The 57671-nt window shown below is 58.5% G+C and carries 48 protein-coding genes and 2 tRNA genes (2 of these 50 cut by a window edge); 24 read left to right on the top strand and 26 right to left on the bottom strand.

Translation table 11 applies throughout. The features are described 5' to 3' along the window. Positions 1-2030: the 5' portion of a catalase/peroxidase HPI gene (gene katG, locus RA27_RS14385; protein WP_039540350.1), read on the bottom strand. 175 nt of this gene lie to the left of the window's left edge; 2030 of the gene's 2205 nt are visible here — the first part of the coding sequence; the start codon lies at positions 2028-2030; its stop codon lies beyond the left edge, outside the window. Between the two features lie 367 nt (positions 2031-2397). Between katG and RA27_RS14380 the strand changes: the two genes are divergently transcribed. Then, a complete protein-coding gene (locus RA27_RS14380) occupies positions 2398-4011 on the top strand; it encodes a GMC family oxidoreductase N-terminal domain-containing protein (RefSeq protein ID WP_039540393.1) in 1614 nt (537 codons plus the stop codon). Positions 4012-4026: 15 nt separating this feature from the next. Here the strand turns inward: RA27_RS14380 and RA27_RS14375 are convergent, their stop codons facing one another. Together RA27_RS14375 and RA27_RS14370 are read right to left on the bottom strand one after the other, a co-directional pair. Further along, positions 4027-5010, bottom strand: a complete 984-nt coding sequence (locus RA27_RS14375; RefSeq protein WP_039540347.1) for a glycosyltransferase — start codon at positions 5008-5010, stop codon at positions 4027-4029. Positions 5011-5056: 46 nt separating this feature from the next. Next, the gene (locus RA27_RS14370) at positions 5057-5902 is read right to left on the bottom strand and encodes an SDR family oxidoreductase (RefSeq protein ID WP_039540344.1); all 846 of its coding nucleotides are present in this window, start codon (positions 5900-5902) and stop codon (positions 5057-5059) included. Positions 5903-5990: 88 nt separating this feature from the next. Here RA27_RS14370 and RA27_RS14365 point away from each other — a divergent pair, with 88 nt between their 5' ends. Continuing rightward, positions 5991-6623 carry a class I SAM-dependent methyltransferase gene (locus tag RA27_RS14365; protein ID WP_039540390.1) on the top strand — a complete coding sequence of 211 codons (633 nt, stop codon included), beginning with the start codon at positions 5991-5993 and terminating at the stop codon, positions 6621-6623. A 53-nt stretch (positions 6624-6676) separates the two neighbouring features. Here the strand turns inward: RA27_RS14365 and RA27_RS14360 are convergent, their stop codons facing one another. Continuing rightward, positions 6677-7663 (bottom strand): sterol desaturase family protein, encoded by a 987-nt coding sequence (locus tag RA27_RS14360; protein ID WP_039540341.1) that lies wholly within the window; start codon positions 7661-7663, stop codon positions 6677-6679. A gap of 24 nt (positions 7664-7687) precedes the next feature. Then, entirely contained in the window at positions 7688-8443 is a 756-nt protein-coding gene (locus RA27_RS14355; RefSeq protein WP_039540338.1) for a class II aldolase and adducin N-terminal domain-containing protein, read from the bottom strand. Positions 8444-8563: 120 nt separating this feature from the next. On the opposite strand from RA27_RS14355, the gene RA27_RS14350 reads away from it, so the two are divergent. From RA27_RS14350 to msrA, 7 genes are all read left to right on the top strand, one after another. After that, positions 8564-9439 (top strand): LysR family transcriptional regulator, encoded by an 876-nt coding sequence (locus RA27_RS14350; protein ID WP_039540335.1) that lies wholly within the window; start codon positions 8564-8566, stop codon positions 9437-9439. A 155-nt stretch (positions 9440-9594) separates the two neighbouring features. Beyond that, positions 9595-11397: an adenine deaminase gene (ade, locus tag RA27_RS14345; RefSeq protein WP_039540332.1), complete on the top strand. Its 1803-nt coding sequence runs from the start codon at positions 9595-9597 to the stop codon at positions 11395-11397. Then, complete coding sequence (locus RA27_RS14340) at positions 11394-12857, top strand: AMP nucleosidase (RefSeq protein WP_039540329.1); 1464 nt, start codon at positions 11394-11396, stop codon at positions 12855-12857. The genes ade and RA27_RS14340 overlap by 4 nt, the downstream gene beginning before the upstream one ends. 130 nt (positions 12858-12987) lie before the next feature. Further along, positions 12988-13275 carry an HU family DNA-binding protein gene (locus RA27_RS14335; protein ID WP_039540327.1) on the top strand — a complete coding sequence of 96 codons (288 nt, stop codon included), beginning with the start codon at positions 12988-12990 and terminating at the stop codon, positions 13273-13275. 112 nt (positions 13276-13387) lie between these two features. After that, positions 13388-14266, top strand: coding sequence for a DMT family transporter (locus RA27_RS14330; protein ID WP_039540324.1), 879 nt, complete (start codon positions 13388-13390; stop codon positions 14264-14266). Between the two features lie 95 nt (positions 14267-14361). Further along, complete coding sequence (msrB, locus tag RA27_RS14325) at positions 14362-14811, top strand: peptide-methionine (R)-S-oxide reductase MsrB (RefSeq protein ID WP_039540323.1); 450 nt, start codon at positions 14362-14364, stop codon at positions 14809-14811. Continuing rightward, a complete protein-coding gene (msrA, locus tag RA27_RS14320) occupies positions 14808-15320 on the top strand; it encodes a peptide-methionine (S)-S-oxide reductase MsrA (RefSeq protein WP_039540320.1) in 513 nt (170 codons plus the stop codon). Before msrB ends, msrA begins: the two co-directional genes overlap by 4 nt. Before the next feature lie 25 nt (positions 15321-15345). Here the strand turns inward: msrA and RA27_RS14315 are convergent, their stop codons facing one another. The 8 genes from RA27_RS14315 to RA27_RS14280 all read right to left on the bottom strand — a co-directional run bounded on the left by RA27_RS14315 (position 15346) and on the right by RA27_RS14280 (position 27613). Continuing rightward, positions 15346-17349: a hydantoinase/oxoprolinase family protein gene (locus RA27_RS14315; protein WP_039540387.1), complete on the bottom strand. Its 2004-nt coding sequence runs from the start codon at positions 17347-17349 to the stop codon at positions 15346-15348. 61 nt (positions 17350-17410) lie between these two features. Next, positions 17411-18448, bottom strand: coding sequence for a tRNA epoxyqueuosine(34) reductase QueG (queG, locus tag RA27_RS14310; RefSeq protein ID WP_039540384.1), 1038 nt, complete (start codon positions 18446-18448; stop codon positions 17411-17413). 78 nt (positions 18449-18526) lie between these two features. Continuing rightward, the gene (locus RA27_RS14305) at positions 18527-19192 is read right to left on the bottom strand and encodes a glutathione S-transferase family protein (protein ID WP_039540317.1); all 666 of its coding nucleotides are present in this window, start codon (positions 19190-19192) and stop codon (positions 18527-18529) included. A 59-nt stretch (positions 19193-19251) separates the two neighbouring features. After that, positions 19252-19992, bottom strand: a complete 741-nt coding sequence (mtgA, locus tag RA27_RS14300; protein ID WP_039540314.1) for a monofunctional biosynthetic peptidoglycan transglycosylase — start codon at positions 19990-19992, stop codon at positions 19252-19254. Positions 19993-20031: 39 nt separating this feature from the next. Continuing rightward, positions 20032-21000: a Hint domain-containing protein gene (locus RA27_RS14295; RefSeq protein WP_039540311.1), complete on the bottom strand. Its 969-nt coding sequence runs from the start codon at positions 20998-21000 to the stop codon at positions 20032-20034. Between the two features lie 186 nt (positions 21001-21186). Further along, complete coding sequence (gene gltB / locus RA27_RS14290) at positions 21187-25719, bottom strand: glutamate synthase large subunit (RefSeq protein WP_039540309.1); 4533 nt, start codon at positions 25717-25719, stop codon at positions 21187-21189. Then, the gene (locus RA27_RS14285; protein ID WP_193746518.1) at positions 25716-26150 is read right to left on the bottom strand and encodes a GFA family protein; all 435 of its coding nucleotides are present in this window, start codon (positions 26148-26150) and stop codon (positions 25716-25718) included. The genes gltB and RA27_RS14285 overlap by 4 nt, the downstream gene beginning before the upstream one ends. Positions 26151-26179: 29 nt before the next feature. Continuing rightward, a complete protein-coding gene (locus RA27_RS14280; RefSeq protein WP_039540303.1) occupies positions 26180-27613 on the bottom strand; it encodes an NAD(P)-dependent oxidoreductase in 1434 nt (477 codons plus the stop codon). Between the two features lie 228 nt (positions 27614-27841). On the opposite strand from RA27_RS14280, the gene RA27_RS14275 reads away from it, so the two are divergent. Then, positions 27842-28645, top strand: coding sequence for an undecaprenyl-diphosphate phosphatase (locus RA27_RS14275; protein ID WP_039540299.1), 804 nt, complete (start codon positions 27842-27844; stop codon positions 28643-28645). On the opposite strand, the gene RA27_RS14270 is transcribed toward RA27_RS14275, so the two are convergent. Beyond that, positions 28646-29629 carry a complex I NDUFA9 subunit family protein gene (locus RA27_RS14270; RefSeq protein WP_039540296.1) on the bottom strand — a complete coding sequence of 328 codons (984 nt, stop codon included), beginning with the start codon at positions 29627-29629 and terminating at the stop codon, positions 28646-28648. It abuts the gene before it with no gap. A 197-nt stretch (positions 29630-29826) separates the two neighbouring features. On the opposite strand from RA27_RS14270, the gene RA27_RS14265 reads away from it, so the two are divergent. The 4 genes from RA27_RS14265 (at position 29827) to hmgA (ending at position 34447) form a co-directional block, all read left to right on the top strand. Then, a tRNA-Leu gene (locus RA27_RS14265) sits at positions 29827-29913 on the top strand. Between the two features lie 415 nt (positions 29914-30328). Then, positions 30329-32254: an N-6 DNA methylase gene (locus RA27_RS14260; RefSeq protein WP_039540293.1), complete on the top strand. Its 1926-nt coding sequence runs from the start codon at positions 30329-30331 to the stop codon at positions 32252-32254. Further along, complete coding sequence (locus RA27_RS23710) at positions 32251-32733, top strand: hypothetical protein (protein WP_082025133.1); 483 nt, start codon at positions 32251-32253, stop codon at positions 32731-32733. Before RA27_RS14260 ends, RA27_RS23710 begins: the two co-directional genes overlap by 4 nt. Before the next feature lie 376 nt (positions 32734-33109). After that, on the top strand, positions 33110-34447 hold the full coding sequence (hmgA, locus tag RA27_RS14250; protein WP_152610706.1) for a homogentisate 1,2-dioxygenase: 1338 nt from the start codon (positions 33110-33112) through the stop codon (positions 34445-34447). Between the two features lie 725 nt (positions 34448-35172). Here the strand turns inward: hmgA and RA27_RS14240 are convergent. After that, a tRNA-Arg gene (locus RA27_RS14240) sits at positions 35173-35249 on the bottom strand. A gap of 114 nt (positions 35250-35363) precedes the next feature. Here RA27_RS14240 and RA27_RS14235 point away from each other — a divergent pair. Together RA27_RS14235 and RA27_RS14230 are read left to right on the top strand one after the other, a co-directional pair. Next, entirely contained in the window at positions 35364-36389 is a 1026-nt protein-coding gene (locus RA27_RS14235) for a LacI family DNA-binding transcriptional regulator (RefSeq protein WP_039540285.1), read from the top strand. 6 nt (positions 36390-36395) lie between these two features. Further along, complete coding sequence (locus RA27_RS14230; RefSeq protein WP_039540282.1) at positions 36396-37610, top strand: crosslink repair DNA glycosylase YcaQ family protein; 1215 nt, start codon at positions 36396-36398, stop codon at positions 37608-37610. 3 nt (positions 37611-37613) lie between these two features. Here the strand turns inward: RA27_RS14230 and RA27_RS14225 are convergent, their stop codons facing one another. Together RA27_RS14225 and hpaR are read right to left on the bottom strand one after the other, a co-directional pair. After that, positions 37614-38516 carry a helix-turn-helix transcriptional regulator gene (locus tag RA27_RS14225; RefSeq protein WP_039540380.1) on the bottom strand — a complete coding sequence of 301 codons (903 nt, stop codon included), beginning with the start codon at positions 38514-38516 and terminating at the stop codon, positions 37614-37616. A gap of 162 nt (positions 38517-38678) precedes the next feature. Then, positions 38679-39113, bottom strand: coding sequence for a homoprotocatechuate degradation operon regulator HpaR (hpaR, locus tag RA27_RS14220; protein WP_039540279.1), 435 nt, complete (start codon positions 39111-39113; stop codon positions 38679-38681). A gap of 205 nt (positions 39114-39318) precedes the next feature. Between hpaR and RA27_RS14215 the strand changes: the two genes are divergently transcribed. Further along, entirely contained in the window at positions 39319-40728 is a 1410-nt protein-coding gene (locus RA27_RS14215; protein WP_039540275.1) for a pyridoxal-dependent decarboxylase, read from the top strand. Here the strand turns inward: RA27_RS14215 and RA27_RS14210 are convergent. Next, entirely contained in the window at positions 40725-41867 is a 1143-nt protein-coding gene (locus tag RA27_RS14210) for a DUF3095 domain-containing protein (protein WP_039540272.1), read from the bottom strand. The genes RA27_RS14215 and RA27_RS14210 overlap by 4 nt on opposite strands. A gap of 147 nt (positions 41868-42014) precedes the next feature. Between RA27_RS14210 and RA27_RS14205 the strand changes: the two genes are divergently transcribed. The 4 genes from RA27_RS14205 (at position 42015) to RA27_RS14190 (ending at position 47139) form a co-directional block, all read left to right on the top strand. Next, positions 42015-43187 (top strand): MFS transporter, encoded by a 1173-nt coding sequence (locus RA27_RS14205; RefSeq protein ID WP_039540377.1) that lies wholly within the window; start codon positions 42015-42017, stop codon positions 43185-43187. A gap of 15 nt (positions 43188-43202) precedes the next feature. Continuing rightward, positions 43203-44237, top strand: a complete 1035-nt coding sequence (locus tag RA27_RS14200; protein ID WP_039540270.1) for a glycosyltransferase family 4 protein — start codon at positions 43203-43205, stop codon at positions 44235-44237. 112 nt (positions 44238-44349) lie between these two features. Continuing rightward, positions 44350-45372, top strand: coding sequence for an aspartate-semialdehyde dehydrogenase (locus tag RA27_RS14195; RefSeq protein WP_039540267.1), 1023 nt, complete (start codon positions 44350-44352; stop codon positions 45370-45372). A gap of 129 nt (positions 45373-45501) precedes the next feature. Then, positions 45502-47139: a mucoidy inhibitor MuiA family protein gene (locus tag RA27_RS14190; protein ID WP_039540264.1), complete on the top strand. Its 1638-nt coding sequence runs from the start codon at positions 45502-45504 to the stop codon at positions 47137-47139. On the opposite strand, the gene RA27_RS14185 is transcribed toward RA27_RS14190, so the two are convergent. After that, complete coding sequence (locus tag RA27_RS14185) at positions 47140-47676, bottom strand: SRPBCC family protein (RefSeq protein WP_039540260.1); 537 nt, start codon at positions 47674-47676, stop codon at positions 47140-47142. It abuts the gene before it with no gap. 105 nt (positions 47677-47781) lie between these two features. Then, positions 47782-48432 carry a carbonic anhydrase gene (locus tag RA27_RS14180; RefSeq protein WP_039540257.1) on the bottom strand — a complete coding sequence of 217 codons (651 nt, stop codon included), beginning with the start codon at positions 48430-48432 and terminating at the stop codon, positions 47782-47784. Positions 48433-48575: 143 nt separating this feature from the next. Between RA27_RS14180 and RA27_RS14175 the strand changes: the two genes are divergently transcribed. The 3 genes from RA27_RS14175 to RA27_RS14165 all read left to right on the top strand — a co-directional run bounded on the left by RA27_RS14175 (position 48576) and on the right by RA27_RS14165 (position 51145). Beyond that, entirely contained in the window at positions 48576-48965 is a 390-nt protein-coding gene (locus RA27_RS14175; RefSeq protein WP_039540373.1) for a hypothetical protein, read from the top strand. A gap of 63 nt (positions 48966-49028) precedes the next feature. Continuing rightward, positions 49029-50411 (top strand): leucyl aminopeptidase family protein, encoded by a 1383-nt coding sequence (locus RA27_RS14170; protein ID WP_039540254.1) that lies wholly within the window; start codon positions 49029-49031, stop codon positions 50409-50411. Further along, on the top strand, positions 50408-51145 hold the full coding sequence (locus tag RA27_RS14165) for a C40 family peptidase (protein ID WP_039540251.1): 738 nt from the start codon (positions 50408-50410) through the stop codon (positions 51143-51145). The genes RA27_RS14170 and RA27_RS14165 overlap by 4 nt, the downstream gene beginning before the upstream one ends. Here the strand turns inward: RA27_RS14165 and RA27_RS14160 are convergent. From RA27_RS14160 to RA27_RS14135, 6 genes are all read right to left on the bottom strand, one after another. Next, positions 51142-51492, bottom strand: a complete 351-nt coding sequence (locus tag RA27_RS14160; RefSeq protein ID WP_039540248.1) for a DUF2794 domain-containing protein — start codon at positions 51490-51492, stop codon at positions 51142-51144. The two genes, RA27_RS14165 and RA27_RS14160, sit on opposite strands and share 4 nt — an antisense overlap. Before the next feature lie 78 nt (positions 51493-51570). Then, on the bottom strand, positions 51571-53235 hold the full coding sequence (locus RA27_RS14155; protein ID WP_039540244.1) for an iron ABC transporter permease: 1665 nt from the start codon (positions 53233-53235) through the stop codon (positions 51571-51573). 116 nt (positions 53236-53351) lie between these two features. Continuing rightward, positions 53352-54569 carry an AMP-binding protein gene (locus tag RA27_RS14150; RefSeq protein WP_039540242.1) on the bottom strand — a complete coding sequence of 406 codons (1218 nt, stop codon included), beginning with the start codon at positions 54567-54569 and terminating at the stop codon, positions 53352-53354. Between the two features lie 19 nt (positions 54570-54588). After that, entirely contained in the window at positions 54589-55422 is an 834-nt protein-coding gene (locus tag RA27_RS14145) for an ABC transporter ATP-binding protein (RefSeq protein ID WP_039540239.1), read from the bottom strand. A gap of 109 nt (positions 55423-55531) precedes the next feature. Next, on the bottom strand, positions 55532-56815 hold the full coding sequence (locus RA27_RS14140; protein ID WP_039540236.1) for an ABC transporter substrate-binding protein: 1284 nt from the start codon (positions 56813-56815) through the stop codon (positions 55532-55534). Between the two features lie 74 nt (positions 56816-56889). Beyond that, a protein-coding gene (locus RA27_RS14135) for a branched-chain amino acid ABC transporter permease (protein ID WP_039540233.1) crosses the window boundary here: on the bottom strand, positions 56890-57671 show its 3' portion. The gene runs 295 nt beyond the window's last position; 782 of the gene's 1077 nt are visible here — the last part of the coding sequence; its start codon lies beyond the right edge, outside the window; the stop codon is at positions 56890-56892.

Raw genomic sequence — 57671 nt, 5'->3', positions numbered from 1 at the left:
GACCGGTCACGGCCCTCATAGGTGCCATCACCCGACGGTTTCCACTCGGTCCCCATATCCAGCAGGTTCACGAAGAAGTCGGTGCTGAGCGTACCAATCCGGTCAGTGAGCACACCGTGATACGTGTCGCCGAAGTTTGCACCCAGCACACGCATCCCGCCGACAAGCGCAGTCATCTCGGGTGCGGAAAGCGTCAGCAGTTGCGCTCGGTCTACAAGCAGAGCCTCTGCCGGAACCGAGTAATCCTTGTGCAGGTAGTTGCGGAAACCATCGGCAATGGGCTCCATCACGGCGAAGGAGTCGACATCCGTCTGTTCTTGCGAGGCATCGGTCCGACCGGGCGTAAAGGGCACGTCAACATCGTGACCAGCAGACTTGGCGGCTTGTTCAATTGCAGCCGCACCACCCAGAACAATGACATCGGCCAATGAAACTTTCTTGCCGCCAGTTTGCGCGTCATTGAACGCCTTCTGAACCCCCTCAAGCGCATCCAGAGCCCTGGACAGCTTCAACGGTTCGTTAACCTCCCAATCTTTCTGCGGGGCCAGTCGAATACGCGCTCCATTGGCGCCACCACGCATATCCGATCCGCGGAAGGTCGAGGCCGAAGCCCATGCGGTCGACACCAGATCGGATACCGAAAGCCCGGTGGCGAGAATCTTGGCCTTCAGATCGGCTGCGTCCGCCTCATCAATCAGCTCATGATCGACGGCCGGAACGTTATCCTGCCACAACAACTCTTCTGCCGGGGCCTCGGACCCAAGATAACGCGAACGTGGACCCATGTCGCGGTGGGTCAGCTTGAACCAGGCGCGGGCGAAGGCATCGGCGAACTCGTCCGGGTTCTCGTGGAAGCGTTTCGAGATCGGGCCATAGATCGGGTCCATGCGCATCGCCATGTCGGCGGTGGTCATCATGGTCTTGACCTTTTTCGACGGGTCACCCGCCGCCGGGGCCATGTCTTCTTCCCTGACGCCAACCGGCTCCCAAATCCATGCGCCCGAGGGGCTCTTGGTAAGGTTCCAGTCATAGCCGAACAGCAGGTCGAAATAGCCATTGTCCCATTTGATCGGGTTCGCGGTCCAGGCACCTTCGATGCCCGAGGTGGTGGTGTCGTCGCCCTTGCCGCTGCCGAACGCATTGATCCAGCCAAGGCCCATCTCTTCTAGCGGAGCCGCTTCGGGTTCGGGGCCGACCAGACCGGGGTCGCCAGCGCCATGCGCCTTGCCAAAGGTATGCCCACCGGCGACCAACGCGACGGTTTCCTCGTCATTCATCGCCATCCGGCCAAAGGTGTCGCGGATGTCTCGACCCGAGGCCAGAATGTTCGGTTCTCCGTCCGGGCCTTCGGGGTTCACATAGATCAGACCCATCTGAACGGCGGCCAATGGATTTTCCAGATCGCGCTCGCCCGAATAGCGGCTATGAGGATTTTCCGTCGGGGCCAGCCAGTCGGTTTCGGCCCCCCAATAGATATCTTCCTCGGGCGCCCAGATGTCTTCCCTGCCGCCGGAGAAGCCGAAGGTCTTGCCGCCCATCGACTCAATGGCGCAGTTGCCCGCGAGAATGATCAGGTCCGCCCAGGAGATCTGGTTGCCGTATTTCTGCTTGATCGGCCAAAGCAGACGGCGCGCCTTGTCCAGGTTGCCGTTGTCCGGCCAGCTGTTGAGCGGTGCAAAACGCTGATTGCCCGTCGAAGCGCCGCCGCGGCCATCCGCTGTCCGATAGGTGCCGGCGCTGTGCCACGCCATACGGATGAACAGGCCGCCATAATGTCCGTAATCTGCGGGCCACCAGTCCTGCGAATCCGTCATCAGCGCATACAGGTCCTCTTTCAGCGCCTGCAGATCGAGCTTTTTGAACTCTTCCGCATAGTCGAACGCCTCACCCATCGGGTTCGAGGCAACCCCGTGCTGGTGCAAAATGGAGATGTTCAGCTGGTTGGGCCACCAGTCGCGGTTGGTCCGGCCACCCGCCGATCCATGCATCACCGGGCATTTGCCCGTGTTTGGGTTGTCACTTCCGTCCATTTCGATCTCCAATCCTGGCTATGGTGTATGTGTCGCGCGGTTAAATCCGATCCGAAAAACAGAACCCAAGAGCCTCATCGCACCCACCACAAACACGAGCGCTGCGCGCTGATGCGCCGCTCCGCCCTGCTTCATCGTGGATAAGTGCATTAACGACTCGTTCTTGCTGTCTGGACATAGATTTAGCAAATCAAAACCATTCATATAAGTTTTGTTTTTTGATGAAATTGATAACCTTAAGCTATCAACAGTATCTGTAACCCGCTGCGCTCCGGTTAACCCCCCGGCGATACAGCCGCAGCGTCATGATTGCGTTTTTGTTGCCGGCCTTCACAGTGACATTCGGATGCGACATGAGGGGATGGCGGTGAAGTTCGACTATGTGATCGTAGGAGGAGGCTCGGCAGGGGCAGTTCTGGCCAATCGACTAAGCGCAAACCCCAAAAACAAAGTATGCCTGCTGGAAGCGGGCGGGCGGGGCAACAGTTTGCTCGTCCGTATGCCTGCCGCCGTTGTCGCCATGCTGCCGGGACGGCCCAGGATCAACAACTGGGCCTTTGAAACCGTCCCTCAACCCGGCCTGAACGGGCGCATGGGCTACCAGCCGCGCGGTAAAACCCTTGGCGGGTCCAGCGCAATCAATGCAATGCTGTATATCCGGGGACAACGTCAGGACTATGACGGCTGGGCTGATCTCGGATGCGAAGGTTGGGATTGGGACAGCGTACTTCCCTATTTCAAACGCTCCGAGAATAATGAGCGCGGCGCGGATGATCTGCGTGGCGATGCCGGACCGCTACAAGTATCGGACCAGAAACAGGAGCGCGCGATCTCGCGCGCATTTGTCGAGGCCGCCACCCAGTTGCAGCACCGCCGGACTGACGACTTCAATCGCGGCGACAATGAGGGGGCGGGGCTCTATCAGGTCACGCAGTTCCACGATCCGGCCCGCAACGGAGAGCGATGCTCGGCCGCGGCGGCGTATCTGTTCCCGGTCATGAACAGGTCAAATCTGACGGTCATCACAGGTGCCCACACCGAACGCCTGACCTTTGATGGGCTGCGCGCAACCGGCGTGACCTATCGCAAGGGGAATGAAACGGGCCTGAGTGTATCGGCCAAGCGCGAAGTCCTGGTATGTGCAGGAGCGCTGAAGTCCCCGCATCTTCTCATGTTGTCGGGCATCGGGGATGGCGCGGTTCTGGCGAAACATGGAATCGCGGCGCGCCACGACCTGCCCGGCGTCGGGCAGAACCTGCAGGACCATCTGGACTTCACGCTCGCCTACAAGACCAAAAACACAGATACGTTCGGGATCGGCGCGATCGGGTCGGCCAAATTGATCCGGCATTTGTGGCGCTGGCGGAAAACCGGCGTGTCGATGGCGGCCACGCCCTTTGCCGAAGGGGCAGCCTTTCTGAAAACCGCACCCGACCTCGAAAGGCCGGACATCCAACTGCACTTTGCCATCGCGTTGGTAGATGACCATGCGCGCAAGCTGCATATGGGATACGGCTATAGCTGCCATATCTGCAAACTGCGCCCGGAAAGCCGGGGGTCGGTTTCTCTGAACAGTGCCGATCCCATGGCACCCCCCGCGATCGACCCCCGATTTCTGTCCGACCCGCGCGATCTGGACACGATGATCAAGGGGGCCCGGATGATGCGGGACATCATGCAGGCCCCGGCGCTGAGCGACTACAGACACAAGGAACTGTTCAGCACCGACACCGCCCGAACCGATGCGGATTGGGAACGGCATATCCGGGCCCGCGCGGATACGATCTATCACCCGGTGGGCACCTGCAAGATGGGAGTCGACGACATGGCGGTCGTCGGCCCGGATTTGCGTGTGCGAGGCATTGCGGGATTGCGCGTGGTAGACGCCTCAATCATGCCGACGCTGATTTCCGGCAATACCAATGCACCAACCATGATGATTGCGGAAAAAGCGTCTGACCTGATTCTCGCGTCCGCCTGATCCGTCGGCGCAGGTTCAGTGGCCGCTGACTTTCTTGTAGAGCGCCGATTTGTAACCGAAGGGAATCCCCAGAACTCCGACCAGCCACCCGGCTGTGCGGGCGATTTGTATCAGCCGCCGATCCGGCTGAAATGGAAACAACAGGATCGCCCCCAGCAGCGCCACAAGGCGCAACGGGGCGCTCAGAAAACCCAGGACGGCTTTTGCCGGCTTCTGATCAAGCTTGCGACGCATATGGGTGTTGGACTGATCCCGCCCTCGGGCGGCCTGATACCAGAACGACAAGCGCTCGGGCGGAATGGTCTCGTACACAAATGCGTCTGGAACCCACCCGACAGGCAGCCCGGCGGCAACGGTCTCGGCATAGAACTTTGCGTCTGTTCCGCCCGTCATCCGCATGGATTCGTCGAACCAGAGGCCGGTTTCGCTGAACAGGCGCGTTTCGCCCAGCCAATTGTTGGTCACGATGGTCACGCCGCCCGTATCATTCAGCGTGGCCTTGTGCGCAGCCGCTTTTTCCTTGTCGAGGTAACGGTTACTGATGTTGCGCAGCATCAGCCGTTGCAGTGGAGATTCCTGACCCGTCGGCCCCGCAGCACGTAGCGGCGCACCCAGCAGCACTGCTGAACTGCCGCGATATCCGTCGACCAGCCGCTCAAGCCAGTCGGATGCCACCACTTCGTCGTCATCCACAAAACAAAGCAGATCCGAGCCGTGCTCCAGCGCTTCGCGCGCTGCACGGTTGCGCCCGAAGGGGATACCCGGCTCGGTTTCGAGGACGTAATCCAAACCCGCGCCATTGGGCAGAACGTCACCCGCCGCCCGCACTGTATCCTCGCTCAGCGCCGAGCTGTCGTTCTCAACCACCAGGCATCGAACTGAACACTCGGGCGGCAGCGTCATCTCTCCCCAGCTCTGGATCAACGCGGCCAGCATACCGGGCCGCTGCCGGGTAAGGGTCGAGACGGTAATCTTCAGCGGGGCAGAGCGATCCTTCATCGCACCCCCATACAACCCGCATCCGTTTCTTGACAAGGCGCAGCGGTCACGAGGGGTTCATCAGCGCTTCCAGCCCCACGCGGTAATTCGGATAGAGCAACGAGACACCCAGTTCGGATTTGATCCGATCATTTCGGACACGTTTGTTTTCGTTATAAAAGCTGCGCGCCATCGGGGTCAGATCGGCCTCATCGAACGAGACCGCAGGTGGCAGCGGCAGGCCCTGCAACTCGGCAGCATACCCGATCACGTCCTGCGGCGGCACCGGTTCGTCATCGCAGACATTGTAGATCGCACCCGGATTGGGCCTGGCCATCGATGTGGTCAGCACCTGCGCAATGTCATCCACATGAATACGAGAAAATACCTGCCCCGGCTTGATGATCCGCCGCAATCCCCCGCGTTTGAGCTTCGAGAACGGCCCGCGCCCCGGACCGTATATGCCTGCCAGACGGAATATATGCAGTGGCAGGCCCGGAATCTCGGCCCATTGCGTTTCGGCGTGTACGCGCCACCGGCCGCGTTCGGCAGTCGGCGCGGGCGGCGTGGTCTCATCCACCCAACCTCCCTGATGATCGCCGTATACTGCCGTGGTCGACAGATACCCGACCCATTTGAACTGTTTGGCACGCGCTGCGATCTCGTGCTGCAGCTCAGCCAATACAGGGTCACCTTCGGCTGTGGGCGCGGTCGAGATCAGAAGGTGCGTCACGCCATCCAGATCAGGCCGATCCCCCGGCCAGACACGAGGGTCAGCACCCGAAGCGCGAATGGTCTCAAGTTGTTTTGCATCGCGCGTGGTTCCGATGACCCGCCACGCGGTTGGATCTAGTCGCCTCGATACAGCGCGGGCGGAATAGCCGTGGCCGAAGGAAAAGAGTGTCTGTGTCATAGGCCCTTTGATGATCCGCCCGGCCCGGGGATGCAAGCGCCGGATGGACGCACTTGATTCGAATCCTCTGATGCGCATTCATTGGGATATGAGTAAAAATACACCCGACCTGCACACCGCCTATTCCCTGAAATCGCCCGAGGAGAACAAGCGCCTCTATGCAGAATGGGCCGGGGATTACGATGACAGTTTTGCTGCGCTCAACGATTACCAGCTCCACATCCACACAGCACGCGCCTTCGTGGGTGCGGGCGGACAGGGCCCGGTATTGGATGTCGGCGCGGGCACGGGATTATGCGGCGCGGTTCTGGCCGGGTTGGGCGTGGGGCCGATTGATGCCACCGATATCAGCGGCGAAATGCTGGACCAGGCGATGCGCAAAGATATTTACCGCGACGCGATTGAGGCCGATCTGAATCAGGGCCTGCCGGTCCCGCGCGGCAGTTATGCCGGTGTCGTATCCTCCGGAACCTTCACTCATGGCCATCTGGGACCCGAGGTCTTTCCAGCGCTTCTGCGTGTCGCACGTCCCGGCGCGCAATTCGCCCTGTCGATTAATGCAAAGCATTTTGAGGCGTTGGGCTTTGCCGATACATTCCATCGTCTCGAGGCCGGGCAGATCGGCAATCTGTCGTTCACGCAGGTTCGTATTTATGGCGATCTGGCCGCCGGTCCCAACAAAGATGATACCGCCCAGATCGCGTTGTTCGAAAAAATGTGAACTAGCTGAACTCGAACGCCGACGATCGCAGCGGACCCGTGCGCCCCACTCGTTCAGGTATACATCTGCTTCTTGTAGGCCCGCGTCCGCGTCGTCGCCTCGGCCGAACCGTCGTGATAGGTGCCGAACCACTTGTCGAACGGAATCTCGGACGTGCCATAGTTGCACTCGAAATACCGGTGATGAAGCTGGTGGAAGAAATCCCCGGCCCGCGCGGCGTCCGTTTCGCCAGCCTTCAGCTTTTCGAACCCCGAGTGGGACAGCACGGGGCTGATCTGTTGGAAGTAGACGTGAAACAGCACATGCAGCGGATGCGAGGGCACGATCAGATGGATGAAGTAGGTCGTGAAATAAAGCAGGTTTTCATACCAGTGGTTCGATATCCCTGACCACGGCCCGATATTGACGTTGCGGTGATGCACGGCATGGACGTGTTTATAAAGCTTCGGATGATGCTCCAACCGGTGCACCCAGTAAAAATGCAGCCCGGACCACATCGGGATCAGCAGCATCCAGATCACAAACCAGACCGGTGCAGCAGCCCAGGTTATGACCGGCGCATAGCCATTCGCCATCGCCCAGTAGATCAGCCACTGATAGACCGTCGCCACGGTCATCGCGCTGCCCAACGTCCACCAGATATTGTCCAAAACCTGGTTCCGAAAGGTAAACGAGCCATTGTTGCGGGTCAGATCACGGCGGTCGAATTTCTTGTACATGCCCTGACCTTTGCGCATGTAAAGCCACCAGTGCAGCCCCCCTGCGACGACGATCTGGGGCACCAGATTCAGCAGCCAGACGCGGAACATCCAACCGGGCGCGAATGTCTGCATGGTCTCTAATGCAGGTAAAAACGCGAAATAGGCGATTGTAGCCATTACCATGCAAAGCGTCAGCGACGTAAGCGGCAGCCAAGCTCCTCTGTACCAGTTCAGGACAGCCGCAGGACGTGGTGGCCAGTTGAACAAAGGGTTCAAACCCACCGGGCCATCGGGGCGGTAATTCCAGCGGGCGGCTTCTGCGTCATGTGCATCGGTCATGGCTGCAACTCCTTAGAGGGCGCTTTAGGTGGCGTAGTCCGAGCCTTCGGCATCCAGAACAGATTTGATTTCGCGCAGATGCGCTTCGGCCTGTCCGGGATACTCATCAAGCTCTTGCGCGGTTTTCTCGGCAATCTCATCGGACAGAACGCGCAAGGGTTGCCCGGTTTGAAGGGCACGAATGTATGTCTCGGCAGCGCGTTCGAAATAATAGAGCCTATTAAAGGCATCTGCAGGGCTGCTGCCGATTACCAGAACCCCGTGATTACCCATGATCATAACCTTCTTCTTCGGGTCCGAGAGCATTGAAGCACAACGCTCGCCTTCACTTTCAAACGCCAGACCGCCGAATTCTTCATCGATCACATAGCGGTTGAAAAAGGTCGCGGTGTTCTGATCGATCGGCGGCAGGGTGCTGTCTGCCAGCGAGGCCAGTACCGTCGCAAAAATCGAATGCACGTGCATCACGCAGCGGGCATGGCGACAATGGCGGTGGATCGACCCGTGCAGCCCCCAAGCCGTCGGGTCCGGCGCGCCGGGCTGATCCATGACATCTTTGTCATTGGCATCCAGCAGCAGCAGGTTGGACGCTTTGATCCGCGAGAAATGCATCTGGTTGGCATTCATCAGAAACTGCGTGCCGTCTGCATTCACGGCCAAGCTGAAATGGTTCGCCACCCCTTCATGCATGTTGAGACGCTCGGTCCAGCGGAAGGCGGCGGCCATGTCCACACGCTCGGGCCAGTGATCGATGTTGGGGCGCAGATTGGCGACGCTCATGCCGGGCTCCTTCGCGGGGTGATCGGGTCTTTGGATGAAATCGTGCCCGCACCGCAAAAGTTTGACCAACGAAAAAAACACGCCTAATTCATTAGAAGAACTAATGGCAGAGTGATGCATATGCAGAAACCGCTTCCTCCACTGGGCTGGCTGCGCACGTTCGAGGCGGCGGCACGGCATCTGTCATTCACCGGTGCGGCGCGCGATCTGAACATGACGCAAAGCGCAGTCAGCCAGCAGGTGAAATCGCTGGAAGGCTATCTGGGCCAACCCCTGTTCCTGCGCCGCCCGCGCGCGTTGGAGCTGACCGAAGCAGGTATCACCTATCTGCCGGTCGTGCGCGAAGCGTTCCGGACTTTGGTACGGGGCACGCAGGCCGTCACGGGTGCGCAACAAAACGCGGTTCAGGTGCAGAGCAACATCACCTTTGCGGTCAACTGGCTGGCGCCGCGCCTACCCCGATTTCGGGCGCTTCATCCGGATGTCCATCTGAACATCTTTACCGAATTGTGGGAACCTCGTGAGATGGCCGAGGGCGCTGCGGTTGAGATCCGATATTCGCTTCGCCCGGCCGACACAGTACGCACCGAATTGTTGCGAACCGACCACTACTACCCCGTCTGTGCCCCAGGCTTCCGGGTAACGCTGGAGTCGCTGCAGCAACACCCTCTGTTCGACTGCTCCAACCTGCTTTCGAACTGGGAAAGCTGGATTACAGAACAGGGTCTAACCTGGGAAAAACCTCAGGTTACGTACTCAACAACCTATCTGGTCAGCCTGTCTGTTGCGATGGCCGGAGGCGGGTTGTGCCTCGCCCATGACGTGATCGCGCGCCGATCGATTGACGAAGGTCTCCTGATCGCGCCATTCAGGCATCGCTCCGCCATGCCCGAGGCCTATTACATGCTGCTATCCCCTCAGGCCGAGGAAACACCCGGCGCGCTGGCCTTTGCAGACTGGCTGCGCGCAGAGATCGAGGCTGACGCACAAACCTGAAGCAGGCGGCTCCCGCCCCTCGTCAATGCCCCCGGGCATCTCCTCGGGTTGGGCCGGGCAGCGCTGGCGCGCTGCGGTTGGCGGGTTTTGTGATGATTCCATGATACCTTACCGGTGGGGGTTGCACCTCGCGCCGCATTCGGGAAAGTTGGGCCATGGAATACACTCCCTTCCCAAGTTGGCCCGATACCGCCCCTCGTCTCATCGCTGTTGCCGCTGGCCGAGAGGCTGCCGATACGGTGATCCGTGGCGGCATCTGGGTCAATGTGCACAGCCGGGAAACCCTGCCCGATCATGATGTGGCGATCATAGCGGGGCGTGTGGCCTTTGTGGGACCGGACGCCTCTCATTGCATCGGGTCTGAAACCCGGATCATCGATGCGCGCGGTCGATACATGATTCCCGGTCTGTGCGACGCGCATATGCACATCGAGTCAGGTATGCTGACCCCTGCCGAATTTGCCCGCGCGGTCATTCCGCATGGCACCACATCCATGTTCACTGACCCGCACGAGATCGCCAATGTGCTTGGCCTCGAAGGCGTACGCCTGATGCATGACGAAGCCCTGATGCAGCCGGTGAACATCTTCACCCAAATGCCGTCCTGCGCGCCCTCTGCGCCGGGGTTGGAGACGACCGGGTACGAGATCACCCCCGAAGACGTGGCCGAGGCAATGTCCTGGCCCGGCGTCATCGGGTTGGGAGAGATGATGAACTTTCCCGGCGTTATCAACGGCGACCCGAAGATGCTGGCGGAAATCGCGGCGACCCAGCGGGCGGGGAAAACCGTTGGCGGGCACTACGCTTCGCCCGACTTAGGCTCTGATTTCTCCGCCTATGTCGCGGGTGGCCCCGCAGACGATCATGAAGGCACCTGCGAGGCTGACGCCATCGCTCGGGTCCGGCAGGGGATGCGGTCGATGATGCGGCTGGGGTCCGCCTGGTACGACGTGAAAAGCCAGATCACCGCTGTGACCGAAAAGGGGCTGGACCCGCGGAATTTCATTCTTTGCACGGATGATTGTCATTCCGGTACGCTGGTCAACGATGGCCACATGAACCGCGTGGTGCGCCATGCGATTGCCTGCGGGTGTGATCCTCTGGTCGCGCTTCAAATGGCGACCATCAACACAGCGACCCATTTTGGACTGGAGCGTGAGATCGGTTCGATTACCCCGGGACGGCGCGCGGATATTGTCCTGAGCTCAGATTTGACAGACTTGCCAATCGAAACCGTCATTGCACGAGGCCGGGTTGTGGCCGAGAACGGAGAGGTTGCGGTCGACTGCCCGCATCTGAACTGGCCCGCGAAAGCACGCGACACCGTTCATCTCGGGCACGAACTGACCTCGACCGATTTCGAGATCGCAGCACCCACAGGAGCCAACAGGGTCAGGGCCAACGTGATCGGAGTGGTGGAAAATCAGGCGCCCACGCAGGCGTTGCAGGCAGATCTACCGATCGTCGAGGGCCTGGTCGAAGGCGAAGGGGATGTCTGTCAGATCGCGCTGGTCGAACGGCATCGCGCAACCGGTGGTGTGGTCAACGCGTTTGTCTCGGGCTTTGGGTATCGGGGACGGATGGCCATGGCCTCGACCGTGGCGCATGACAGCCATCACATGATTGTCGTAGGCACCGACCGCGATCAGATGGCGCTGGCCGCGAACCGGCTGGCCGAGATTGGCGGTGGCATCACCATCTTCCGGGATGGGGAAGAACTGGCGCTGGTAGAACTGCCAATCGCGGGCCTGATGTCCGACAGCCCGGCAACCGAAGTCGCCACCAGGGCCGAACAGATGGTCAAGGCGATGCAAGTCTGCGGCTGTCACCTCAACAACGCGTATATGCAGCATTCTCTTCTTGCCCTCGTCGTGATCCCGGAACTGAGGATTTCCGATCTTGGGCTGGTGGACGTGCGTACATTTAAGAAGATCGACCTTCTGGAACCCCTTTCATGACAATCATAAACACACCCGATGCTGTACCGGCCGAGCAGTTCACCGATCCAAAAGCCGCTGTCGCGCGGCTGGAGCAACTCTACAAACAGGCCACGACCTTTCTGTGCGATAACTTCACAAAGGCAATGAGAGACGGCGCCCCGTCCGAGCGTTTCAGAGCCTACTACCCGGAAATTCGCATCAAAACGTCGTCATACGCGCAGGTCGACAGCCGCCTGAGCTTTGGCCATGTGTCCGAACCCGGAACCCATGCCATCACCGTGACGCGGCCCGATCTGTTTCGATCCTACCTGATTCAGCAAATTGCCCTGTTGATCAAGAACCATGACCAGCCGGTCACGATCAGAGCATCTGACACCCCGATTCCGCTACATTTTGCCGTTGCCAGCAATTCCGAGCTTGGCTCGCTCCAGCAGGGACCCGCGGGGTTTACGCTTCGCGATGTGTTTGACGTTCCGGATCTCAGCACAACCAATGATGACATCGTAAACGGGGTTTACGAGCCCGCTGATGAAGTGGGCCCTCTGGCGCTGTTTACCGCCCAGCGCGTGGATTATTCTCTGGCACGGTTGTCGCACTACACAGCGACAGACCCCAGTCATTTCCAGAACCACGTGCTGTTCACCAACTACCAGTTCTACGTATCGGAATTCGAAAGCTACGCGCGGACCCAATTGGCCGATCCCGAAAGCGGCTATACCAGTTTTGTGTCAACCGGTGATGTTGAGATCACCGACGCGGAAACCATAATCAATCAGCCTCTGAAATTGCCGCAGATGCCGACCTATCACCTGAAACGCGCGGATGGATCGGGGATTACGTTGGTCAATATCGGCGTCGGACCATCGAATGCCAAAACCGCCACCGACCATATTGCGGTTCTGCGTCCGCACGCTTGGTTGATGGTCGGGCACTGCGCCGGGTTGCGCAATACCCAGGCACTGGGGGATTTTGTTCTGGCACATGCCTATCTGCGCGAGGACAAGGTGCTGGATGACGACCTTCCGGTCTGGGTTCCGATTCCACCGCTGGCCGAAATTCAGGTGGCGCTGGAGCGGGCGGTGGCCGAGGTGACCGAGTTGGAAGGGTACGAACTGAAACGGATCATGCGCACGGGTACGGTGGCCTCGGTCGACAATCGCAACTGGGAACTGCGCGACCAGTCCGGGCCGGTGCAGCGTCTCAGCCAGTCGCGCGCGGTTGCGCTTGATATGGAAAGCGCAACGATTGCGGCAAACGGGTACCGGTTTCGGGTGCCTTACGGAACTTTGCTCTGTGTCTCGGACAAACCATTGCATGGTGAATTAAAGCTTCCCGGCATGGCCTCGGCGTTTTATACCACTCAGGTCAGTCGCCATCTGGCGATCGGAATTCGGGCGATGGAACACCTGCGTGGTATGCCGCTGGAGCGTTTACACAGCCGGAAATTGCGTTCGTTTGACGAAACGGCCTTTCTCTGAAGCAAAAAAGCAACGAATTTCCCCTATTTTTGGGGTTTTTCGCGCTACTATTCGTTGTGTTCGTCCACAATATCCCGTTACAGTTACGCGGTGAGGCCCTATTTATCGGGCACGTTAAGGAGACCAAGAAATGGCAAAGCCTATGACAAAGACTCAGCTGGTGGCTGCTCTCGCTGAGGAAATGGGAACTGACAAGAAATCCGCGAACACCGCGCTGGAGGCCATGACCGGCCTGATCACCCGCGAAGTTTCGGCTGGCGGCGCAGTCACCCTGCCCGGCGTTGGCAAAATCTACTGCCGCGAGCGCCCCGAGCGCATGGTACGCAACCCCGCCACTGGCGAGCAGTTCAAGAAAGAGGCCGACAAGGTGGTCAAGATGACCATCGCGAAAGCTCTGAAAGACAGCGTGAACGGCTAAACCGCCGAACACAGATCACAAGATCGAAGGGGGTCGCCATCGGGCGGCCCCTTTTCCTTGCGGCAGGATCGAAAACCAGTGACAGTCGCCCGAAGTTGAAAGGGAAGTCAAAATGGATCTGCGCGCCATCGCCATGGGGCTTGTCTTTGCCCTGATCTGGTCATCGGCCTTCACCTCGGCGCGGATCATTGTCGCCGATGCCTCGCCATTGTTCTCGCTGGCGCTGCGGTTTTTGATCTCGGGTCTGCTGGGCGTGGCGATTGCACGAGCGATGGGTCAAAGCTGGCGCCTGACGCCGGGCCAATGGCGGGCCACTATTCTGTTCGGAATCTGCCAGAATGCCCTTTATTTGGGTCTGAATTTCTACGCTATGCAGACAATCGAAGCCTCGGTCGCAGCGATCATTGCATCAACCATGCCGCTGCTGGTGGCGCTGGCCGGGTGGCTTCTTTTGGGTGAGCGGCTGCGCCCGCTCGGCGTCATCGGCCTGTTGGCAGGGTTCGCCGGCGTTGCCCTGATCATGGGCAGCCGGATCAGCGCGGGTGTCGACCTGTTTGGCATACTGCTCTGCGGAATCGGCGCACTGGCGTTGACCTTCGCCACGCTTGCGGTTCGGGGGGCGACCTCGGGCGGGAATTTCATGATGGTGGTCGGGCTGCAAATGCTGATCGGTTCTGCGGCATTGTTCCTCGCCGCCCCGATGTTCGAGGACATCTATATACACCCCACCCTGTCCTTTGCGCTGGCCTTCACCTATACCACGCTGTTTCCGGGCCTGCTGGCGACGTTCATATGGTTCCTGCTGCTGGATCGCATCGGCCCGATCCGGGCCGCAACCTTCCATTTCCTCAATCCGGTATTCGGTGTAACCATAGCCGCCATCCTGTTGGGTGAACGGCTGGGTCCGCTGGACGCGGTCGGTGTTCTGATCACCACACTGGGTATTCTGGCCGTGCAGCTTTCACGTGCGCCGGCACCAAAGCCGGCCTGATTGTCCGCACGTCTGCGCGAGGCGATGTAACAAGCCTTTGCTTTCGCCCGTCAAACCCCATCTATTGTGGCAAAGAAAAGAGAAACGGAGGAGCCATGACCCGCTATTCCAAATCACCCGAAGCAATTGCCGCCCTGTCGCCAGAGGAGTTCCGCGTCACGCAGCGAAGTGGCACCGAGCGCCCCGGCACCGGTAAGCACCTGAACAACAAGGAACCGGGCATCTATGTGGATATTGTTTCCGGCGAGCCGTTGTTCGCTTCGACCCACAAGTACGAATCTGGTTGTGGCTGGCCCAGCTTCACCAAACCCATCATCCATGAGCATGTGGAAGAATTCGAAGACCGCACTCTGGGCATGATCCGCACCGAGGTCCGCTCGAAACACGGGGACAGCCATCTGGGGCATGTATTCCCCGACGGGCCGCGTGAACATGGCGGGCTGCGATACTGTATTAATTCCGCCTCGCTGCGGTTTATCCATCGTGATGCGATGGAAGCCGAGGGTTATGGCGAGTACCTGATTCATGTGGAGGACGTCCAATGACTGAACAACGTGCTGTTTTGGCCGGTGGCTGCTTTTGGGGTATGCAGGATCTGATCCGCAAGCTGCCCGGTGTCTCCCGGACCCGTGTCGGCTATACCGGCGGCGACGTCCCGAACGCCACCTACCGCAACCATGGCACTCATGCCGAAGGGATCGAGATCTGGTTCGACCCCACGCGGATCACATATCGCGATCTATTGGAGTTCTTTTTCCAGATTCACGACCCCACCACGCCTAACCGGCAGGGCAATGACCGTGGTATGAGCTATCGCTCGGCCATCTATTACGTGGACGACGCCCAGAAGCAGGTGGCCGACGACACGATTGCGGATGTAAATGCCAGTGGCCTTTGGCCGGGTAACGTGGTGACCGAGGTCGAACCCGTCGGTGATTTCTGGGAGGCCGAGGCCGAGCATCAGGATTATCTTGAACGTATCCCGAACGGCTATACCTGTCACTTCCCGCGCCAGAACTGGGTGCTGCCCAAACGATCCAGCGCAGCGGAATAGATTGCCGGGTAGCCCCGACTTGGGGCTATCCGACCGCCACCCTTGGTCTTCCGCTGGCTTCAACGGTGACCAACGCCTCGACAAACACCTCTTGTGCCTCGATCCGGGCCATGCGGATATCCCGATCGACAGTCACACGAATATCCTCGGCGCCCGCTTCGCGCACGGCGCCTTCGACTTCATTTTTCAATGCGGTTTCAAGAACTTCAAGCGCAGCACCAGAATCCGGGAAATCTTGAGGGCCCTCTTCAAGATGCACCCGGTATCTGCCCTCTGCCGGAGAGGTGACCGTGCCGGACCGGCGAAGGGTCATCCGTCCCACAACCGCACCGATCGCATTCGCGACGCCCGCGTGTTCAGGCAGGATCATGTTGCAGTGCAGCCGCTCACCCACCGCAGGATAATAGCTGGGCGCCGACGCCCCCAAGCCAACCACATCCACGTTCAACGCAGCATCCAGTGCCAGCAGACCTCTGTGCCTTGCCAGAGCGCGCCGGGTCAGTACATGCCGCGCGAGCTCTTGCGCCGAAAGCCCAAATCCATTCGTTTCTTCGGCAAAAGCAGTCTCTAACAAGGTCAAAGAGGTCTGCTCGGTCAGTTGATCCACGATCATTTGTGCCAACGCCTCGGGTGATTTCGCCAGTTGTTCGCCCGAACCAACCCGCTTGCGCGCCACCAGTTCCAGCGCTTTGCGTGCCGCAGCCGCATCCCAATCGTCCAACCGCCCCAGAACATGGCTGGCATCCGACGGCGTTACGCCTGAAACCTGCAATATCCCACGATCCACGAGGCGGCCCAGCGCGCCGTGCTCCATCTGCGTTTGCAGCAACCCGCCCAGCGGCAGAACCTGATCGCCTAATCGGTCCAGCAAAACGGCTTCACGCGGACCAACACCATCAGCAGGGATACCCGGCACACGCCGCGCGAAACGGGTGTCATGCTCTCCGACAGTTGTCGCCCGCAACTGTTCGTCCAATGCAGCATGAACCACTTCCGGCGCTTCGGCCGCGATCAGCGAGACCGGAAGCACCCGGCGCGGGCCAAGGAAAACGCCACCCCGAAGCCCTTCGGTCAATACATGCACCTGGCTGTCGCCGCCGAGACCGTGGGTACGCATCGCGACAGCCTCGACCATCGTACGAAAACCGCCAACCTGCGCACCGGCAGGATCGATTGCCGGCTTCCCGTCCCGGATCAAGGCGACATCGGTAGTAGTCCCGCCAATGTCCGATACCAAAGCATTATCGACGTCAGTCAACCATCGCGCGCCCACAATCGATGCCGCCGGGCCGCTGAGGATTGTTTCGATCGGGCGCTCCCGCGCCTGTTCGGCGCTCATCAGTGCCCCGTCCCCGCGCACAACCATCATCGGCGCAGTGATGCCCTGTTCCCGCAACTGATCCTGCGCCCGGCCGATCAACCGGTCGATCATACCGATCAGCCGCGCATTCAGCACCGCCGTTACGGCTCGTTTCGGCCCATTCAGTTTGGCTGACAAATGATGCGAACATGTCACCGGAGTGCGGGTTCTTTCGGCAATCACGCGCGCGACCTCCAGTTCATGAGCCGGATTTCGGGTGGCGAACTGTGCCGCAACGGCATAGCCGGATATGCCCTCATGAGAGGCCAAAAAGGCCTCAAGCCCCGGAACATCCAACGGTTCTTTCTCGCCGCCCGCATGGTTATGCCCCCCTGCCAGAACCAACGCGGGGTCGCCTTTCAGTGCTTCCCGCAACCCGTGCTTTTCCAGATCACTGTCACGAAATCCGACATAAATCAGTGCAATGCGCCCCCCCTGCCCCTCGACCAGCGCGTTGGTGGCAAGAGTGGTCGACAAGGAAGCCAATCCGATCTGATCGGGCGCGACCTGGGCGTCCTCCAGCACTGCCGAGATCGCCCGACCAACCCCGACCGCCAAATCTGCCCGGGTCGTCAGCGACTTAGCCGAGGCAACAACCTCGCGCTCGTCCCGGATCAGCACCGCGTCCGTATAGGTTCCACCCGTATCTACCCCCAAAGCCAGCGCCATCAGGCCCTCCATCTGTTCGCAGAATCGGGTGTAGCGTTTTCACACGGCGCGTCCAGCCCGTTTACGACAACCTCTCCACCGCCCAGCGCGCGGCATCCGCAACAGCCGGATCAGGGTCCTCAACCAGATCTCGCGCAACGGACAGCAACGAAGGCTGTGCGGAATTACCAATCGCATAAAGCACGTTGCGCACAAACCGATCCCGCCCGATCCGCTTGATGGGTGAGCCAGAGAACAGCGCGCGAAACGCCGTATCATCCAACACTGCCAAATCTGCAAGCGCGGGTGCCTTCAACTCTTCCCGTGCAGCATAACGTATGTCGCTGGCAGCGACCGCGAACTTATTCCACGGACAGGCGGCCAAACAGTCGTCACAGCCGTAAATTCGGTTGCCCAGCAGGGCGCGCAGGTCCTCATCGACCGGTCCCTTATGCTCGATAGTCAGATACGATATACAGCGCCGCGCATCTAACTGATACGGCGCGGGAAACGCATTGGTCGGGCAAGCCGTCAAGCAGGCCCGGCACGATCCGCAATGATCCACCTCAGCACCGTCGGTCGGTAAATCAAGGGTAGTAAAAACAGAGCCTAAGAAGGCCCAATTTCCCCAATCCTGGCTAACCAAATTTGTATGCTTACCCTGCCACCCCAACCCCGCAGCCTGACCCAAAGCCTTTTCAGGCACAGGGGCAGTATCGACAAACACCTTTACCTCTCCACCAGCCTCAGCAATCAGCCAGCGCGCCAAACGCTTCAGGCGTTTCTTGACCAGGTCGTGGTAGTCCTTGTTTTGCGCATAAACCGAAATTGCACCTGACTGCGGATACCTTAAAATCTCGGTCGGATCATGCTCGGGCTTGTAACTCTCAGCCAGCATAACCACTGACCGCGCTTCGGGCCATAAGACCGACGGATCGGCACGCCAATGCGCCCGTTCGGCCATCCAGCTCATCTGACCATGATATCCTGCCTGAAGAAACGCCCCCAGCCGTTCAGGAACCTGCGGTACATCCCACGGACGACAAACCCGGCAGGCCACAAACCCCTCTGCCAGCGCCTGTGTCACCAGCTTTTCTTTCAGGTCCGATCCGCTCTTCATCTGGCCAAAAATATCCTCGGGGGTGAATTGGCCCAACGGGCCAAGAGGGGGCAGACAGCCCCCTTTTCCGGCACCCTATCAGAAATCCAGATCGGCGTAATGCGGCGGCGGCCGGAATCCCGGCACCTGATCGGCCAGAATTGACCGGAACGCCGGGCGCGACTTGATCTTGGCGTACCAGTCCTTCACCGCAGAACTGCGGTTCCAGTCCACATCCGAAATATAATCCAGCGCCGACAGATGCGCCGCGGCGGCAAAATCGGCCAATGTCATCTGATCCCCGGCCAGCCAGCGGCGATGATCCAGCAGCCAGGCCATGTAATCCAGATGATACTTGATCGCCCGCGCGCCTTCCTTGACATTCTTGCTGTCCGGATACCCTTGCCCCGTCACCTTCTTGTTCACACGCTCATAGAGCAATTTCGACGTGACTTCGCGATGGAACTTGTCATCGAACCACCCCACAAGGCGCCTGACCTCGTATCGCGCCTCGGGTTTCTTTGGCATCAGGGGCGGCTCGGGCCGGGTTTCTTCAATGTATTCGCAGATTGCCGCGCTTTCGGCCATGATCTGTCCATCCAGTCGCAGTACCGGAACCTTACCGGCCGGGTTGCGGCGCAGAAAATCCGGGTCCTGTTCCCAGTATCGTTCTTCAACCAGTTCAACCTCGATCTTCTTTTCAGCAAGAGACAGGCGAACCTTGCGGCAATAGGGTGAGAGGGGAACGTGAAACAGACGCGCCATGGACTTCCAATCGAACCAGAGAATACCTCTCAAGCTTTAGCCTCTGACGGGCTTGGGTTTCAATCCTCGAAACAGTCGGCGCGTCCATCTGCGCGGATGGTGGCCGCCCCATCCAATATCGACGCTGCCCGACGTCGCGTCCGCACCGACGGGTCGGTGACCGAGCGATTGCGCGGGGACGGCAGAATCGCCGCCAGACGTGCCGCCTGAACCGGTGACATCTCCGCCGCGCTGACGCCATAGTACCTTTGCGCCGCCGCCTCGACCCCGAACACGCCCTGCCCGGTTTCGGCGACGTTCAGATAGACCTCAAGGATGCGCTGCTTGCTCCAGACCATCTCGATCACCGGGGTCATCGAAGTCTCAAGCGCCTTGCGTACCCAGCTGCGCCCCTGCCACAGGAATACATTCTTCACCACCTGCTGCGTAATGGTCGAGGCCCCTCGGCTGCCGCCATCTTCCAGCGCGTCGCGGATCGCCTCGACGTCAAAGCCCCAGTGCAGGCAGAAATTCGCATCCTCAGCCGCCACCACCGACCGCGCCATAATGGGTGATATCTCTTCGATCGGTACCCACTCACGCTCGACCCGGCCCAGCCGCCGCCACTCGGACCAGATCGTATGCGTAACCGGAGGATTCACGACCGCATAAAGCAGCACCAGTACCATAAAAACCGCAGCCCCCGCCAAGGCCACACGCAGCGCCCAGCGGCGCATCCATGCGATTGCGCCTGATACCTTGTTTGCCTTGGTCGCCTGTTTTTTCTTACCGCGAGTCTTGCGGCCTGCTTTTTTTGCCATGCCTTGCTATACGCCGCGACAGGCGCTTTTGAAAACGGATTATTTTGCCATCACCCGACCGTCACGCGGGCGGATCACCGGCCGCGCCGTCTTGGCCGCTGCCGCGCCACGCGCCTGCAACTCGGGGAACAGCGCGAGCACCTCAGCCTGCGTTTCAAGTTCGGACTGCGCGACTGCATGGCCCGGATAATAGCTTTCGCTTTTGGCCCCATTGGCAAACACAATCTCATGCCGTCGGAACAGAAGGTGGATGTATTCCACCTCACCGCCCTCGACGCGCGTCACCGTTTTGCCGTTCACAAGGCAATGCGCAGCGATCAGAACCTCGGCATGACCATAGAGATACGGTGCGCGCCAGTCATCAATCAGCATTCGATGCTGTGGCGAAACCAGAAGAGGCCGGGTAAGTCCGAACAACCCTGCCTCGAACCGGATCGGAGCAAGCTTCCCCTCAGCCGCCACCGCCGTCCGACCGACCCAGAGGACAGGTTTCGCGCCGCTGTCCGCCGTAGTGACCAGATCGCCTGGCGTCAGACTTTCGACCGGGCGCGGTCCGTCGGGCGTGCTGATCAGGGTGCCGGGCGTAAAGCACGGCGGACCAAGATCACCATTGCCAACGTCGACCGAGCCGAAGCTTGCCCCGTTATCGCTGGTATCGGTGAAAGACGAGCTTACAAAGGTTCCCGACTGCAGAACTTTCCCGTCGGTCGGCGTAAAAACCTCACGTCCGTCGGCCAGGTAAAACGTCACTCCGGTGTAGGTAACCTGTGACCCGTCCGGCAGTTCAATAGTCACCATATCATCAAAGAAAGACGACGTGATGTCCGATCCATCAACGGTATCGCCAACGCCTCCTCCGGCCGGGTCCAACCGGTTGATCAGACCGTCATCGTCATGGTCGACAATATCAAACACCTGAACATTCAGCGTCGATCCAACCACCGTTCCATTCGCACCTGGATTGGCCGGATCGATCTCAAAAAACTGGTCTGTATAGGTCGTGGGCATACCGAAACTCCACTTCACTCATGTCGCCGGGATAACATTATGCCTGCATTTCCCGAACAAACTGTGACCAAAGCTAGGCGTTTTTCCCGGTATTGCACAAGAATCGGAAACAATACGTCTGAACAAAAGAAAACCCGGCGTGTCGGCAACGACCCGCCGGGCGGGTGGCTTTCTGAGAATCAGATCCTATTCAGCCGGAACTGCCGCCGCTTCGGTCGTCAGAGGATGGCTGAGCTTGTTCAACATCTCTTTCGGGCAAACTTGCAGGAAGTGGGTTTTTTCCACCTCCCAATGCTGCAGAATATCGACAGCTTTGCGGCTGTTGGTTTCTTCGACATGCCGTTCGATCAGCGTTTTCAGCTGGCTTTCCCAATGATCCACCGTCACCGGACAGGTAACCAGCGTCTCAGTGTTCATCAGCTGTTCGGCCTTGCCTTCGGGATCATACAGATAGGCCATGCCACCCGTCATGCCCGCGCCAAAGTTGGCCCCGATATCGCCCAGGATCACCGCAATGCCGCCGGTCATGTACTCACACCCGTTCGACCCGCAGCCCTCAACGACCACGCTGGCACCCGAGTTGCGGACCGCGAACCGTTCACCGGCGCGACCGGCCGCGAACAGATGGCCATCGGTGGCACCATAGAGAACGGTATTGCCAATGATCGTATTGTCATCCGCTTTGAGTGGGCTCACCTGCGGCGGGCGAACCACAATCATCCCGCCGGACAGACCTTTACCAACATAGTCGTTGGCATCACCGGACACCTCCAGCTTAAGACCCGGAGCCGCAAAGGCCCCAAGCGACTGACCGGCTGAGCCCTGTAGCTTCACATGCAGGTGATCGTCCTGGAACGTGTTCCGCATCCCAAAGTTCTGAACAATATGGCTGGACACACGGGTACCCACGGTCCTGTGCGTGTTCTGGATCGCGTAGGACAGTTGCATCTTCTCACCGTCTTTCAGGAACCGCGCCGCATCGCGCACAATCTCGGCGTCCAGCGTATCCGGCACCGCGTTCCGATCCTTGTCACGGTCGTAGACGATGTCATGCGCGCCATCGACCGTGATCAGCAGCGGGTTCAAATCCAGATCATCCAGATGCGCCGAGCCGCGGCTGACCTGCGCCAGCAAGTCCGCACGGCCAATGATCTCATCGACAGAGCGTGCGCCAAGGCTGGCGAGCAACTCGCGGACTTCCTGAGCGTAGAAGGTGATCAGGTTCACCACCTTGTCGGCATTGCCGGTGAATTTGGCGCGCAGGCTTTCATCCTGCGTACACACGCCAACCGGGCAGGTGTTCGACTGGCACTGGCGCACCATGATACATCCCATCGCAATCAGCGCGGCGGTGCCGATCCCATATTCCTCGGCCCCCATCATCGCGGCCATGACGATGTCACGCCCGGTGCGCAGACCGCCATCGGTCCGCAGGGTGACGCGGTCGCGCAGGTTGTTCATCGCCAAAACCTGATGCGCCTCCGTCAGGCCCATTTCCCACGGCAGGCCAGCATATTTGATGCTGGTCGCAGGCGAGGCGCCTGTACCGCCATTATGACCCGAAATAAGGATAATATCCGCTTTCGCCTTCGCCACACCGGCAGCAATCGTGCCCACGCCCGAGGACGCCACCAGTTTGACTGTCACCTTGCAGCGCGGATTAATCTGCTTGAGGTCATAGATCAGCTGCGCCAGGTCCTCGATCGAGTAGATGTCGTGGTGTGGCGGCGGAGAAATCAGGGTCACACCCTTGGTCGAATGGCGCAGACGGGCGATCAGGTCGGTGACCTTCATGCCCGGCAACTGACCACCTTCACCGGGTTTCGCACCCTGGGCGACCTTGATTTCCAGTTCCTCGCACTGGTTCAGGTATTCAGCTGTTACACCGAATCTACCGCTCGCCACCTGTTTGATCTTGGCCGACGGGTTGTCGCCATTCGGCTCCGGCACGAAATGCGCTGGATCTTCTCCGCCCTCGCCACTGTCGGATTTCGCACCGATCCGGTTCATCGCCACGTTCAGCGTCTTGTGCGCCTCGGGCGACAGCGCGCCCAGCGACATGCCCGGGGTGACGAACCGTTTGCGGATCGAGGTGATCGATTCCACCTCTTCAATCGGCACCGGCTTGCCCAGCGGTTTGAAATCCATCAGGTCGCGCAGGTGGATCGGCGGGTTCGATTGCATCTTGGCCGAATACTGCTTCCAAAGCTCATATGAGGCGCGGTTACAGGCCATTTGCATCATATGCATCGAGGTCGCTTCCCACGCGTGGGTCTCGCCCGACTTGCGCGCCTTGTAGAACCCACCGATGGGCAGCACGTCCAGACCGCTGTCCCAGCCCTTGGCATGGATTTCCTCAAGCTTGGTCTGGATGCCGGTCACACCGATACCGGAAATCCGGCTGGTCATGCCGGGGAAGTACTCGGCCACCATAGCCCGGCTGAGTCCAACAGCTTCGAAATTCAGACCACCACGATACGATGAAATCACCGAAATCCCCATCTTGGCCATGATTTTCAACAGGCCCTGATCGATGGCTTCGCGATACCGCGCGACGTTCTCGGTCAGCGTGCCATCCAGCAACCCCCGATCAATCCGGTCGGCCAGCGAATCCTCAGCCAGATAGGCGTTGACCACGGTTGCGCCACAACCGATCAGCACCGCAAAGTAATGCGGATCAACACATTCCGCCGAGCGCACGTTCAGCGAACAAAAGGTCCGCAGTCCCTGACGGGTCAGGTGCGAGTGCACGGCGCTGGTCGCCAGGATCATTGGCATCGCCACACGACCCTCGCCCGAGTTCATGTCGGACAACACCAGATGCCCCGCGCCGGATCGAACGGCTTCTTCTGCTTCGGCTCTGACGCGGGCCAATGCAGCACTCAGCGCCCCACGGCCGGGCTCAAAGCTGCAGTCGATTTCAGCCAGCGGAGAGCCGAAGGTTTCAACCAGTTTGGTCCACTGCGCGTTGCCGACAAATGGGCTGTCCAGCACGACGATCTCGGTCTGGCTGCTGTCTTCGTCAAGCACGTTCTTGAGGTTGCCGAACCGTGTTTTCAGCGACATCACGCGATATTCACGCAAGCTGTCGATCGGCGGGTTCGTCACCTGGCTGAAATTCTGGCGGAAGAAGTGACTGAGAGGTCGGTACTGTTTCGAAAGCACCGCCGATGGAGTGTCATCCCCCATCGAGGCCAGCGATTCTTTACCATCTTCGGCCATCGGCGAAAGAATCTGCTCAAGCTCTTCGACCGAGTATCCGGCGGCAATCTGACGCTTGCGCAATTCCCCGCCCGAGTAGATCGGCGTTTCCGTAACCCCGGAAAGGGTCTCATCCAGGTCATTGATCTTGCTGACCCACTCGCCGAACGGCAACGCTCTCGCCAGTTTGTCCTTGATCTGCTTGTCCCGGTAAAGCTTGCCCTTCTTCATGTCCACGGCCAGCATCTGTCCTGGACCCAGCGCCCCTTTTTCGGTCACGCTGGCCTCATCAATTGGAACCATCCCGGCCTCGGAGCCCGCGATGACCAGACCATCACCGGTCACCACGTACCGCATCGGGCGCAAACCGTTCCGGTCCAGACCGGCGCAGACCCAGCGGCCATCGGTCATTGCCAGCGCTGCGGGGCCGTCCCAAGGTTCCATCACCGAGTTGCAGTAGGAATACATGTCGCGCCACGCTTCCGGCAGTTCGACCGCTTGCTTGGACCAGCTTTCGGGGACCAGCATTGTTTTCGCCATCGGGGCGGAACGACCGGCGCGCACCAGAACCTCAAATACCGAGTCTAATGCAGCCGAATCCGACGATCCGCCTGCAATGATCGGCTTAATGTCTTCGGCGTGGTCGCCAAAGGTCGCACTGGCCATGCGAATCTCGTGGCTTTTCATCCAGTTGATGTTGCCCTTCAGCGTGTTGATCTCGCCATTATGGGCCAACATGCGGAAGGGCTGGGCCAGCCACCATTGCGGGAACGTGTTGGTCGAATAGCGTTGGTGGTAGATCGCAAATGCGGATTCAAACCGCTCATCCATCAGGTCGGGGTAGAATACCGCAACCTGCTCGGCCAGCATCATGCCTTTGTAGATGATCGACCGACAGGACAGAGAGGCCAGATACAGGCCGGAAATCCCGGCGGCGGCGGCAGCCTTCTCGATGCGGCGGCGGATGACGTAAAGTTCACGCTCGAAAGTTTCTTCATCCACGCCCTTGGAGTTTGAGATCAGAATCTGCTCGATCTCTGGCCGGGTCGCGTTGGCTTTGTCGCCCAGACAGGTCACATCGACCGGCACATGGCGCCAACCGTAGATATAATACCCCATGCGCAACACTTCGGTTTCGACGATGGTCCGGCAGTGTTCCTGCGCACCGAAGTCGGTCCGGGGCAGGAAAACCTGACCAACTGCGATCAATTCGTCCATATTGGGCTCATGCCCGGTACGGCGGATCTGGTCGTAGAAAAACGGAACCGGAATCTGCACATGTATACCCGCGCCATCGCCGGTTTTTCCATCGGCGTCCACGGCACCCCGGTGCCAGATGGCCTTGAGCGCATCGATTCCGGCGTCAACAACCTTGCGGCTTTTCTTGCCATCTACGGAAACGACCAGACCCACACCGCAGGACGAATGCTCTTCTTCCTCGGAATAGAGACCGTTTTCAGCCATCCACTGACGCTTGGCCTCTTCGGCCCGGACCCAATCGGCATCAAATTTTGTCATTGGCTGTCTCCTTCTTCCGGTAGGGCATACATGGCTTCGACCTCTGCTTTGGTCATCTGCCGGCGCTCGCCTGCGAACGCGTAGCCCTCGGGCTTTTTGTCGATATAGAGTTCAAGTTTCAGGGCGTTGCCCGTGTCTTCGAACAGGCCAGCTGCCATCTGTGTCTGGCCATGCATCTCTCCCGGCAGAGTGATGCGATACCACAGGGCCGAACCACAGTCGGCACAGAAGGCGCGCTCGGCCCAGTCAGATGAGGTGAATGTTTTCACCGGCCCCAGCGCGGCATATCCGGGCTCGGTCTGAAATGTCACCAGCATCGAGCTGGTCCAGCGGCGGCATTGGTCGCAATGGCAAGCACCCAACGAATCCCGCGCCGGGGTTGCGGTCACGGTGACCGCACCACACATGCATTGTCCTTGCAATTCGGGCAAATCAGACCCTCCTGTCGCTGGGATTGTGGTTATTCTGCCGCAACGGCGGTTTTACTGTTGAACCGGTCGATGATGGCATCAGCGCAGTCACGCCCGTCACGGATTGCCCATACGACCAGAGACGCACCACGCACGATGTCGCCGATGGCGTACACGCCGTCCATCTCGGTCTCGCCAGTCTGGAAAGCAGCTTTGACGGTGCCCCAGCGGGTGACAGGCAGATCGGGCTGACCGAACAGGGTGGGCAGGTCTTCTGGCTCAAACCCCAGGGCTTTGATCACCAGATCGGCCTCTTCCACATAATCAGCGCCTTCAATGACCTCAGGGGCCTGACGACCGGTGGCATCAGGTTGGCCAAGACGCATTTTCTGCACCATCACACCGGAAACACTGCCTTCTCCGGTAAAGCCTTTGGGCGCGCTGAGCCATTCGAACACAACGCCCTCTTCCTCGGCATTCTGGGTTTCGCGCTGCGATCCGGGCATGTTCGCCCGGTCACGGCGGTACAGGCATTTGACCGAAGTCGCGCCCTGCCGGATCGACGTCCGCACACAATCCATCGCTGTGTCACCACCCCCGATCACGACAACTTTCTTGCCTTCTGCATTCAGGCGGCCATTGTCGAAATCTTCGACGGAATCGCCAAAGCTCTTGCGGTTTGACGCGGTCAGGAAATCGATCGCCTTTTCGATACCGGCCAGACCGCTGCCCGGCATCGACAGATCACGTGATTTATAGACGCCCGTCGCGATGATCACGGCATCATGCCTGGCGCGGATTTCATCAAATTTTGCGGCATCCACATCGCAATTCAGAACAAACTCGACGCCGCCATCTGCCAACAGATCATTGCGGCGCTGAACGATGTCCTTTTCCAGCTTGAAGCCCGGAATGCCGTACATCAGCAGACCGCCTGCGCGATCATAACGATCATAAACCGTGACCTGTATTCCGGCCTGCCGCAGCATATCCGCCGCGGCCAAGCCACCCGGGCCACCGCCGATGATACCAACGCTTTCACTGCGTTCTGCAGCAGGGGTCACCGGCTTTACCCAGCCTTTGTCCCAGGCGGTATCGGTGATGTATTTCTCGATCGTGCCAATGGTGACCGTTCCGTGGCCCGATTGCTCGATCACGCAATTGCCCTCGCACAAACGGTCCTGCGGGCAGATGCGGCCGCAAATCTCGGGAAACGTGTTGGTCGCCTGACTGGTCTCATAGGCCTCTTCCAGCCGACCAGTGGCGGTCAGACGCAGCCAATCGGGAATGTTATTGTGCAGAGGACAGTGCGACTGGCAATACGGCACACCGCACTGACTACAGCGACTCGCCTGCTCGGCCGCTTTTTCGGCGGCGAATTCGGCATAAATCTCATCAAAGTCCTCTTTGCGGTCAGTTGCGGCACGCTTTTCAGGCATGACGCGATCGATCTGCACAAATTTCAGCATCGGTTGCTTGGCCACGGCTCAGACTCCATGAATTGGCTTGCTCGGGTCTCTTTAAGAGATGTCACAGAAGATGAAAAGTCAATTGTGCTGACCTATTTTGAGAAAAATTCATAAGGTCTGGTTTCTTAGATAGATTCTTCCCTCAAAATTAGTCCCGATTCGGACCTATCTGAGCGCTTCCCTTTCCTGCACCACACTTATACCCATTGATCACACCAACACGACCACAGCATGGCAGAGCAGATGAGCCTACTTTACTTGATTCTTGTGGCGATCATGCAAGGCGTGACCGAGTTCCTGCCCGTGTCTTCCTCGGGCCACCTGATCCTGTTACCCGGTCTGACCGGCGCAAACGATCAGGGCTTGGCAATCGATGTCGCCGCGCATGTGGGCACACTCGGCGCTGTTGTCCTGTACTTCCGATCAGATGTGAAACAGGCGATTGCTGGCTTGCCACGCGCGCTACGCGGGCGAATCGATACGCCGCAGGCCCGGTTGGCGCTGGGCTTGATCATCGCCACGATTCCAACCGTGATTGCTGGCGCAATCCTCTATCTGACCGGCCTTGAACAATCGCTGCGTTCGATTGCGGTAATCGGTTGGGCTATGCTCGGCTTCGGCCTGCTACTGTACTGGATGGACCAGAACGGGCCGCAAACCAAACAAGCCACCGACTGGGGCCTGCGAGACGCGATGATCATGGGATTGTGGCAGGTGCTGGCTCTGATACCCGGAACCTCCCGTTCTGGGATCACCATCACCGGCGCCCGTCAACTGGGTTATACGCGGGAAGATGGCGCCCGAATTGCAATGCTGATGTCCATCCCGACTATTCTGGCCTCCGGCGTCCTGCTGTCGATCGATGTTATCCGCGAAGCTGACGCACAACTGGCAAAAGACGGTGCCATCGCTGCGGCGTTCGCCTTTGTTTCGGCATTGCTGGCCCTCAACCTGATGATGCGGCTGCTGCGCAGCATCAGCTTCACGCCTTACGTGATCTATCGCGTCATCCTCGGATCAATCCTGCTGGTGATCGCTTACAAATGATCAGATTCGCAGATTCTTGGCGGAATTCTGAATGTCATCATATTGACCCGAAGGACGGAATTTCCAGAGATATTCGGGCAAAATCGAATCCAGCGTCGCAGGCTCGATTCCCAGATCCGCAAATCCCCTGGCATCTTCGGCGACCACATTGTCGCGGCGCAGGTTCTTCAGTTGGTCGCGGGTCAGGATATTGTTGGGAAATAGCTGGAAACTGACAAATTTCACAATGTCCAGCACACCGGCCATGATCTTGGCCACCCAGAAGGGTAAGCCAACGATGATCCGGCGACGATGGATCACATCCAGCATCTGCTGCATCAAGGCACGGAAGCTCTTAACCTCAGGGCCGCCAAGCTCATAAACTCCTGCGGTCGCCTTGCCCAGAACACCCTGAACAGCTGCCTGCGCCACATCATCGACATAGACCGGTTGAAACTGCGTATCGGCCCCGACAAGTGGCAGGAACGGGCTCATCCGGGTCATTCCCGCGAAGCGGTTGAAGAACTGGTCTTCGGTTCCGAAAATGACAGATGGGCGCAAAATCACGGCGTTCGGCATGTGCTGCAGCACACCCGCTTCCCCCTGCGCCTTGGTGCGCGAATAATCACTGTCGGATTCAGGGTCGGCGCCGATGGCCGAGATATGGATCATCCGGTCAACGCCATGCGCTGCCGCCAACCGGGCAATCCGTTCCGCCCCATCGGCCTGAACCGCATCAAACGCGTTGTTGCCCAGTTCGTTGAGGACGCCCACGCAATTCACCACTGCATCGACACCCTGCATCGCCGCAGCGACCGAGGCATCGTCCCGGATGTTGCACAAGGTGGGCTCAACCTGTCCGACCGCGCCATAGGGTCTGACGAACATCGCCTCATTTGGTCGTCGCACTGCGACCCGTACACGCCAGCCTTCGGCAGCCATACGCCGCGCGATATACCGACCGACAAAGCCCGATCCACCGTAAATCGTGACCAGTTTCGACATGATGGCGCTCCTGCTGTCTGGTTCTGATCTGATTTATCGCCCAAGCGCCCGACGAACAAGGCGCAATAACGCCGCGCATCCGCGAAAATCCCGAGCGCCAGCCCGAAGCTGGATGGAGTATCAAAAAACTTTCAAAAACTCTGCGAATCCGGTTGACGCCCCTCGTCAGTCGGCTTAAACGCCCCTCCACGACACCTGCCCAGGTGGCGGAATTGGTAGACGCGCTAGCTTCAGGTGCTAGTGTCCGTATGGACGTGGAGGTTCGAGTCCTCTCCTGGGCACCAATCGTTTTCCAGAAAATATATAATAATCAACCGCCTAGCGGGAATTTCAAGCCTGTAAAAGTCACACAAGAGGTAACGCTATGCCTCTAGTCATCTTTGAAGCAGGAGCGATTCTGGTCATGGCCCGTTACATCGAACAGAAGACAACCAACGGGGTATGGTACTTTCGCAGGCGCGTCCCGCGTGACGTTCAGAGGCACTACCCCAAGCTAAACAAACGAGGCGAACTCTACTTCTCCCTGCAAACCAAGGACCGTAGTGAAGCTGTAAAGTTTTGGGAGCATTTTTCCGCAAAGCCAAGTTCAATAGGCAGTTTCATTGATCAAAATGGGAGGTTGCGCAGGAAGCTTTCACACGTTGACCCAAGTACTCACCACAGGCTATCACAATCAAAAAACACAAGGTCGGCAGAGCAGTGGCTAAGAACGAGCGAAAAACAGAGAATATAGTTCGTGAAGAACTGCGCCGACATGGCTACTACGAGCCTTCATCTGATGTCCAAGTCGAAGAACAAAAAACCAACATTGCAGCCCTTAAGCGTCTTCTAAGGACCGCTAGTAAATCGGGCAAAGGCGGGGGCGGTGCTCCTGAATTTATCGTAAGTTCGCTCTCTAATCCCGATTTTGTATTGTTGGTTGAGTGTAAGGCTTCTACCAAAGATCATGCTAGCCAAGCCGTACCGGATATTATCCAAGGCTCCGACCTATCGGAGTCCAGTTACCAAAAGGCCAAACGTGTACAAAGATACGCCGTTGACGGGGTCCTGCACTACGCCGCGAAGGTAGCAAAGGAATTCAACGTTATTTGTGTAGCTGTAAGCGGCGAGACCGAAGCGTCTGCTGAAATATCTGTTTTTCTCCACCCCAAGGGAGTCGGTAGGCCCAAAGCACTCACAACCAAAGAACAGAACTTAGTTTCGTCAATCGTGCCGTGGAGTGATTTTATTGAGCACGCGACGTTTGACGAGACAGTTCAAAAACTGCGGTTTAATGAGCTAATGGCCTTTTCACGTGAGTTGCATAACTTCATGCGTGATCATGCAAAGCTTACAGAAAGTGAAAAGCCTCTGCTGGTTAGCGGCACTCTCATCGCGCTCAGAAATGCAGCCTTCGCCAACAGCTACGAGCTCTATCAACCTGACGATCTCCAAAAGGAATGGCTAAAAGTTATTCGGACAGAGATAGAAAAAGCTACTATCCCACGGGCAAAAAAAGACAATATGGCCCAGCCTTATTCAAGTATCGCTGTGCACCCTGAACTCGGGAAGTCAACCAAAGCTTACCCTAAGGGGGTACTCAACGAGCTGATTAGGCAACTAAATGAGAAGGTATGGCCGTTCCTGAGCGTCTACCATGATTTTGATGTAGTTGGTCAGTTTTACGGTGAATTCCTGAAGTATACGGGTGGTGATAAAAAGGCCCTAGGTATCGTCCTAACTCCCCGCCATATAACGGAGCTTTTTGCCCTTCTAGCTAATGTTAACAAGGGTAGTACAGTGCTGGACATCTGTGCGGGAACGGGTGGTTTCTTGATCTCTGCAATGCACCAGATGATGCGATCTACTAGCACGGAATCCGAAAGGGAGAGGATACGTGCGCACGGTTTGATCGGAGTTGAGCAACAGCCAAGCATGTTTGCACTAGCAGCCTCGAATATGATTTTGCGCGGCGATGGAAAAGCCAATCTTTACCAAGGCTCGTGCTTTGATGATGCAATAACTGAAGCGACAAAAGAGCATGGTGCCGACACGGGGATGCTTAATCCACCATTTGCACAGTCGGATGAAGACCTCCACGAACTCTATTTTACAAAGCACATGCTGGACTGTCTTGTTCCCAAAGGAACGGGTATAGCCGTAGTTCCGATGTCGTGCGCTATTGCGCCCCATCCTGCCCGTGCTGAACTACTTCGGCACCATACACTAGAAGCTGTTATGTCTTTGCCTGACGAACTGTTTTACCCTGTCGGAACGGTCGTCTGCATAATGGTTTTCACCGCCCACGTACCGCACGAGGAAGCCAACAAGAAATCTTGGTTTGGGTATTGGAAAGAGGACGGATTCATAAAGAGTAAGAAACTTGGACGCATTGACCTAAACCACCGTTGGGCGGGAATCCGTGACAAATGGGTTGAGGCATTTCGAGATCGTGAAGTGCACGCTGGGGAGAGCGTAATGCAACGTGTGACAGCCGAAGACGAATGGAGTGCCGAAGCCTACATCGAAACGGACTACTCCGATCTGAGCAAACAGCTTTACGCGGAGACCGTTAAGAAGTTTCTTGTTTCCAGACTCATGAGCGACCTTGAACTCTTACCGACAGACTTGGCAGGTGATGCATGAAGTTGGTAAAGGTCTCGGACTTATTTGAAGTAGTTTATGGTGTTAACCTAGAACTGAACAAGCTCACAATTGATCCTAACGGGCTGAACTTCGTTTCTCGCACCGCCAACAACAACGGCGTGTCGGCGAAGGTGAAACGTATTGAAGGACTGGAACCAATCGAAGCAGGAGTGTTGACGGTAGCTGGTGGCGGGTCCGTTTTAGAGACCTTTTTGCAACCAGAGCCATTCTACAGCGGTCGTGACCTCTACTTTCTTCGCCCACTTCGCGAAATGACGCCAGAGCAAAAGCTTTTCTATTGTATGTGCATTCGAGCAAACAAATTTCGCTTCAACTACGGTAGGCAAGCAAACCGAACTCTAAAAGACCTTCTGATTCCAGCTATGACGGAGATACCTGACTGGGTCGAAGAAGTATTTTCTCATGTAGTTGATGGATGGATGCAACGATTAAACACGCTCGCGACTGAAAAGGGATAATCGCTGGGCTCTGTGCCGCGTCGGCAATAATGGTCGATCAAATTCGCTCGGTCTTGGGGCGTTTGTGGAAGTATGTCACCGTCGCATTCAGGTTGGTGCATGCTGCAAGCTAGGTAATGCGATGATCATCACCGGGGAGCAGATGGACAGAATTTTGACGGAGGCGGAGTCGCATCGCTCGAAATCTACAAAAAGGAAAACAGCAAAAACTGCTGGGTACGAGGGTGGACCGAACTCGACGGCGTCCGTATCGCGGAGCCATAGTCGTCTATCACGCTTGTTAGTTACAAAGTCAACTATTACCAAGCCGCTTAACTTCGATTGCATCTGCTCGGAAGGAACGCGCGAAATGACTGAATCGACCAAGACGAAACGCATGACGATTGCCCCGTCCTTGAAAGGCCCGCATGAAGGTTACATGCCGGGCTTTGGCAACGACTATGAGACCGAAGCTCTTCCCGATGCCCTGCCTCAAGGAATGAACAGCCCGCAGAAATGTAACTATGGGCTCTACGGTGAGCAGTTGTCGGGCACGGCGTTCACTGCGCCCGCGCACCAGAACGAACGCACCTGGTGCTATCGCATTCGCCCATCGGTAAAGCACTCGCACCGCTACGAAAAAATCGACGTGCCGCATTGGAAGTCGGCCCCGAATGTCGATCCCGACGTGATCAGTCTGGGACAATACCGCTGGGACCCCGTACCGCACACCGACGAGCAGCTGACCTGGGTTACCGGTATGCATACAATGACCACCGCTGGGGACGTGAACACTCAGGTGGGTATGGCCAGCCATATCTACATGGTGAACACCACGATGGAGGACGACTATTTCTTCTCGGCCGATTCCGAACTGCTGGTGGTCCCACAGGAGGGGATACTGCGATTCTATACCGAGTTGGGAATCATTGACCTCGAACCGAAGGAAATCGCGGTCATCCCGCGCGGTCTCGTCTATCGGGTCGAGGTTGTGGAAGGCCCTGCGCGCGGTTTCGTCTGTGAAAACTACGGCCAGAAATTCGAGCTGCCGGGCCGTGGCCCGATTGGTGCCAACTGCATGGCCAACCCGCGTGATTTCAAGGCTCCGGTCGCGGCATTCGAAGATCGTGAAGTCCCCTCAACCGTGACCGTCAAGTGGTGTGGCCAGTTCCACACAACCAAGATCGGCCACAGCCCGCTCGACGTGGTTGCGTGGCATGGCAACTACGCGCCCGTTAAATATGACCTGCGCACCTATTGCCCGGTCGGCGCGATCCTGTTCGACCACCCGGACCCATCGATTTTCACCGTTCTGACCGCACCCTCCGGCCAACCCGGCACCGCCAATATCGACTTTGTCCTGTTCCGCGAACGCTGGATGGTCATGGAAGATACATTCCGACCACCTTGGTACCACAAGAACATCATGTCCGAGCTGATGGGCAACATCTACGGCCAGTATGACGCAAAACCGCAGGGCTTTGTTCCCGGAGGCATGAGCCTGCACAACATGATGCTGCCGCACGGCCCGGATCGCGAGGCGTTCGAAAAAGCGTCGAACTCAAATCTGGGGCCGGACAAGCTGGAAGACACCATGTCCTTCATGTTCGAAACCCGCTTCCCTCAGCACCTCACCGCATTTGCCGCAAAAGAGGCGCCGCTGCAGGATGACTATATCGACTGCTGGAGCGACATCGAGAAGAAGTTCGACGGCACACCCGGTAAGAAGAAATGAGATGCGTTTAGCGCACCCGTCTTCTCGGCAATTTCGGGAGGCCGTCCCAAGCTCGGCGCAAATTTTCCGCTTTAGATCGGCCTTTTGCACCAATCGGGTGAATGTGTGGCTCCCCTTTTTCTGGACAGGGCTATCCTACGCTCTCTGTTACCGGTGTACCGAGAGCGGTGTAGCGGTTGCCTTTCTGTAAGCCAACTTTGCAGCTCAATTGCGGTCATTGCTCCGTTGGACATGGGAGCGTAGATCAGGATGGGTGGCTCGTGTTTCGCCAGCAGAAAACAGGAGGTGAAGTAGCAATTCTGTTTACTCGTACACTGCCAGAGTTTGCTGGCGGTATGGAGCCAGATCTTGCATTTTTTCATTCGGCCCTGGAGGCGCGGAAAGACAAGCATGTCACGATGATCGCTACAGCTCAGGGAAAATCTCGGAGTGTCAAGGCTGCAGGTCAGTGGCTGGCGGCAAAAGCAAGAGCTGCGGGCGTTAACGGAAGGTCAGCGCATGGGCTACGGAAAAGTCGAGCTCTTGTGGAGGCTGGGGGGCACAACCGCTCAAATAGACGCTTGGACCGGCTATGAAAGCCTCTCAGAGATCGAACGATACATTCGCAATTTCAACAAGAGGATGGTACTCAGCAGCACAGAGCAAGAACAAAAAGCTCCAACTTCCGCGGCCCACGATCCAGCTCAGAACAAAAAATAAGGATAATCAAATGCTTAGATAGGTGTTGGCGACCCCGGCAGGATTCGAACCTGCAACCTGCCCCTTAGGAGGGGGCTGCTCTATCCAGTTGAGCCACGGGGCCGCGGTTCGCTTTCTGTAACGGGCTTTTTTAGGGTTGTCATGGGTTTTGCGTAACAGTTGAACAGTTTGCCCTGTTCACGCTACCATCGGGCAAACAAACAATGCAGGTACCTCGGTGACAACAGAAACAAAACGCCCGCTTACCCTTCGTGATGTCTCGGAAGCCTCCGGAGTGTCTGAGATGACCGTCAGCCGGGTGCTGCGTAATCGCGGGGATGTATCGGATGCCACCCGGACGCGGGTTCTGGCTGCCGCGAAAGAGCTGGGATATGTGCCCAACAAGATCGCGGGAGCATTGGCGTCAAGCCGGGTGAATCTTGTCGCGGTAATCATCCCCTCGCTGTCGAATATGGTTTTTCCCGAAGTGCTAACCGGAATCAACCAGGTGCTGGAGGATACTGAACTGCAGCCGGTGGTCGGTGTCACAGATTACCTGCCGGAAAAGGAAGAGAAGGTGCTGTACGAGATGCTCTCGTGGCGGCCTTCGGGCGTGATCATCGCTGGGCTGGAGCATACCGAAGCCGCCCGCGCCATGCTGGATTCGGCCGGAATTCCGGTGGTCGAGATCATGGATACCGATGGCAAGCCGGTCGATGCAATGGTGGGAATTTCACATCGCCGCGCCGGACGTGAGATGGCGCAGGCCATTCTGAAAGCGGGTTATGAACATATTGGATTCATGGGAACCAAGATGCCGCTGGATCATCGCGCCCGCAAACGGTTCGAAGGATTTACCGAGGTGCTTGGAAAACATGGGGTCGAGATCGAAGACCGTGAGTTCTATTCGGGCGGGTCGGCTTTGGCCAAGGGGCGCGAGATGACGCAAGCGATGCTGGACCGCTCACCCGAGTTGGATTTTTTGTATTATTCCAACGATATGATCGGTGCAGGCGGGCTTCTTTACCTGCTGGATCAGGGTGTAGACGTGCCCGGGCAGATCGGGTTGGCTGGGTTCAACAATGTGGAATTACTGCAGGGCCTGCCGCGCAAACTGGCCACAATGGATGCCTGCCGCACCGAGATCGGCCGCACCGCCGCTGAAATCATCGCGGCACGGCTGGCCGATCCGGACCCGGACATCGAAACCCGTGTCACCCTGACGCCCAAGATCAGCTATGGTGACACGCTGAAACGGCGCTGAAGTCCCATGGCGTTGCAACGCTTGGACAACCGCGCCACGCGGGCGCTGTTTATGGATCGTCATGCGTTGCTGGAGCAGCCCTCGGGCGGGTCCAAAGGCGACGAGCTGTTACAGCTGATTCATCGTCTGGGCTTTGTTCAGCTCGACAGTATCAATACGGTCGCGCGTGCCCACGACATGATCCTCTATACGCGAAGGCCCGGTTATCGCGCACGCCATCTTAAGCGTCTGTATGAACGCGACCGGGCGCTGTTCGAGCATTGGACCCACGATGCCGCAGTCATTCCAATTGAATTCTATCGCCACTGGCACCTGAGGTTTCTGCGCGACGCTGATATGCTGAAAGCCCGCTGGAGGAACTGGCGGCGCGACGGGTTCGAGCAGAAGTTCGAAATCGTCCTGAAACACATTCGCGACCATGGCCCGGTCTGCTCTTCCGATGTAGGCAAGGACGAGAAGAAAGGCTCGGGCGGTTGGTGGGACTGGCATCCATCGAAAACGGCGCTGGAATACCTTTGGCGGTCCGGGGCGCTTACCGTGGTCGGGCGTGATGGATTTCAGAAGCGATATGATCTGACCGAGCGCGTGATCGAGACCCAACTTCGCCCCGGAAGCTCGCCGTGCGATGCGGATGCAACCGTAGATTGGCTTTGCAATGCGGCGCTTGATCGGCTGGGCTTTGCCACCTCGGGCGAACTGGCTGCATTCTGGGATACGGTCAGCGCCTCGGAGGCGAAAGCCTGGTGTGACCAGGCTCTGACACGGGGTGAAATTGAGGAAATCTGCATCGAATGTGCGGATGGTAAAGACCGCAAGGTCTTTGCCCGGCCCGGCACCTGCGAGCAGGCTACGACTCTGCCAGACGCTCCGGGCCGGATCAGAGTTCTCAGTCCTTTTGACCCGATGTTGCGTGATCGCAAGCGGGCTGAACGGTTGTTCGGGTTTCACTATCGCATCGAGGTGTTCGTCCCCGAACCCAAGCGCGTCTATGGCTACTATGTCTTTCCTCTGTTGGAGGGACATCGGCTGATCGGGCGCATCGACATGAAGGCGCGGCGCGATGATGATCTGTTGTGCGTCCGCGCCGTGTGGCCTGAGCGCTCGGTCCGTTGGTCCGACGCGAGGACCCGCCGGTTACAGGCCGAACTTGACCGGGTCCGGCGGTTTGCCGGGCTGGGTGAAATCGAGTTTGCGGACAACTGGCTGAAAACTCCTAAATAGAGCCTATTTTTCCGCTACGAATCCATGCTCATCCACGAGATGCTGCAACTCTTTTAACGAAACTTCCGGGGTCCGGCCGGATGTGTCCAACTGAGCATCCGCCCGCCCGTACAACGCCTCGCGGCTGGCCAGAATACACTTGAGCTGCTCCATCGCTTTTGGGTTTCCTGCCATTGGGCGTTCATCCCCCTGGGCTCTTACCCTTTCCATATGCTCCATCGGTGAGGCCCTGAGCCAAACGGTGTGAAAACGGTTCAGCAGCGCCGTATAGGTTGACGGTTCCGAAACGATCCCACCCGCAACGGCCAGAACCATCCGATCATGCGCCGAGATCACCCGATCCAGCGCCTGCGCTTCGAGGTTGCGGTACCCCTCTTGTCCGTAAAAAGCCATCACCTCGGATAGCGGCATTCCAGCCATCTCTTCGATCAGGGCTGTCAGTTCGACGAAGGGCAGTTCAAGCGCAGCGCCAAGCATGGGGCCCAAGGTCGACTTGCCCGCGCCCCGCAGCCCGATCAGGCAGACCCGATGCGCCCGCGCATCCTCGTCCGGCTGAGGGCGCAAGACCCGCATGACGCTGCTTTTGACCTCATCACTGGCCTGCCGGAACAGCTCGGTCATCTGCAAGGCGTCCGAATCCCAAGGGTCGTCCTCTCCGATCAGCCATTCGGCCTTATAATCCAGCGCCAGCGCGACACGGTGCAACACACCGATCGAGATGTTGCCTTCCCCAGCCTCAAGTTGGGCCAAATACCGGGGCGACACGCCCGAGCTTTCCGACAGGACCCGGCGCGGGATACCACGCATCTGCCGCGCCCTCCGCACACGCGCGCCAACACGCGCACTAAGGTCCTGCGTTGCGCTATCTTTAAGCCGCTCCGGGTTTGGCGGCTTGGGCCCATCCATCTCCATCAAACAAACCGTTTGTCTAAAGTGATACACTAGCTACGACGTAAAGGACCTGCGGACAATGGATTTTGCATTGCCGGTCCTCAGAACCAGATGTCGAAAGTGGGTAATCCAATCCCGATACTTACCAAAAAACCTTTTTTAGAGCCTGAATTATCTCTAATTCTCCAATTCGTGAAGCTCGCCCAGAAGGTTCAACAGCATTTCGTGCCGTTCCGCCCCCAGCAACGCGCGCGTATGTTCTGCCAACTCCAACATCTCTGGCAGATTGGCGTGGATAATCTGCAACCCCTCCTCGCTGATCTCAACATTTTGACGGCGACGATCTTTGGTATCCGGGCGCCGAACGATCAGTTTCTTGTCTTCCAGCTTCTTCAGAATGCGTGTCAGGCTGGGAAGCAACAGGCAGGCACGCACTGCGATCTGAGTCGGTTCCTGCGGCCCTTCTTCCTGCAGAACACGCAGAACACGCCACTGTTGCTCGGTGACACCGGCATCGGCCAGCACACCACGGATGGGGCCCATCACGCGTTCCCGCGCACGCAACAGCGCAATCGGCAATGAACGGGACGTCAGTGGTAAATTTTTCGTCATAAGGAATTTTTGCGCAATTCCAGTTATTTCGCAATAGAACGTTGGTTTTTACGGTTTTGCCTATGCCTGTCTTTACTTAACTTGTTTAATATATAAACTGGATATACCGGATGATAATATTGCGTAGGCTCTGGCGGCCGCCGGAACACGGAACCGACAAAATCAGGCGCTTGCGAGCCTGACATTCAAAAACGGGGAGTTCGAGATGAAATGGAATGAGTTTTCCGACTGGGGCAGGAGAATCGCGGATTGGACGCAGGACTATCACCTGACGGTCGGCGACAAACCCGTACGCGCCCGGACCGAACCCGGTGACATTCTGAATGCCCTGCCGGCACATCCCCCCGAGCAAGGGGAAGCGATTGAGGACATCTTTCGCGATTTCGAACAGATCGTGATGCCCGGGATCACCCATTGGCAGCACCCCCGGTTCTTCGCCTATTTCAACTCAAATGCCTCGGCGCCATCTGTACTGGCAGAGTTTCTTGCCAGCGCTATCGCACCACAGTGTATGCTGTGGCAGACCTCACCCGCCGCGACCGAGATGGAAACGCGAATGATGGACTGGCTGCGCGAAGCGCTGGACCTGCCTGAAGGGTTTGCCGGTGTTATTCAGGACTCCGCCTCATCCGCAACGCTGGCTGCGGTGCTGACCATGCGCGAGAAGGCAATGAACTGGCAGGGCAACAGCCGGGGCTTGTTCGGTCAGAAACCGCTGCGCATCTACTGTTCCTCCGAGGTGCACACCTCGATCGACCGCGCCATCTGGATTGCGGGCATCGGGCAGGACAATCTGGTGCGCATTCCAGTGCAAGGAGACTGGCGCGGCATGGACCCAGATGCGCTTGAGACGGCGATTCAATCCGATTTAGAGTCTGGTATGCAGCCAGCCGGCGTTATTCTCTGTGTCGGTGGAACAGGGACAGGCGCCACCGATCCGGTGGACCGCTGTCTTGAGATCGCGCAGAAATATGAGCTCTATTCCCATGTCGATGCCGCGTGGGCGGGCTCGGCCATGATCTGCCCCGAATATCGTCACTATTGGCCCGGCATCGATCGGGCCGACAGCATCGTCTTCAATCCGCACAAGTGGCTGGGCGTTCAGTTCGACTGCTGTGCACATTTCCTGAAAAACCCCGACGATCTGGTCCGCACGCTGGCGATCAGCCCGGAGTACCTGAAGACCCACGGGAAAGACGGGATCATCAACTACTCGGAATGGTCGGTCCCGCTGGGTCGGCGGTTCCGGGCGTTGAAGCTCTGGTTTGTCATTCGAACCTACGGGCTGGAAGGATTGCGCGCACGGCTGCGGAATCACGTCAACTGGTCGGTCGCGCTGCATGACCGGCTGGCGGCAGAGCCGGATTTTCGCATTGTGACGCCACCGATGTGGTCTCTGTGGACCTTCCGATATGAACCGGATGGCGCCACTGATCTTGATGACCTCAACCTGCGGCTGGTGAATGCGATCAATGATGACGGCCGCATTTACCTGACCCAGACCCGCGTCGACGGCGATCTGGTCATCCGCTTTCAGGCCGGGCAGTTCGAGACAACCGAGCAGGACGTCATGATGGCTTTTGACGTGATCACTGAGATCGCACGAGGGCTCTAGGCCCGCATGGCAGCGGCGGCCTGGGCATAGCCGCCCGAGGCTCCGTCCACGAAATGCACATGGTCGTCGCGCGTGGCCGAAGGGACAAAGCAGGTCATCATCGCCTCTTGCTGGGTGTGCAGGCCGTAACGGATTTTGCCCTGCTCCTGCGCATCCTCCAGCATCCGGGTGATCCGGTCCAGCGTGGCCGGATCGCAATCCAGCGTCATTTTCAGCCCGTCATCGAATTTGCGGAAATCGGCGTTGCGGCTGACCATCTCTTTGTAATGGTCAGGTTCGAACTGCCCCAACCGCATCCCGGTCTTGAAAAGCAACCCGATCAGCATATTGCCGATCGTCAGCCGCATCTTCTGCAGCAAAAGATTGCGCCCGGCACGCGAGACATGGGCGTCAATATCGACACCCGGCGGCGGCCAGCTCATCGGTGGGCCTTTGAGCGGAACCGGATGGCCTGCGCGATCGAGCCCCTCGGCGACCGACAGAACGGATTGCGCCAAATCAGAGAATTCCCCCTCATCAGATCCTGATACAGGCTGAATAACCACGGAAACGATCTGACCGTGCCGGGTCGGGCTGTTGGACCAGCGGCAAGACAGGCCAGTCAGATCGGGCAGAGCGCCCGGTTCCGCAGGCGGAACCGTCTGATGCCCCGATTTCATCTGCTCTTCCGCCCAAGCCAGGCCGCCGCCAGAGAACATGGCGTAGTCAACGCCTGTAGACGGCGCATATCGGGCGACACGCAGGTCACACCCGGCAGCGCGGATATCGGCCACCGAAAACAGCGCCGCACGCAGGGTGATGGCGAACTCGGCCTCGGCCCAGCTTTGCAATGCGGCAAGTGTTTCCCGTGCCGTGCCGCGATCCTCTCCCGGGACTGCGAACCCGGCACCATCTCCGCCAAAGACATATGGGAAAACCCGCCCGCCCAGCGCATTGATCATGGCTGAAATCACTGCGGCCCCAACCATGTTGACCGTCTTGTATCGGCCGCGCGCGATCTCACCGGTCGAATTCACGATATCTGCGACGCCCAGAATCCAAGTATCGGGCAGCGGCGTGAACTGCGCCGGGTCGCTGAGGCTCAGGAAATTGTCTGAAATGGAAACGGAATCATAAAATACAGAGTCTGAGGGGGCCATGACACTCTCGGAAAATCCTGGATATGAAATGATGATAGCCCGATTGCGAAGGATGTCTGCCCCTGGCGAAACAACACAAGCGCTTGTGCGGATTGACGCGACATGTCAAGCATCACGGCAAAGCAGGCAGACATAGAGGGGCAACAGATGCAGGCAGGGTTGGTGATCTTGTGTCTGGCCTACGTCCTCAGTCAGTTTTTCCGCGCTTTTCTGGCGGTTCTCACCACTGATCTGGGCCGGGATATCGGAGCCACGCCCGAGGATCTGGCCTTTGCCTCGGGCCTTTGGTTTCTGATTTTTGCGGCGATGCAAATTCCGGTTGGCTGGGCGCTGGACCGGGTGGGGCCAAGGCGCAGCTCGGCCGCGCTGCTACTGGTCGGCGGCGCGGGTGGCGCAACCCTGTTCGCTGTGGCCACCACTCCGTTTCATGTGGCGCTTGCGATGGCGCTGATCGGGGTCGGGTGCTCACCTGTCCTGATGGCGTCCTACTATATCTTTGCCCGAGAATTCCCGCCCGCGAAATTCGCCACATTGGCCGCGGTGATGCTGGGCGTGGGGTCTGTCGGCAATCTGGTCGCCTCGTACCCCACAGCGCTGGCGGTCGAACTGATGGGCTGGCGCGCTACGCTGGCCGGGCTTGCGGTCATCTCTGGTGCGGTGGCGGCGGGGATCTGGCTGACGGTGCATGATCCCAAAAAGATCGAAACCGAACACAAAGGATCGGTTCTGGACCTGCTGAAAGAACCCGCCCTGTGGGCCATTCTGCCTCTGATGCTGGTGGCTTATGCGCCATCTGCCGCGCTACGCGGACTTTGGGCCGGGCCTTACCTGCGCGATGTTTTTGACCTCAGCACAACGCAGATCGGTCAGGCAACGTTGATCATGGGTGCCGCGATGATTGCGGGCACCTTTGCCTATGGGCCGCTGGACCGCATCCTGAACACGCGTAAATGGGTGATCTTCGGCGGCAATGCCCTGGGCGCAGCGGCTTTGGCGTCGCTTTGCCTTTGGATCGACGTGGGCGTCTGGCTTTCCATCTTGCTGCTTGCGGTCATCGGCTTTCTCGGTGCCAGCTTTCCGGTCATCATGGCCCATGGGCGCGCCTTTATCCCTGCGCATTTGGTCGGGCGGGGAGTCACCCTGCTGAACCTCTTCGGCATCGGCGGTGTCGGGCTGGCGCAATTTACCACCGGGCGCATCCATGCGGCCAGCGCCGGAATTAGCACCTCGGCACCCTATACCGCGATCTTTGGCTTTTTCGCTGCCACCCTTGCCATTGGCTGCGTGATCTATCTATTCAGTCGGGACAGCGTGGACTGAGACCGGAGGCCGCCCGTGCAGGATATCGAGGTGATTGCACCCAATCTGAAGCATTCCCTGTCGGGCGTGACAACAACGGTGATCCGGCTGCTGCCAATCCAGCAGAAGATGATCGGCATCCGCGCTACCGGACCCGGTTTGCCCGACGATTTGCCCCATATCAGACTCTGGAAACTGCTGTTTCTGCCCAATCGCAAACGGGTCTGGCACGCACGGCGGAACACCGAGATGTTGATGGGGCTGGTGCTGCGCACTGTGTTCCGGCGCAACTACAAACTGCTGTTCACTTCGGCCGCGCAACGCGATCATTCCGGGTTCACCAAAGGGCTGATCCGTAAGATGGATGCGTTGATCGCTACGACGCCCCAGGCGGCCTCGTTTCTGGAACATCCCGCAACCGTCATCATGCATGGCGTCAATACTGAGTTGTTCCACCCAACTGAGGACAAGCAGGCCCTACGCCAAAAGCTTGGCCTGCCAGACGGGCTGCTGATCGGCTGTTTTGGCCGTATCCGCCCTCAGAAAGGGGTGGATCTGCTGGTCGAGGCCGCCCTGCAGGTGCTGCCCAACCACCCCGATGCCCATGTTATCTTCACCGGGCGCGCCACTAAGGAGTTCGAAGGTTTTCAAGCCGAGCAAGAACAAAAGCTGCAAGACGCCGGGCTGGGCGACCGCGTTCATTTTCTGGGCGAACGGCCGTGGGATGAGATTGTCGAAACCTACCGTGCGCTTGACCTGTTTGTGGCCCCCGCGCGGCACGAAGGTTTCGGCCTGACCCCGCTTGAGGCGATGGCCTCGGGCGTTCCCGCCATCGCCTGCCACGGGGTCGGCGCGTTCAGTGCGCAGATCAAGGATGGTGAAACCGGACGGCTGGTCGAGAAAGACAACGCCCAAGCGCTGGCCAACGCTCTGGAGGACATGCTACAGGACCGCGCCGCGCTGGCCGCTGCAGGGCAAACTGCGCGAGCCCATGTTGAACAGAATTTTCGAATCGAGGGCGAAGCACAGGCCATCGTAAAGGTCTATCGGCAGCTTCTGGACGCGGACTAGACCCCGGCAACCGTGACAAATCGGTGTGAGCAGGCGAATTATGCCCCAAAGGCTCTTTTTTCTTCGCCGCAACGCAGCTATGAACGCGCGTCCTTAACTTTGGAGACATGAAATGGGCTATCGCGTCGTCGTCGTCGGCGCCACGGGTAACGTGGGCCGCGAAATGCTGAACATCCTGGCGGAACGCCAGTTCCCCGTCGATGAACTTGCCGCTCTGGCAAGCCGTCGTTCGCTGGGTACCGAGGTGACTTTTGGCGACAAGACGCTCACGACCAAAGATCTGGACACCTTCGATTTCACCGGCTGGGACATGGCGCTGTTTGCCGTAGGGTCCGAGGCCACCAAAGTCTACGCCCCCAAGGCGGCGGCGGCTGGCTGCGTGGTGATCGATAACTCGTCGCTTTATCGCTATGACCCGGACATTCCGCTGATCGTTCCGGAATGTAACCCGCAGGCGATCCACGACTACAGAAACAAGAACATCATCGCCAACCCCAACTGCTCGACCGCGCAGATGGTTGTCGCGCTGAAACCGCTGCATGACCGCGCCAAGATCAAGCGCGTTGTCGTCTCGACCTATCAGTCGGTCTCGGGTGCCGGTAAAGAGGGCATGGATGAGCTTTGGGATCAGACCAAGGCCATCTATAACCCCACGACCGAAGTTGAACCGAAGAAGTTCCAGAAACAAATCGCCTTCAACGTCATTCCGCAGATCGACGTCTTCATGGAAGACGGCTCGACCAAGGAAGAGTGGAAGATGGTTGTTGAAACCAAAAAGATCGTCGACCCGTCGATCAAGGTCACGGCAACCTGCGTCCGCGTGCCTGTGTTCGTCGGCCACTCCGAGGCCGTGAATATCGAGTTCGAGGAATTTCTGGACGAAGATGAAGCCCGCGACATCCTGCGCGAAGCACCGGGCATCATGGTGATCGACAAGCGCGAAGCCGGCGGCTACGTCTCACCGATCGAATGCGCGGGCGATTTCGCTACATTCATCAGTCGTATCCGTCAGGATTCGACCATCGAGAACGGTCTGAACCTGTGGTGTGTGTCCGACAACCTGCGCAAGGGTGCCGCATTGAACGCAGTACAGATCGCGGAGCTGCTGGGACGCGAGGTTCTGAAGAAAGGCTGAGCCTTCTAAGAGAATATTGGAAAGAGGCCGTTTCGAAAGAAGCGGCCTCTTTTCGTTATAGGGCTTGCCAGACGGCCCGTGTCTTGCAACCCTCGCGGGAAGACAGGACCGATTTCTTTGTGAGACTTTATGAAACGACTGCTTTACTTTGTGGCTCTTGCCCCGACTTTTTTGCAGGCCGAAACCTTTGTCATTGACACCAAGGTCAGCGAAGTCACCGTTTATCCCGAAGGAGCCGAGATCACGCGGACCGGTACATTCGACGTCCCCGCTGGTCGCCACCGTCTGGTGTTGCTGGGCATTCCGGGAAGCGACTACCAATCCCAGCTTGCAACAATGCAGTTTCATGCCGAAGGTCTGACTCAGACCGCCGTTATTGCGCGCGCTGACGATGTGCCATGGCATGATTATGAGAGCGAGGATGTCAAACAGGCAGAACAACACATCGAGGATATCGAGGCACAGATCATCGAGGTCGAGGATCGTGCAAATACGGCCTTAACCAAGGCCGAAGCGGCTCGTCAAAAAATCGCGTTCCTCTCCGATCTGGGCCGCAATGAGGGCCTTGCAGGCGCCAACGCCGGCGGCCTGCGCGATATCGCCCGCATGGTGGGTGATGAAAGCCTTTTAGCTGAAGAAGCCGTGCAAAGCGCAGAAATCGAGGCGCGTAAAATCCGCAAAAACCTGGACGATCTGGAAAAAGAGCTGGACGCCGCGCGGGCTGATCTGGCGGCATTGATCCCAGAAACAGACGACCGCCTGTTTCTGGCCGTGGACGTACAGGCCGACGCCGATGTCAGCAGCACCATCTCGGTATCCTACCTGGATTTCTACTTTGCAAACTGGCAGCCGTTATATGAGTTTGACCTGACCACCGGAGACAACCCACAGGTCACGATCAGCCGTCATATTCTGGTCAACCAGCACACCGGAGAAAACTGGCAGGATGTTACCCTAAATGTCTCGACCTTGCAGCCTGTCGGGCAGAACAGCGCCACAGATCTGCGTCCGTTACGCCGCTTCATTCGCAACAAGCCCGCGCCTGTACAATCGAGAAGCGTTGCCAATCTGGCAGAGCCCGTCGTTGAAGCCCCGGTGGTCGTCGAAGAAACCCAAGGCTGGGCACCCAGTGCTGACTCGGTTCAGGGAACCGGCTTTACCTATACGCTGTCAAACCCGGTCTCGATTGCCAGCAGCGAGAACGAATTCGCCGAGTTTTTTCTGGATCGCATGGCCCAAGACGCCGAAGTCTTTGCCATGGCAACGCCAGCACGGGACGATGTGGCTTATCGCACCGCACGCTTCCTAAATCCCTATGATCAGAACCTGTTATCCGCAAATCTGGCGAAATGGCTGGTGGACGGCGTTCTGGTCGCTACGAATTACACTGATACAATCGGACCGTCGGAAGAGGTCGAGATGGGCTTTGGTCCGATTCATGGTCTGACACTAAAACGTGATATTCTGAATCGGAGCAGCGGCGATGTCGGTTTGATTTCACGTTCAAATGAAAGTGTCGAACACGCTCAGATAGAGGTCAAAAACCTCACCAACGAGAGCTGGACGCTGCGTCTTCTGGATCGTGTTCCCTATTCCGAACAGGACGATTTGGAAATCAACTGGACGGCTGATCCCAAACCGTTGGAGGTTGATGTGGCAAACCAACGCGGGATTCTTGCCTGGAACTTCGATCTGACCCCCGGCCAGACCGAGACCATTAAGCTGGAAACCACACTCGGCTGGCCGGAGGGCATGGAACTCAGGTAATCACCCCTGCCTCTCGACCAGAGCTTTCAGATTCTCCAGCCCGCGTTCGTAGTCGCCGCCGACCCAGCGGTCCATCATCAAACCCATCCAGCGCGACATGGGGTTCAGGCCCAGATCAGATTCGAAACCCCATGTGACCCGCGTCCCCGCGCCCTCCGGCTGCAGTAGGAACAACGCAGTCGCTGTGCCCATCGGCCCAAAATCCAGCGCGGTTTTGACCGACTGATCCGGGATGCTCTCGATGATTTCCTGCGAACCTGTGCCCACCTGCGGATTATCCGACGCCCAGTTCAACGTGTTCCCGACCCCTGCGTCGGGGCCGCTGTAGGACAATTTTGTTTCGGGATCACGAGATAGCCAGGGCGACCACTTCTCGGTCTCCTGCATCGAATTCACATAGGGAAAGATCACCGACGCAGGGGCGTCAACGGTGATACTGCGAGAGACTTCGGCCCTTCCGGGCAAAAGATAAGACACCCCGGCCAGCACCAGCACGATCACAATCAAGGTGACGACGATACGCTTAATCAATCTCATGGGTATGATCCGAATCCATTTTGAAACACGGGGATCATATCAAAAAATGGCGCGAAATCAGAACTCTGATCCGCGCCATTGCATATCGCTTCCGGTTTCGATCAATCAGACCGCGACGAACTTGTTCTCTTGCGGGTCGTAACACATCAACCCGCCTTCGCCGATATCGGTCCAAAGCCCGTGCAGGCTGAGCGATCCATCTTCCACAGCCGCGGAAACAAACGGAAAGGTCATCAGGTTTTCAAGCGAGGCGACAACAGCCTGCCGCTCAAACTGACGCGCCTGATCGGTGCTGTCCTCGACATCGGCCACCAGATCGAATTTTGGCTTGAGGATATCCATCCAGCGGCCAACAAAACTCTCTTTTGCTTCCAGTTGCGGGGCCTGCCCCTTGCACATGTCGATACAGCCCTGCACGCCTCCGCACTGGGAATGGCCCAGAACGATCAGATGGGCGACCTTCAGCGCCGTCACCGCGTATTCGATGGTCGCACTGGTGCCGTGGTGATCTCCGTCCGGCGCGTAAGGCGGCACCAGATTGGCGATGTTGCGGTGGATGAAAAACTCACCCTGATCGGCCCCGAAAATCGAGGTTACATGCACCCGGCTGTCGCAGCATGAAATGACCATCGCGCGGGGGCGCTGCCCCTCGGTCGCCAGACGCCGGTACCAGACCTGATTTTCGGAATAGGTCGTTGCCTTCCAGCCGTGATACCGCTTCACAAGGTAGTTCGGCAAAGGTTTGGCAAAGTTCATTTTTCATGCCCCTGTGTTTAGACTGGTCCGCTCTGTAACCCGAATTCGCACAAAATTCGAGACATTATCCCGCTGCACCGCAAGGAAATGCAAAGGTATTTCAGGACAGGGTGGCCACATGCCGTGGGGGCATGTCAATTGGGGTGAATGTGGTGGACAAGATAATCACGCTTGAACAGAAAGAAACCGTACGTTTGGACCCGGACCGGTTGAGCAGCCTGTATCATCAACTCGGCGACACCAATGCGCTGGACGTGTTGTGCCGGACGGTCGAGGAACTGGCGCTGCGATTGTCAAATTGCCAGCGCTTCTGGCGTCAACGGGACTGGGCCGGGCTGCGCAAATGCGCCAGATCGCTGGTGGCCATATCCGAACAGATCGGCATGACCGCACTGGCCCGTGTGGCGGGCGACGTCGCGCATTCGGTCGATACCGGGGACGCGGTTGCGACGGGGGCCACGCTAAGCCGCCTGATCCGGGTTGGAGAACGGTCTCTGACCGCCGTCTGGGATCAACAGGATCTGTCGGTCTGAGGGGGGTTGCGGGCGCACCGCAGACAGCTAGTCTGAGCGCGATTTCAAACAGCCGAGACGCGCATGACCCTGTCCTTTGCCCCCGCCCACGACCCGTCGCTGCCATTGCATGTACTGGAACAGTCCGATCTGGAGGACTGGCTGGCGGATCAGCCGAGCCCTGTGCGTGCCTGGGTTACTGCCAGCAGCTTTTCCGGCGCGCTGGGGCAGACTCTTCTGGTGCCCGGCCCTGATGGTGCGCCGGAATTTGCGCTGGCGGGCTATGGCAGTGCGGCAAAACGGGCGCGCAAGCGGTTTCCATTGGCTGCAGCAGCAGAGAACCTGCCCAAAGGTGCCTATCGCATCGCATCGGGCATTCCCGCCGACCTGCTTGAGGCTGAGTGTTTTGGCTGGCTGATGACCGGATATGCCTTTGATCGCTATGCCGCACAAAGTCCGGCGAACGCCAGATTGATCGCTCCTGAAAGCGTTGACGCCGCGCGAATCGAGATCATGGCCAATGCCGAGGCGTTGACGCGGGATCTGGTCAATACGCCGGCATCGGATATGGGCCCCGAGCAATTGCTGCAGGCCGTCGAAACATTGGCGCGAGACTACGGTGCAAGCTGCTCGGTCGTTAGTGGGGATGCGTTGCTGGATCAGGATTTTCCGATGATCCATGCGGTCGGGCGCGCTGCCGAACAGGCCCCCCGGCTGATCGAGATGAACTGGGGCGACAGCGGCCCGAAGCTGACCTTGGTGGGCAAAGGTGTCTGTTTCGATACCGGCGGCCTCAACCTAAAGCCCGGCGCCTCTATGGGATTGATGAAAAAGGATATGGGCGGGGCGGCCAATGTGCTGGGTTTGGCCCGTATGATCATGGCGCTGGAACTGAAAGTGCAGTTACGCGTGCTGATCCCGGCAGTGGAAAACGCGGTTGCGGGCAACGCCTTCCGCCCCGGCGACATCCTCACCGCCCGCAATGGGCTGACGGTTGAGATTAACAACACCGATGCCGAAGGACGGCTGGTGCTGGCCGATGCTCTGGCGCTGGCGCATGAAGGGGCGCCGAACCTGCTGATCTCGATGGCCACGCTGACCGGCGCGGCTCGGGTCGCGCTAGGAGCCGATCTGGCACCGTTCTATACCGATGACGACAGCGCCGCTGATGCTCTGTCGCGCGCAGGCCAAACAACTGCCGATCCGGTCTGGCGGATGCCGTTTCACGAACCCTATGAGGCACTGATCGAACCCGGCATCGCTGATCTCGACAACGCGCCGGCGGGTGGATTCGCGGGATCGATCACCGCCGCGCTGTTTCTGCGCCGTTTTGCAGCCGATAGCCGCTACATGCATTTCGACATTTATTCGTGGCAACGCAGCAAGGAGCCCGGCCGCAGCAAAGGTGGTCTCGGGCAGGGTCCACGCGCCTTACTGGGTGCGCTGCCGGAGCTTCTCGGCCTATGACTCAGGCGCGCGTCATTCATCCGGTCATCGACCTGCTGCGCCGCCCCAACGGTCCGCGCGACAGGCAATTGCTGTTCGGCGACACCGTGACCGTAGAGGATGAACAGGACGGCTGGAGCAAGATCACGGCAAGCAAAGATGGCTATCAGGGATGGGTCGCGGCGGAGCATCTGGGCCTGATCGAACCGCAGACCCACTGGATCGTTGCGGCCGCTACCCATGCTTACGAGCGGCCGGATATGAAAAGCCGCGATCGGACCTCGCTGAGTTTCGGCAGCAAAATCCGGGTCTTGTCCGAACCGGACGGGTTTCTGGAAACTGCGCTTGGGTTCATTCCCGCGGTCCACGCGATGCCCGCATCTTCTCGTCTGACCGATCCCGTCGCCGCAGCCGAGCTGTTTCTAGGCACGCCCTATCTTTGGGGGGGCAACAGCCGGTTCGGGCTGGATTGTTCAGGTCTGGTGCAGGCCGCGCTGCTGGCCTGCGGCATTCCCTGCCCCGGCGACAGTGGCGATCAGGAACGCGAGTTGGGCCAACTTGTGCCCAAAAGTGAGACCGAGAAGCGCGGTGATCTGCTGTTCTGGAAAGGTCATGTCGCCTGGGTCGCAGCCGAAAACCTGCTGCTGCACGCCAACGCCAGCGACATGGCCGTCGCACTGGAACCCATGGATCAGGCGATCGCCCGCATTGCGGCGCAGGGCGACGGGCCGGTTACGGCGCACAAAAGGCTCTAATCCGGGTCAACCGCCCGGATCAGCTTGCGCTCCAGAACGCGCAATACGGCGCGTAAATCATGCCCGCGCTTCAGGATGCGCCCATCCATTCCAACCACCGAATACATCCCCTGTCGCAAGCGCAGGCGAGGGTGTTTCTCAACCCGGTAGATCGGATGCTCGGCAGTGCGTCGAAAGATAGAGAAAACCGCCATATCCCGCAGGTTGGAAATTCCGTAGTCACGCCATTCACCGGCAGCGACCATTCGGCCATAGACAGACAGGATATGAGACATCTCGCGCCGGTCAAAAGCGACCGGCATCTGGGCAGAGCCGGACCCGAACCGGCTGGGAGGCTGCATGTTCATGTCACAAGCCTTGCCGGAAATTGCCGTTGAATCAAGCCCGACGCCATCGGGGTGTTGTATTTTTGGACCGCTCGTCCGCTACCTTCGCCCGACCTGGCGGCAAATCAGGATCACTGGCAACAGTCCGACAGCCAGAATGACCAGAGACGGCACCGCCGCGCCCTCAAGCCGCTCATCCGAGGCCAGACGGTAGGCCTGCACCGCCAGAGTGTCGAAGTTGAAGGGTCGCATGATCAGCGTCGCGGGCAGCTCTTTCATGACATCGACAAAAACGATCAGCAGCGCGGTCAGCAGCGATGGTGTGAGGATCGGCAGATGTACCCGACGCAGCGTCCCCAACGGCGTCTGCCCCAGCGATCGGGCAGCGGCGTCCATGTTGGCGTGAACGGTGCTCTGGCCACCCTCATAGGCGCTGAGCGCGGCGGCAAGGAACCGCACCATATAGGCTGCAACCAGAAGCCAGATCGAGCCCGTCACCAACAGGCCCGTTGAGACATCGAACGTCTTTCGCATCCAGGCATCCAGCGCATTGTCAAATCCGGCAAAAGGCACGATCAGGCCCACCGCAATGACACCGCCGGGCACCGCATAACCCAGACGCGCCAGATATCCTGCGATGGCCGAGCCCCGCCCGGGCCTGAGGCGCTGAAAGAACCCGATACAGACAGCCGCGCTGACGGTGATGACTGCGGCGGTACCTGCCAGAATCAACGAGTTACGGATAAATGCTGCATATCGCGGCGTCAGAAGGTTCTGTTCGGATTCGAGACCCATCTCGACCAGAATGACAACGGGCAACAGAAACCCAAGCACCACAGGAATCGCACAAAGCACAATCGCACCTGCCGCCTGCCATCCCTGCAGCGATGCGGCTGGTTGCGCCTTGCTGCTTTTGCCCGCCTGATAGTATTTCGCCTTGCCGCGTTGGGCACGTTCGGTCACGGCCATGACCAGTGCAAAGGCAAGCAGACACAGGGCCAGTTGCGCCGCCGCTGTCCGGTCGGCCATTGAAAACCAGCTGGTGTAGATGCCGGTTGCAAAGGTCTGAACCCCGAAATAGGCGACAGTGCCGAAATCGGCGATGGTTTCCATCACTGCCAGCAACACCCCCCCGGCAATAGCCGGGCGGGCCATCGGAAGCGATACGCGCCAGAACGCGTGCCACGGACCATTCCCCAGCGCACGGGCCGCCAGAAACGCCGTCTCACTTTGCTGCAGAAACGCCGCCCGGGCGAGCAGATAGACATAGGGGTAAAGCACTAGGATAAGCATAACCGCCGCGCCCTCGGTCGAGCGAATCTCGGGGAACCAATAGTCGCGCGGCCCCCAGCCCGTCACATCGCGCAATGTAGTCTGCACGATCCCCGGATGATCAAGGATGAAGGTGTATGCATAGGCCAGCACATATGCCGGAAAGGCCAGCGGCAGGACCAACGCGACCTCCAGAAACCTCACTCCGGGGAAGCGCGTCATTGTCACCAGCCAAGCAGCCCCAACCCCGATCGAGAACGTGCCCGCCGCCACCAGAACCACAAGGATGGCCGTTGTCAGTGCATATCGAGGCAAAACAGTCTCTAACAAATGCGAAACTGTATCGGTTCCGCCGGTCATCGCGGCCAGCACAACCGCCACCATCGGCAACAGACAAGCCGCCGCGACAGCATAAGAAATCGCACCCACCAGCCGTGTGCCCAGCGCACCGCGATTGCGTGTACCATGTTCTGCGTATTCGATTTCGGCCATAATGCGTGACTGACAATCCCGAGGGTTCGGTCTTTAATCGACGAAAATGCTCGGAAACACCAGTGCGGCAAGCAACAAATCTGCGGCACATACTGCCGCAGATCTGGCGCTGAGGTTCATTCGTAGACGCGCTGATCCTCGATCACCAGCCCATCTTTGGGCAGCGAGCCGGGGGCCACGACCTCGATCGCACCCTTGAGTTTCAGCACCTCGACAACCGATTTCGCGTAAGCGCCGTCATTTTCGCAGGGGCTTTCGATCTGAACGGTCATCGTGTCCATCTCGCCCTGTCGCGCCGCAATGACGCGCGCCTTGACGATCTCGTCATGCTTATCCACAAGCGCGGCCACCTGTTCAGGACGGACAAACATGCCCTTGATCTTGGTGGTCTGATCGGCGCGACCCATCCAGCCCTTGATACGCGTATTTGTGCGCCCACACGGGGATGTACCGGGCATGACCGCCGACAGATCGCCGGTGGCAAAACGGATCAGCGGGTAATCGGGGTTGAGCGTGGTTACGACGACCTCGCCCACTTCACCCGGTGCAACCGGCGTTCCTGTGCCGGGGGTGACGATCTCGACGATCACATGTTCGTCGATGATCATGCCTTCCATCGCAGCGCTTTCATAAGCAATGTTGCCCAGATCGGCGGTGGCGTAGCATTGCAGGCAGGCAATACCCCGGTCCGCGTATTCCTGGCGCAGGGATGGGAACAGTGCGCCGCCACCCACAACAGCCTTTGAAAATTGCAGAGACACCCCCATCTCATCGGCCTTGTCGAGGATGATCTTCAGATAATCCGGCGTACCTGCATAAGCGGTGCAACCTACATCGCGCGCGGCAGTCACCTGAAGTTCCGTCTGCCCGGTCCCCGCAGGCAGCACAGCCGCGCCAACCGCTTGTGCCCCGCTTTCAAAAATCATCCCTGCAGGGGTCAGGTGATAACCGAAACAGTTCTGCACGATGTCGCCCGGACCAACCCCGGCGGCATTTAGAAAGCGGCCCATGCGCCACCAGTCGTGATCGATGCTGCCGGGTTCATAGATCGGCCCCGGTGACTGGAACACATGCTGGAAGTTCCGCGCCGGTTTGACGGTGAATCCTCCGAACGGCGGTCGGCCGGTCTGCGCCCGTGTCAGATCGGATTTGCGCAAAACCGGAAGTTTCGCCAGAGATTGCAGATCGGTCACTGCATCGGCCTGAACATCCGACAAAATGTCCGCGTATCCGGGCGCTGTTTGCGCACGCGCGATCTGTTGCGGCAAGGCACGCGCATGATCTGCTGCGCGTTCATCGGCTGATCGGGTTTCAAGCTTATCGAAATAGGTCATCGAAATATCCTCCACCCGCTTACAGCCATCTCTTACGGCGGCGGTATGAGCGCACATCGCGAAAGCTCTTGCGGCCTTCGTCCGACATGCCGAGATAAAACTCCTTAACGTCCGGGTTTTCCCGCAATTCGGCGGCGGGGCCGTCCATCACCACGCGGCCAGATTCCAGAATATAGCCGTAATGAGCGAACCTTAGAGCCACATTCGTGTTCTGCTCGGCCAGCAGGAAAGACACGCCTTCCTTCTCGTTCAGGTCCTTGACGATGCCGAAAATCTCTTCGACCAACTGCGGGGCCAGACCCATCGAGGGTTCGTCCAACAGGATCGTCTCGGGCCGTGACATCAGAGCCCTGCCCATCGCCACCATCTGCTGTTCTCCGCCCGAGGTATAGCCCGCCTGAGACCGGCGTCGCTCCTTCAAACGAGGGAAGTAATTGTAAACCAGTTCCAGATCCTGCTGGATCGCAGCGGACCCATCCTTGCGGGTATAGGCGCCGGTCAGCAGGTTTTCCTCGACAGTGAGGTGTTCGAAACAATGACGGCCCTCCATCACCTGAATAACACCTTTTTGCACCAGATCGGCGGGGTCGCTTTCGTGCACACTCTGGCCACGGTACTTGATCGAGCCCTTGGTGACCTCGCCCCGTTCGGAATGCAGCAGGTTCGACACAGCCTTCAACGTGGTTGTCTTGCCCGCTCCATTGCCGCCCAGCAGGGCTGTTATGCCACCTTTTGGAACGGTCAGGCTGACGCCTTTCAGCACGAGGATCACATGGTTGTAGATCACCTCGATATTGTTGACCTCAAGCAGGGTTTCCGCCTGCACGTCAGTGGTTTGTGCCGCATCCAGCATCAGCGCGTGTCCTCATGCCTGCCCGGTAAGGGCGGTTCGTCAGGAGCGGCAGGAAACCCGCCGCTCCGGGGTTTTCACGGTCCCGGTGCGAACCGGGACGCGTTTTGGCTTACTCACAGCGTGGCGAGATGTTGTTTTCAGCCGCATAGGCCGCTGAATCTTCCGCAATCAGTTGTCCAATCACCTCGGCATCCGTCGGTTTGAACTCCTGAATCTGGTTCCAGGTTCCGGTTGAGGCGTCCCACTGCACGACACCAACCAGCCCCGGGCCGCCGTGGTTTTCGCAGCTGACCGAGAATTCAGGTCCGAACCCGGCCATACCGAGCCCTTCCATCTTGGCGTTGGTCATCTCCAGCGCCTCCATGCCGTCCCGCATCATCGCGGGCGTGATTTCAGCAACCCCGTGCATTTCTTGCGCTGTCTTGATGGCCTCGGACGCCAGCATCGCCGCATAGAGCCCACGGTTATACTGCACGGCACCCAGCTGATCGCCTGCGCCAGCAGCCTTGCCACCATCAACGACGTATTTCCGCAGATCATCGTAGACCGGGTAGTCATCACCCAAACCGGTGAAGGTCAGCGCCTTGTAGCCAGTGGCCTTGTCACCTGCGGGTTCTACATCGAACTCGGCGCCAGACCACCAGACCCCGATGAAGTTCTCCATCGGAAAGCGGATGTTTGCAGCTTCTTGAACCGCGACCTGGTTCATCACGCCCCAGCCCCACATGACCACATAGTCAGGCTTTTCACGGCGGATTTGCAGCCATTGCGACTTCTGCTCCTGACCCGGATGATCGACCGGCAGCAGCGTCAGTTCGAAACCATGTTTCTCGGCCAGCATCTCCAGCGTGCGGATCGGCTCTTTGCCGTAGGCCGAGTTGTGATAGACCAGCGCGATCTTCTTGCCGGTCAGGTCACCACCGTTCTCGTCCAGCAGATAGTTGACCGCGCCCGACGCCCCGTTCCAATAGTTGGCAGGATAGTTGAACACATTGCTGAACACCTTGCCGTTTGCAGCCGATGTGCGACCATAGCCCATCGTGTGCAGCGGGATGCCATCCGCCGTCACTTTGGGGATCAGCTGATAGGTGATCCCGGTCGACAGTGGCTGGTAGACCAGCGCGCCTTCGCCTTTGGTGGATTCGTAACATTCCACACCTTTTTCGGTGTTATAACCAGTCTCGCACTCGACCACCCGTACCGGAACGCCGCCGATACCGCCGTCACGCTCATTCAACAGGGTGAAATAATCGTTATACCCGTCCGAGAACGGAATCCCGCCCGCCGCGTATGGTCCTGTGCGGTAGCTGAGGTCCGGGATCACCAAATCCGCCAATGCGGGGCCTGAGGCCATCAGCGCACCCAGCGCCAGGGTTGCCAGTTTCTTGTTCATCGGGTGTCTCCTCCCTTGGTTGGTCCGATGTTTGGTTTCGGGCTTTCCACCCGTCTTTTGATTGGGCCTGCCCGCTAGTGCGGGAACGGCCAGAGTCTGAGTTTCTCTTTCGCCACACGCCACAGCTGCGCCAGCCCGTGCGGTTCGAGGATCAGGAACATGATGATCAGTGCGCCCACGACCACCAACTGCAGATGCGCCACAATATCCGTAGGCCAGCCCAGCACATCGACTCCGACCACTTTCAGGACCACCGGCAGCAGCACAAGAAATGCGGCACCGGCAAATGACCCGAAAATAGACCCTAAACCGCCAATAATGACCATGAACAGCACCAGGAACGATTTCTGGATGCCAAAGACCTCGCCAACCTCGACCGCACCCAGATAGACCGCAAAGAACAGCGCACCGGCCACGCCCACAAAAAACGAACTGACGGCAAAAGCGGTCAGCTTGGCCTTAAGAGGGTTCACTCCGATAATCTCGGCCGCAATATCCATGTCGCGGATGGCCATCCAGGTACGACCAGTGGTACCGCGGGTCAGGTTGCGCGCGATGATGGCGCAGACGGTCAGGAAAATCAGGCAGAACAGATAGGTTGCCCAGGCAGGCGCATTCGGACCTGTGATGATGATGCCGAATACGTCGCGTTCAGGCGCGTTGATTTGGCCCGAGGCCGAGTAGTTGTAGAACCACGGCACCCGGTTGAACAGCCAGACAAGGAAGAACTGTGCCGCCAGCGTGGCCACCGCCAGATAGAACCCTTTGATCCGTAGAGAAGGTAAGCCGAAGAGGACACCCACGATTGCGGTGATGCCGCCTGCAAGGATCACATGTATGAACATGCTGACATCCG

Source organism: Ruegeria sp. ANG-R (assembly GCF_000813985.1).
Taxonomy (GTDB): Bacteria; Pseudomonadota; Alphaproteobacteria; order Rhodobacterales; family Rhodobacteraceae; genus Ruegeria.
This window is presented reverse-complemented; position numbering and strand designations above follow the sequence as displayed.

Bases quoted from the DNA above. Each gene is read 5' to 3' on its own strand.
- RA27_RS14375 (WP_039540347.1), bottom strand. From the start codon at position 5,010: ATGAAGGATCGCTCTGCCCCGCTGAAGATTACCGTCTCGACCCTTACC.
- RA27_RS14370 (WP_039540344.1), bottom strand. From the start codon at position 5,902: ATGACACAGACACTCTTTTCCTTCGGCCACGGCTATTCCGCCCGCGCT.
- RA27_RS14365 (WP_039540390.1), top strand. From the start codon at position 5,991: ATGAGTAAAAATACACCCGACCTGCACACCGCCTATTCCCTGAAATCG.
- RA27_RS14360 (WP_039540341.1), bottom strand. From the start codon at position 7,663: ATGACCGATGCACATGACGCAGAAGCCGCCCGCTGGAATTACCGCCCC.
- RA27_RS14355 (WP_039540338.1), bottom strand. From the start codon at position 8,443: ATGAGCGTCGCCAATCTGCGCCCCAACATCGATCACTGGCCCGAGCGT.
- RA27_RS14350 (WP_039540335.1), top strand. From the start codon at position 8,564: ATGCAGAAACCGCTTCCTCCACTGGGCTGGCTGCGCACGTTCGAGGCG.
- ade (WP_039540332.1), top strand. From the start codon at position 9,595: ATGGAATACACTCCCTTCCCAAGTTGGCCCGATACCGCCCCTCGTCTC.
- RA27_RS14340 (WP_039540329.1), top strand. From the start codon at position 11,394: ATGACAATCATAAACACACCCGATGCTGTACCGGCCGAGCAGTTCACC.
- RA27_RS14335 (WP_039540327.1), top strand. From the start codon at position 12,988: ATGGCAAAGCCTATGACAAAGACTCAGCTGGTGGCTGCTCTCGCTGAG.
- RA27_RS14330 (WP_039540324.1), top strand. From the start codon at position 13,388: ATGGATCTGCGCGCCATCGCCATGGGGCTTGTCTTTGCCCTGATCTGG.
- msrB (WP_039540323.1), top strand. From the start codon at position 14,362: ATGACCCGCTATTCCAAATCACCCGAAGCAATTGCCGCCCTGTCGCCA.
- msrA (WP_039540320.1), top strand. From the start codon at position 14,808: ATGACTGAACAACGTGCTGTTTTGGCCGGTGGCTGCTTTTGGGGTATG.
- RA27_RS14315 (WP_039540387.1), bottom strand. From the start codon at position 17,349: ATGGCGCTGGCTTTGGGGGTAGATACGGGTGGAACCTATACGGACGCG.
- queG (WP_039540384.1), bottom strand. From the start codon at position 18,448: ATGAAGAGCGGATCGGACCTGAAAGAAAAGCTGGTGACACAGGCGCTG.
- RA27_RS14305 (WP_039540317.1), bottom strand. From the start codon at position 19,192: ATGGCGCGTCTGTTTCACGTTCCCCTCTCACCCTATTGCCGCAAGGTT.
- mtgA (WP_039540314.1), bottom strand. From the start codon at position 19,992: ATGGCAAAAAAAGCAGGCCGCAAGACTCGCGGTAAGAAAAAACAGGCG.
- RA27_RS14295 (WP_039540311.1), bottom strand. From the start codon at position 21,000: ATGCCCACGACCTATACAGACCAGTTTTTTGAGATCGATCCGGCCAAT.
- gltB (WP_039540309.1), bottom strand. From the start codon at position 25,719: ATGACAAAATTTGATGCCGATTGGGTCCGGGCCGAAGAGGCCAAGCGT.
- RA27_RS14275 (WP_039540299.1), top strand. From the start codon at position 27,842: ATGAGCCTACTTTACTTGATTCTTGTGGCGATCATGCAAGGCGTGACC.
- RA27_RS14270 (WP_039540296.1), bottom strand. From the start codon at position 29,629: ATGTCGAAACTGGTCACGATTTACGGTGGATCGGGCTTTGTCGGTCGG.
- RA27_RS23710 (WP_082025133.1), top strand. From the start codon at position 32,251: ATGAAGTTGGTAAAGGTCTCGGACTTATTTGAAGTAGTTTATGGTGTT.
- hmgA (WP_152610706.1), top strand. From the start codon at position 33,110: ATGACGATTGCCCCGTCCTTGAAAGGCCCGCATGAAGGTTACATGCCG.
- RA27_RS14230 (WP_039540282.1), top strand. From the start codon at position 36,396: ATGGCGTTGCAACGCTTGGACAACCGCGCCACGCGGGCGCTGTTTATG.
- RA27_RS14225 (WP_039540380.1), bottom strand. From the start codon at position 38,516: ATGGATGGGCCCAAGCCGCCAAACCCGGAGCGGCTTAAAGATAGCGCA.
- hpaR (WP_039540279.1), bottom strand. From the start codon at position 39,113: ATGACGAAAAATTTACCACTGACGTCCCGTTCATTGCCGATTGCGCTG.
- RA27_RS14215 (WP_039540275.1), top strand. From the start codon at position 39,319: ATGAAATGGAATGAGTTTTCCGACTGGGGCAGGAGAATCGCGGATTGG.
- RA27_RS14210 (WP_039540272.1), bottom strand. From the start codon at position 41,867: ATGGCCCCCTCAGACTCTGTATTTTATGATTCCGTTTCCATTTCAGAC.
- RA27_RS14205 (WP_039540377.1), top strand. From the start codon at position 42,015: ATGCAGGCAGGGTTGGTGATCTTGTGTCTGGCCTACGTCCTCAGTCAG.
- RA27_RS14195 (WP_039540267.1), top strand. From the start codon at position 44,350: ATGGGCTATCGCGTCGTCGTCGTCGGCGCCACGGGTAACGTGGGCCGC.
- RA27_RS14190 (WP_039540264.1), top strand. From the start codon at position 45,502: ATGAAACGACTGCTTTACTTTGTGGCTCTTGCCCCGACTTTTTTGCAG.
- RA27_RS14185 (WP_039540260.1), bottom strand. From the start codon at position 47,676: ATGAGATTGATTAAGCGTATCGTCGTCACCTTGATTGTGATCGTGCTG.
- RA27_RS14180 (WP_039540257.1), bottom strand. From the start codon at position 48,432: ATGAACTTTGCCAAACCTTTGCCGAACTACCTTGTGAAGCGGTATCAC.
- RA27_RS14170 (WP_039540254.1), top strand. From the start codon at position 49,029: ATGACCCTGTCCTTTGCCCCCGCCCACGACCCGTCGCTGCCATTGCAT.
- RA27_RS14165 (WP_039540251.1), top strand. From the start codon at position 50,408: ATGACTCAGGCGCGCGTCATTCATCCGGTCATCGACCTGCTGCGCCGC.
- RA27_RS14160 (WP_039540248.1), bottom strand. From the start codon at position 51,492: ATGAACATGCAGCCTCCCAGCCGGTTCGGGTCCGGCTCTGCCCAGATG.
- RA27_RS14155 (WP_039540244.1), bottom strand. From the start codon at position 53,235: ATGGCCGAAATCGAATACGCAGAACATGGTACACGCAATCGCGGTGCG.
- RA27_RS14150 (WP_039540242.1), bottom strand. From the start codon at position 54,569: ATGACCTATTTCGATAAGCTTGAAACCCGATCAGCCGATGAACGCGCA.
- RA27_RS14145 (WP_039540239.1), bottom strand. From the start codon at position 55,422: ATGCTGGATGCGGCACAAACCACTGACGTGCAGGCGGAAACCCTGCTT.
- RA27_RS14140 (WP_039540236.1), bottom strand. From the start codon at position 56,815: ATGAACAAGAAACTGGCAACCCTGGCGCTGGGTGCGCTGATGGCCTCA.